The organism is Streptomyces sp. NPDC016677 (assembly GCF_055562815.1).
Genome location: NZ_JBVHEO010000024.1, coordinates 1 through 57,671 on the forward strand (window position 1 = coordinate 1; position 57,671 = coordinate 57,671).

Annotated in this window: 42 protein-coding genes and 7 pseudogenes (1 of these 49 running past the window's edge); 28 read left to right on the forward strand and 21 right to left on the reverse strand. The window is 71.1% G+C overall.

The window, feature by feature from the left end:
• The coding region (locus ACZ3IG_RS34560; protein WP_467437113.1) for a helix-turn-helix domain-containing protein at positions 1–325 on the reverse strand (325 nt) is incomplete at its 3' end.
• Between the two features lie 146 nt (positions 326–471).
• Between ACZ3IG_RS34560 and ACZ3IG_RS34565 the strand changes: the two genes are divergently transcribed.
• Positions 472–1,359 (forward strand): alpha/beta hydrolase, encoded by an 888-nt coding sequence (locus ACZ3IG_RS34565; protein WP_467437115.1) that lies wholly within the window; start codon positions 472–474, stop codon positions 1,357–1,359.
• 89 nt (positions 1,360–1,448) lie between these two features.
• Here the strand turns inward: ACZ3IG_RS34565 and ACZ3IG_RS34570 are convergent, their stop codons facing one another.
• Positions 1,449–2,336, reverse strand: coding sequence for an IS5 family transposase (locus ACZ3IG_RS34570; RefSeq protein WP_467437116.1), 888 nt, complete (start codon positions 2,334–2,336; stop codon positions 1,449–1,451).
• A gap of 221 nt (positions 2,337–2,557) precedes the next feature.
• On the opposite strand from ACZ3IG_RS34570, the gene ACZ3IG_RS34575 reads away from it, so the two are divergent.
• The 8 genes and pseudogenes from ACZ3IG_RS34575 to ACZ3IG_RS34610 all read left to right on the forward strand — a co-directional run bounded on the left by ACZ3IG_RS34575 (position 2,558) and on the right by ACZ3IG_RS34610 (position 9,486).
• On the forward strand, positions 2,558–2,692 hold the full coding sequence (locus ACZ3IG_RS34575; protein WP_467437117.1) for a hypothetical protein: 135 nt from the start codon (positions 2,558–2,560) through the stop codon (positions 2,690–2,692).
• A gap of 363 nt (positions 2,693–3,055) precedes the next feature.
• The gene (locus ACZ3IG_RS34580; RefSeq protein WP_467437118.1) at positions 3,056–3,220 is read left to right on the forward strand and encodes a lasso RiPP family leader peptide-containing protein; all 165 of its coding nucleotides are present in this window, start codon (positions 3,056–3,058) and stop codon (positions 3,218–3,220) included.
• 302 nt (positions 3,221–3,522) lie between these two features.
• On the forward strand, positions 3,523–5,163 hold the full coding sequence (locus tag ACZ3IG_RS34585; RefSeq protein ID WP_467437119.1) for an asparagine synthase-related protein: 1,641 nt from the start codon (positions 3,523–3,525) through the stop codon (positions 5,161–5,163).
• Between the two features lie 47 nt (positions 5,164–5,210).
• On the forward strand, positions 5,211–5,516 hold the full coding sequence (locus ACZ3IG_RS34590) for a PqqD family peptide modification chaperone (protein ID WP_467437120.1): 306 nt from the start codon (positions 5,211–5,213) through the stop codon (positions 5,514–5,516).
• On the forward strand, positions 5,513–5,932 hold the full coding sequence (locus tag ACZ3IG_RS34595) for a lasso peptide biosynthesis B2 protein (protein WP_467437121.1): 420 nt from the start codon (positions 5,513–5,515) through the stop codon (positions 5,930–5,932). Before ACZ3IG_RS34590 ends, ACZ3IG_RS34595 begins: the two co-directional genes overlap by 4 nt.
• A 104-nt stretch (positions 5,933–6,036) precedes the next feature.
• Positions 6,037–7,746 carry an ABC transporter ATP-binding protein gene (locus ACZ3IG_RS34600; RefSeq protein ID WP_467437123.1) on the forward strand — a complete coding sequence of 570 codons (1,710 nt, stop codon included), beginning with the start codon at positions 6,037–6,039 and terminating at the stop codon, positions 7,744–7,746.
• Positions 7,747–8,038: 292 nt separating this feature from the next.
• Positions 8,039–9,064, forward strand: a pseudogene (locus ACZ3IG_RS34605) (transposase); the annotation flags it as partial.
• A 50-nt stretch (positions 9,065–9,114) separates the two neighbouring features.
• Positions 9,115–9,486, forward strand: a complete 372-nt coding sequence (locus tag ACZ3IG_RS34610; RefSeq protein ID WP_467437124.1) for a hypothetical protein — start codon at positions 9,115–9,117, stop codon at positions 9,484–9,486.
• A 105-nt stretch (positions 9,487–9,591) separates the two neighbouring features.
• Here ACZ3IG_RS34610 and ACZ3IG_RS34615 read toward each other — a convergent pair whose 3' ends face one another.
• Both ACZ3IG_RS34615 and ACZ3IG_RS34620 read right to left on the reverse strand, forming a co-directional pair.
• Positions 9,592–9,831, reverse strand: a complete 240-nt coding sequence (locus ACZ3IG_RS34615) for a hypothetical protein (RefSeq protein WP_467437125.1) — start codon at positions 9,829–9,831, stop codon at positions 9,592–9,594.
• 342 nt (positions 9,832–10,173) lie between these two features.
• A pseudogene (locus ACZ3IG_RS34620) lies at positions 10,174–10,638 on the reverse strand (transposase); the annotation flags it as partial.
• Here ACZ3IG_RS34620 and ACZ3IG_RS34625 point away from each other — a divergent pair.
• Positions 10,637–11,110, forward strand: a pseudogene (locus tag ACZ3IG_RS34625) (transposase); the annotation flags it as partial. The pseudogenes ACZ3IG_RS34620 and ACZ3IG_RS34625 overlap by 2 nt on opposite strands.
• A 35-nt stretch (positions 11,111–11,145) precedes the next feature.
• Here ACZ3IG_RS34625 and ACZ3IG_RS34630 read toward each other — a convergent pair.
• The 8 genes from ACZ3IG_RS34630 to ACZ3IG_RS34665 form a co-directional block, all read right to left on the reverse strand.
• The gene (locus ACZ3IG_RS34630) at positions 11,146–11,427 is read right to left on the reverse strand and encodes a hypothetical protein (RefSeq protein WP_467437126.1); all 282 of its coding nucleotides are present in this window, start codon (positions 11,425–11,427) and stop codon (positions 11,146–11,148) included.
• A gap of 223 nt (positions 11,428–11,650) precedes the next feature.
• The gene (locus ACZ3IG_RS34635) at positions 11,651–13,864 is read right to left on the reverse strand and encodes an Ig-like domain-containing protein (protein ID WP_467437127.1); all 2,214 of its coding nucleotides are present in this window, start codon (positions 13,862–13,864) and stop codon (positions 11,651–11,653) included.
• Complete coding sequence (locus tag ACZ3IG_RS34640; protein WP_467437129.1) at positions 13,780–15,978, reverse strand: Ig-like domain-containing protein; 2,199 nt, start codon at positions 15,976–15,978, stop codon at positions 13,780–13,782. Before ACZ3IG_RS34640 ends, ACZ3IG_RS34635 begins: the two co-directional genes overlap by 85 nt.
• 540 nt (positions 15,979–16,518) lie before the next feature.
• Positions 16,519–17,286 carry a hypothetical protein gene (locus ACZ3IG_RS34645; RefSeq protein ID WP_467437130.1) on the reverse strand — a complete coding sequence of 256 codons (768 nt, stop codon included), beginning with the start codon at positions 17,284–17,286 and terminating at the stop codon, positions 16,519–16,521.
• A complete protein-coding gene (locus ACZ3IG_RS34650; RefSeq protein WP_467437132.1) occupies positions 17,252–17,716 on the reverse strand; it encodes an XdhC family protein in 465 nt (154 codons plus the stop codon). The genes ACZ3IG_RS34645 and ACZ3IG_RS34650 overlap by 35 nt, the downstream gene beginning before the upstream one ends.
• Positions 17,713–19,923, reverse strand: coding sequence for a xanthine dehydrogenase family protein molybdopterin-binding subunit (locus ACZ3IG_RS34655; RefSeq protein ID WP_467437133.1), 2,211 nt, complete (start codon positions 19,921–19,923; stop codon positions 17,713–17,715). The genes ACZ3IG_RS34650 and ACZ3IG_RS34655 overlap by 4 nt, the downstream gene beginning before the upstream one ends.
• Positions 19,920–20,903 carry an FAD binding domain-containing protein gene (locus tag ACZ3IG_RS34660; protein ID WP_467437173.1) on the reverse strand — a complete coding sequence of 328 codons (984 nt, stop codon included), beginning with the start codon at positions 20,901–20,903 and terminating at the stop codon, positions 19,920–19,922. Before ACZ3IG_RS34660 ends, ACZ3IG_RS34655 begins: the two co-directional genes overlap by 4 nt.
• On the reverse strand, positions 20,903–21,514 hold the full coding sequence (locus ACZ3IG_RS34665) for a (2Fe-2S)-binding protein (RefSeq protein ID WP_467437135.1): 612 nt from the start codon (positions 21,512–21,514) through the stop codon (positions 20,903–20,905). Before ACZ3IG_RS34665 ends, ACZ3IG_RS34660 begins: the two co-directional genes overlap by 1 nt.
• 416 nt (positions 21,515–21,930) lie before the next feature.
• Between ACZ3IG_RS34665 and ACZ3IG_RS34670 the strand changes: the two genes are divergently transcribed.
• Complete coding sequence (locus tag ACZ3IG_RS34670; RefSeq protein WP_467437136.1) at positions 21,931–22,500, forward strand: TetR/AcrR family transcriptional regulator; 570 nt, start codon at positions 21,931–21,933, stop codon at positions 22,498–22,500.
• A 151-nt stretch (positions 22,501–22,651) separates the two neighbouring features.
• Positions 22,652–22,924: pseudogene (locus tag ACZ3IG_RS34675) on the forward strand (transposase); the annotation flags it as partial.
• On the opposite strand, the pseudogene ACZ3IG_RS34680 reads toward ACZ3IG_RS34675, so the two are convergent.
• Positions 22,841–23,134, reverse strand: a pseudogene (locus ACZ3IG_RS34680) (asparagine synthase-related protein); the annotation flags it as partial. The pseudogenes ACZ3IG_RS34675 and ACZ3IG_RS34680 sit on opposite strands and share 84 nt — an antisense overlap.
• A 149-nt stretch (positions 23,135–23,283) precedes the next feature.
• Here ACZ3IG_RS34680 and ACZ3IG_RS34685 point away from each other — a divergent pair.
• Positions 23,284–24,718: pseudogene (locus ACZ3IG_RS34685) on the forward strand (Tn3 family transposase); the annotation flags it as partial.
• A gap of 69 nt (positions 24,719–24,787) precedes the next feature.
• On the opposite strand, the gene ACZ3IG_RS34690 reads toward ACZ3IG_RS34685, so the two are convergent.
• Both ACZ3IG_RS34690 and ACZ3IG_RS34695 read right to left on the reverse strand, forming a co-directional pair.
• Positions 24,788–25,546, reverse strand: coding sequence for an SDR family NAD(P)-dependent oxidoreductase (locus tag ACZ3IG_RS34690; RefSeq protein WP_467437137.1), 759 nt, complete (start codon positions 25,544–25,546; stop codon positions 24,788–24,790).
• A gap of 31 nt (positions 25,547–25,577) precedes the next feature.
• Positions 25,578–25,943, reverse strand: a complete 366-nt coding sequence (locus ACZ3IG_RS34695) for a darcynin family protein (RefSeq protein WP_467437139.1) — start codon at positions 25,941–25,943, stop codon at positions 25,578–25,580.
• Between the two features lie 122 nt (positions 25,944–26,065).
• Here ACZ3IG_RS34695 and ACZ3IG_RS34700 point away from each other — a divergent pair, with 122 nt between their 5' ends.
• Positions 26,066–26,977 carry a LysR family transcriptional regulator gene (locus tag ACZ3IG_RS34700; RefSeq protein WP_388397421.1) on the forward strand — a complete coding sequence of 304 codons (912 nt, stop codon included), beginning with the start codon at positions 26,066–26,068 and terminating at the stop codon, positions 26,975–26,977.
• Positions 26,978–27,128: 151 nt separating this feature from the next.
• Here ACZ3IG_RS34700 and ACZ3IG_RS34705 read toward each other — a convergent pair.
• The 3 genes and pseudogenes from ACZ3IG_RS34705 to ACZ3IG_RS34715 form a co-directional block, all read right to left on the reverse strand.
• Positions 27,129–27,533: pseudogene (locus ACZ3IG_RS34705) on the reverse strand (FAD-dependent oxidoreductase); the annotation flags it as partial.
• A gap of 282 nt (positions 27,534–27,815) precedes the next feature.
• Positions 27,816–29,096, reverse strand: a complete 1,281-nt coding sequence (locus ACZ3IG_RS34710; RefSeq protein WP_467437141.1) for a cation:proton antiporter domain-containing protein — start codon at positions 29,094–29,096, stop codon at positions 27,816–27,818.
• A gap of 99 nt (positions 29,097–29,195) precedes the next feature.
• A complete protein-coding gene (locus ACZ3IG_RS34715; RefSeq protein ID WP_467437142.1) occupies positions 29,196–29,678 on the reverse strand; it encodes a hypothetical protein in 483 nt (160 codons plus the stop codon).
• A gap of 522 nt (positions 29,679–30,200) precedes the next feature.
• On the opposite strand from ACZ3IG_RS34715, the gene ACZ3IG_RS34720 reads away from it, so the two are divergent.
• The 5 genes from ACZ3IG_RS34720 (at position 30,201) to ACZ3IG_RS34740 (ending at position 35,078) form a co-directional block, all read left to right on the forward strand.
• A complete protein-coding gene (locus ACZ3IG_RS34720) occupies positions 30,201–31,127 on the forward strand; it encodes a ParB/RepB/Spo0J family partition protein (RefSeq protein ID WP_467437143.1) in 927 nt (308 codons plus the stop codon).
• Positions 31,128–31,782: 655 nt separating this feature from the next.
• On the forward strand, positions 31,783–32,040 hold the full coding sequence (locus ACZ3IG_RS34725; RefSeq protein WP_467437144.1) for an acyl carrier protein: 258 nt from the start codon (positions 31,783–31,785) through the stop codon (positions 32,038–32,040).
• 13 nt (positions 32,041–32,053) lie between these two features.
• Complete coding sequence (locus ACZ3IG_RS34730) at positions 32,054–32,959, forward strand: phytanoyl-CoA dioxygenase family protein (RefSeq protein WP_467437145.1); 906 nt, start codon at positions 32,054–32,056, stop codon at positions 32,957–32,959.
• Between the two features lie 43 nt (positions 32,960–33,002).
• The gene (locus tag ACZ3IG_RS34735) at positions 33,003–33,872 is read left to right on the forward strand and encodes an amidohydrolase family protein (protein WP_467437147.1); all 870 of its coding nucleotides are present in this window, start codon (positions 33,003–33,005) and stop codon (positions 33,870–33,872) included.
• 54 nt (positions 33,873–33,926) lie between these two features.
• The gene (locus ACZ3IG_RS34740) at positions 33,927–35,078 is read left to right on the forward strand and encodes an acyl-CoA dehydrogenase family protein (protein ID WP_467437148.1); all 1,152 of its coding nucleotides are present in this window, start codon (positions 33,927–33,929) and stop codon (positions 35,076–35,078) included.
• A gap of 40 nt (positions 35,079–35,118) precedes the next feature.
• On the opposite strand, the gene ACZ3IG_RS34745 is transcribed toward ACZ3IG_RS34740, so the two are convergent.
• Complete coding sequence (locus ACZ3IG_RS34745) at positions 35,119–36,033, reverse strand: beta-ketoacyl-[acyl-carrier-protein] synthase family protein (protein ID WP_467437150.1); 915 nt, start codon at positions 36,031–36,033, stop codon at positions 35,119–35,121.
• A gap of 149 nt (positions 36,034–36,182) precedes the next feature.
• On the opposite strand from ACZ3IG_RS34745, the gene ACZ3IG_RS34750 reads away from it, so the two are divergent.
• Positions 36,183–37,409, forward strand: a complete 1,227-nt coding sequence (locus ACZ3IG_RS34750; RefSeq protein WP_467437151.1) for a benzoate/H(+) symporter BenE family transporter — start codon at positions 36,183–36,185, stop codon at positions 37,407–37,409.
• 162 nt (positions 37,410–37,571) lie between these two features.
• Here the strand turns inward: ACZ3IG_RS34750 and ACZ3IG_RS34755 are convergent, their stop codons facing one another.
• Positions 37,572–38,582 carry a threonine ammonia-lyase gene (locus ACZ3IG_RS34755; protein ID WP_467437152.1) on the reverse strand — a complete coding sequence of 337 codons (1,011 nt, stop codon included), beginning with the start codon at positions 38,580–38,582 and terminating at the stop codon, positions 37,572–37,574.
• Between the two features lie 142 nt (positions 38,583–38,724).
• Positions 38,725–38,859: a hypothetical protein gene (locus tag ACZ3IG_RS34760; protein ID WP_467437176.1), complete on the reverse strand. Its 135-nt coding sequence runs from the start codon at positions 38,857–38,859 to the stop codon at positions 38,725–38,727.
• Between ACZ3IG_RS34760 and ACZ3IG_RS34765 the strand changes: the two genes are divergently transcribed.
• The 8 genes in view from ACZ3IG_RS34765 to ACZ3IG_RS34800 are tightly spaced (at most 28 nt apart) and all read left to right on the forward strand, a layout consistent with a single transcriptional unit that may run on beyond the window.
• Complete coding sequence (locus ACZ3IG_RS34765) at positions 38,803–40,431, forward strand: carbamoyltransferase N-terminal domain-containing protein (protein ID WP_467437174.1); 1,629 nt, start codon at positions 38,803–38,805, stop codon at positions 40,429–40,431. The genes ACZ3IG_RS34760 and ACZ3IG_RS34765 overlap by 57 nt on opposite strands.
• Positions 40,432–40,459: 28 nt before the next feature.
• Positions 40,460–42,274, forward strand: a complete 1,815-nt coding sequence (locus ACZ3IG_RS34770; RefSeq protein ID WP_467437154.1) for a non-ribosomal peptide synthetase — start codon at positions 40,460–40,462, stop codon at positions 42,272–42,274.
• A 4-nt stretch (positions 42,275–42,278) separates the two neighbouring features.
• On the forward strand, positions 42,279–43,208 hold the full coding sequence (locus tag ACZ3IG_RS34775; RefSeq protein ID WP_467437155.1) for a chlorinating enzyme: 930 nt from the start codon (positions 42,279–42,281) through the stop codon (positions 43,206–43,208).
• Positions 43,209–43,210: 2 nt separating this feature from the next.
• Positions 43,211–44,401 carry an alpha/beta fold hydrolase gene (locus ACZ3IG_RS34780; RefSeq protein WP_467437157.1) on the forward strand — a complete coding sequence of 397 codons (1,191 nt, stop codon included), beginning with the start codon at positions 43,211–43,213 and terminating at the stop codon, positions 44,399–44,401.
• Entirely contained in the window at positions 44,398–45,798 is a 1,401-nt protein-coding gene (locus tag ACZ3IG_RS34785; protein ID WP_467437158.1) for an FkbM family methyltransferase, read from the forward strand. The genes ACZ3IG_RS34780 and ACZ3IG_RS34785 overlap by 4 nt, the downstream gene beginning before the upstream one ends.
• On the forward strand, positions 45,795–47,420 hold the full coding sequence (locus tag ACZ3IG_RS34790) for an AMP-binding protein (RefSeq protein WP_467437159.1): 1,626 nt from the start codon (positions 45,795–45,797) through the stop codon (positions 47,418–47,420). Before ACZ3IG_RS34785 ends, ACZ3IG_RS34790 begins: the two co-directional genes overlap by 4 nt.
• A complete protein-coding gene (locus ACZ3IG_RS34795) occupies positions 47,413–53,880 on the forward strand; it encodes a condensation domain-containing protein (RefSeq protein WP_467437161.1) in 6,468 nt (2,155 codons plus the stop codon). Before ACZ3IG_RS34790 ends, ACZ3IG_RS34795 begins: the two co-directional genes overlap by 8 nt.
• A 9-nt stretch (positions 53,881–53,889) precedes the next feature.
• A protein-coding gene (locus ACZ3IG_RS34800; RefSeq protein WP_467437162.1) for an amino acid adenylation domain-containing protein crosses the window boundary here: on the forward strand, positions 53,890–57,671 show its 5' portion. The gene runs 3,172 nt beyond the window's last position; the window shows 3,782 of its 6,954 coding nt (coding positions 1–3,782); its start codon is at positions 53,890–53,892; its stop codon lies off the right edge, out of view.

Here is a 57,671-nt window from a genome sequence, read left to right on the forward strand (position 1 = left end):
GGGCCCGACGCGGCGTTTTGCGGCGCCCGGCTCGCGCGGCCTGGCCGATCAGCCCTTCCACGTACATCCTCTGGTCGCCGTCCAGCCGTAGCTCGCGAACGAGAGACTCAAGCACCGGTGGCGACGGTGCCAGTCGGCCCTGCTCGATGCGTACGTAGTAGTCGGTACTGATCGCGGCAAGCTCAGCCACCTCTTCGCGGCGCAGCCCTCGCACGCGGCGCTGGGTGTGAGCGCGCTCGGGAAGCCCGACCTGCGCCGGTGTGAGCTCGCCGCGGCGATGCCTGAAGAACTCACCGAGCTCGCGAAGATGTGCGGAATCAGTCACTCCTCCAGCATGTCAGTGAGGAAAAGCCTCTGCCTGGGAGAGATCCTTCCTAGGAAGCAGCGCGACCTTCCTGCGCCCGGCTGTCAGCCGCACAGTGGACACAGGCCGCAGATCGCCGGCCACCCACGATTCCGCAGGAGCAGAAAATGAGGACTGACGTCCGCTTCCAGACCAACGGCCTGCAGCTCGCAGGGCACCTTTACCTTCCCGACGGCGCCGACGGTCCGCTGGCCGCGGTAGTCGTCGGCCACCCCACGACCGGAGTCAAGGAGCAGGCGTCGGCGACGTATGCGACGCGCCTGGTCGAGGAAGGCTTTGCCGTCCTGACCTTCGACGCCGCCTTCCAGGGCGAGTCCGAAGGCCTGCCCCACGGCCTGGAGGACCCCTCCCAGCGCGCCGAGGACTTCCGCGCGGCGGTCTCCTACCTCACCACGCGCCCCGAGGTCGACTCCGAGCGTATCGGCGTCATGGGCGTGTGCGGCTCGGGCGCCTACGTGCCCTACGCGGCCCAGACCGACCACCGCATGAAGGCCGTGGCCGGTGTCTCCGGGACCGATGTTCCCAGCTTCCTGCGTGGCGCCGACCCCGAGGACTGGCAGCAGATGGTGGCGAACTCCGGTAACCACCGCAGCGCCGAAGCCGCCGGCGAGCCCGCGGTGACGTTCGCCGTGCTGCCGGAGAAGGTCGATGCCGACACCCCCGCCTCCGCTGCCGAATTCGTTGACTACTACAAGACACCCCGAGGCCGGCACCCGCGTTCCACGGGGGACATGGTCGTGCGCAGCGCGGACCTCCTGGACCAGTTCGACTCTTTCACCGACGTCGCGAAGATCGCGCCTCGCCCGCTGCTCATGATCGCCGGCACCGAGGCCGTCACCCGCGGGTTCTCCGAGAAGGCCGTCGCCGACAGCCCCGGCAACGCCGAGCTATTCCTCGTCGAGGGCGCCAGCCACGCCGACCTGTACGACCGCGACGAGTACGTGACTCCTGCCGTCGCCAAGCTGGTCGAGTTCTTCAGTAAGCACCTCGCCTGAGTCGGCAGGCATGACCGGCCATCCAACGAATGCCTCGCCCGTGCTGCGGGCAGCGGCTCTCGTCAGGGCAAGGTGTGCCCCGGCGAGGGTCAGACTGCCAAGAGACGGGAAGGTGCTGGTCGCAGCCACTCTCCGATGGCCGCGACCAGCACTGCGGCCTCATAACGGACGGCAAGCTTGTCGTATCTCGTGGCGACCGCGCGATGCCTCTTGAGACGATTGATCCCACACTCGACAGCTTGGCGCTCGCGGTAGTCGACCGGATCGAAACGCGGAGGTCGGCCGCCGCGGGAGCCGAGCTTCCGGCGGTTGCGTGCCTGATCAGACTTGTCGGGAATGGTGCATCGGATCCCTCGGCGGCGCAGGTAGGCGCGGTTTCTGCGGGAGGCGTAGGCCCTGTCGGCCCGTACACGGTCGGGGCGGACGCGTGGTCGGCCCCGCCCGATGCGGGGCACGCGGACTTTTGCCAGCACGAATTCGAACTGCGGTGAGTCCCCCCGCTGTCCTGCTGTGACCACGATCGACATGGGTTTTTGGCCTTGCTCGACGGCCAGGTGAAGCTTGGTGGAGAACCCGCCGCGCGAGCGTCCCAGCCCGTGATCACGGGGCTCGGTGAAGATGCCGCCCGGCGATTCCTTCTGCAGGTCGGCCTTTCTACGAGCCCCGGCCGCATGCTGATGGGCGCGGCAGACCGTGGAGTCGACGCTCAAGTCCCACACGATCGCACCTTTCGCATCGGCCAAGGATTGGAGCCGGGTGAGGATCCGCTGCCACCGGCGGAACAGGTGGTAGACCCGGCCCCACGGCCCGTACTCGACGAGCACGTCCCGCCACGGCACACCAGTGCGGACCCGGAACCGTATGCCGTCGATCAACTGCCGCCGAGGCCAGACAGGCGGTCGGCCCGCCTTCATGCTCTTCGGTAGCAGCGGCTCCAGAACCGCCCACTGCTCATCTATGAGATCTCCCCGTCCCATGGACCGTGATCATCCACTGTCCGAGATCGACTTTCGACACATGCCCTAGGGGCGGACGGCCAGCCGGGAATGACCTTCGCGCGCACAGAGACTGCTGCCGCATGGTTGTCAGTGGCCGGCCCTTAACGCCGCCGCGCTCAGGGGTGACGAGGAGCGGACCGGTCGCCGCACTCCAAAAGTGGCCGGATTCAACCGTCGCCGGGCCATCGGTGACGAGGCTCTTGTCAACGAAGCCGAGGAATGCCTCGCGGAAGAGCCGCTACAGCTTCCGGGCCACCGTCCCGGTCGGCATGGGGGTGCGCCCGCTGCGTGACTCGGCCGCAGGCGGTCTGGACGAGGACGACGAGCAGCCGTGAGGCTGGCGCTGGGAGGTGACCTGGGACCGGGACGCGGCAGCGATCGGCGGCCTGTACGACTACCTCCTGCGTACTGGTTACGTCACTGCCGGGCCATGGCGGTCGACGAGTCACGGAGGGACGCCGGCCCGCGGTGCACGGGGCCAGAACGGAACCGGGTGTCCACCGCCAGGATCATCAGCACTCCCGGAGGAAGGCGAGTCCAGGAAGGGGAGATCGGTCATCACCGCTGCTCAAACCACTCCTTGGTGTGAGAGTGGATGCCGGCGCGCCGGATCAAAATCTCAGAGCGGGACGTCTTCCCACGGTGTCAAGGGGGAGCGTGGTTCCGCACCGAGAAACAGAGCGTCAAGGAGGCAGAAGATGCAGAACTCGACCGAGTTGGTGCGCCACGACGAGGTGACTACCGAGTCCGGGAAGGCCCCGTACGAGCCGCCGCTCCTGGTGGAGGCCGGGGTGTTCGCCGAGGAGACGCGAGGCGGCAGCGGGAAGTACAGGGAGGCGGGCATCGGGCGTTTCCTCGACTGACCTCTTCCTTCTGACCGTTTCGTGAGGATCCCGTGTACTGGTTCGTCTCACTGCCGGACTGCGCGTCAGGTCGGCATGTCCTGGAGAACGTGCGCCAGGAGCACCGGCTGCTCGTCGCTCATGCCTCCGGAAGGCCGTGGCTGGTCGGACAGCTTCCGGCGGACCAGGTACGGGTGATCACGGCGGGAAGGACGCGGCTCGCGGTACTCGGCCGTGCGCCGGGTGCCGCGACCCTGCCCCCGGGCATGTTTCCGGGCCGGCCGGACAGCACGCCGGGCGCCGGTGAGCCAGCGGGAAGCGGTGTGGGGGACGATGCGCTTCGTCGCCGCCTCGCTTGGATCCGGGATACCGAGGACCTGACTGATCTGGACGAGATCGCCGCGGCGCTGCGGGGAAGTTGTCACCTGGCGCTCTCGGCGTACGGCCGGTACCGGATCCAGGGGACGGCGTCCGGGCTGCGCCGGGTGTTCCGGACCCGCTGGCAGGGGCTGACCCTGGCCGCCGACCGCGCCGACGTACTCGCCGAGCTCACCGGTGCGACGCTGGACGAGGTGTTCCTCGCCCTGACCCTGCTGGGTGAGGGGCCGCCTGCGCCCCTTGATGAAAGGTCTTCGTGGAAGGGGGTGAGCGCGGTCCCCTCCGGCAGCGCCCTCACCGTTGCCCCCGGCGGGACGTCCTGCGTCCGCCGCTGGTGGCGGGCCCCCGAGCCGCAGCTGCCGCTGGAGGCGGGGGCAGCGGCGCTGGGGGAAGCATTGCGGGTGGCCGTGGCCGACCGGGTGGGTGAGGAGACTGCGGCGGGCCGGATCCCGGGCTGCGACCTGTCCGGTGGCATGGACTCCACCGCGCTGGCCTTCCTCGCCCAGTCTGCCGGCAGCACGCCGGTGACCTGCACGGTCACCTACCGGGACGCCGCCAACGACGATGCCTACTGGGCGGGCCTCGCCCAGCGGCAGCTTTCTGCCCCGGCAGTCCCTGTGCTGCGCCTGGCCGGGGAGCAGGTGCCCCACCAGTACGCCGGTATGGAACAAGTTCCGCTACTGACGGACGCCGTCTCCCCGATGCTGCGGGGGCGGGCCGTGCTGGGGCGTGTGGCCGCCGGGTACCGCGAACACGGCGTAGCCCTTCAGATCGCCGGTCATGGCGGCGACGAGGCCGTCCAGGCCACCTTGGGTTACCTGCACGGTCTGGCGCGGCGGCACCCACTGCTGGCTGTGCGCCATCTGCGCGGCCACCGGTCCCGGAGACGGTGGCCCGCGGGCAGGGGGCTGTACGCACTCATGGACTCCCGTCCCTACGCCGCCTGGCTGGCCGGTGAGGCCGGGCTGCTGCGGGCACCGGCGAGCAGGAGCCTGGCGTTCGGCTGGGGCGAGCCCCTCCGGATGGCGCCGTGGGCCACGGACACCGCCCGGGAGCTGGTCGCCGACGCGCTCAGGGACGCCGCCCGGACTGCGGAGCCCCTCGATCCCGATCGCGGTCGGCACGCCACACTGCACCGCGTGCATACCGCGGCCCAGCTCTACCGGCTGATGCGCCAGGAGCAGCCGTCGCCCTGGATCGCGCTGCCCTTCCTCGACGACCGGGTGCTGGAGGCGTGCCTGGCTGTCCGCCCCGAGGAGCGCGGCACCCCATACGTCTACAAGCAGCTCCTCGCCACCGCCGTGCGGGAAACGGTGCCGGGGGCGTTGCTGGGCCGGTCCACCAAGGGCAGTACGGACAAGGACTTCTACGAAGGGCTGCGCCTGCACCGCGCGCACCTGCACGATCTGGTGGACCACTCCGTCCTCGCCGAACACGGCCTCGTCGATCCCACCGCGCTGCGCCACGCGCTGTTCACACCGAGCCCGCGCACCACCAACCATCTCGAGGACACCCTCGGATGCGAGCACTGGCTGCGGCTGATTCCCGCGCCCAGCAGCCACCCCCCGCTGGAGCGACACCCTTGACCGTACGGCTGACACCCCATGTCTCCCTGACCCGTACCGCAACCGGCATGGTCCTGCTGGACCAGACCACCGGCCGGTACTTCGAACTCAACCAGGCGGGCGCGACGACACTTGACGCGCTGCTCGACGGAGCGAGCCTTCCACGGGCGGCGCAGCTCGTGTCCGATGGCTCCCGCGAAGGCACCCAGCAGGCACTCACCGACCTGGGCAGTTTCCTTGGGCGGCTCACCGACAACGGCCTTGCCACCGTCGAGGAACCGCACGACAGCCCAGATCGCATCGGCATCCTCCGCAAGGGAATCGACGCTTTCCGGAAGACGACCGGCACAGCCCGCAAGGGAGGAGGGGCATGAGCATTCCCACCGCGGTGCCCGAGCGCCCCGCCCCAAGCTGGTGGCGGCAGCCCCCGGCCCGGGTGGCCATCGTCCTGGCCTGGGCGCTGGCCAGACTCTCTCCGCGCCGTATCCGCGCCGTGCTGGGCCTGGTGCGCAGGGGTGCGCGGCCCGCCACGTACGAGGAGGCTACCCAGGCGCGGGACCGGGTCGTGGCGCTCAGCACGTCCTGTGCCGGGGAGGGGTGTCTCCAGCGGTCCCTGGCCACGGCTCTGCTCTGCCGCCTGCGCGGCACCTGGCCCACGTGGTGCACGGGCGTGCGTACCCAGCCGTTCGGCGCGCACGCCTGGGTGGAGGCCGCGGGACGGCCCGTGGCCGAGCCGCCGTCGACCGGGGATTACCGGCCGATTCTGACCGTCGGACCGCTGCGCCGATGAGTCCTCCCACCACGGCAGCCGCAGGCACGCGGAAGGCTGCGGCGCCGGAAACAGGCAGCGCCGGGCCCGCGCGCCGCGGCGCCCACGGCCGGCCCCGGCACCCGGTGCTGCGACTGATCCGCGGACACCGGGCCGCCCTCTGCCTGGGTGTCCTGCTCTCCACCGGTGCTTTGGCTGCCGGCCTGTCCCAACCCCTCCTCGTACGGGAAGTGGTGGAGGCGGCCGGGCACGGGACGATGCCCTGGCCAGTGGCCGGTGGCCTGGCCGCCCTGTTCGCCGCCCAGGCGCTCCTTCAGGCAGCCGGCACCTACGTACTCGGCCGCACCGGCGAAGCCGTCGTGCTGCACACCCGCCGACGCCTCACCGGCCGCCTGCTGCGGCTGCCGGTAGCCACCTACCATCGCTACCGTCTGGGCGACCTGATCTCCCGGACCGGCACGGACACGACCACGCTGCGCACGGCGACCGGACAAGCCTGCACCGACGCGGTGACCGGCGTGCTGGGTCTCGTGGGCACCCTGGCCCTGATGGCCTGGATCGACCTGCGGCTGCTGGGGGTCGCGGTCGCGGTCACCACGCTCACCGCCCTGATCTCCCTGCCCGCGCTCTCCCGGATCCGGCCGGCTGCCGAGGAGGCCCAGCGCGCGACCGGACACCTCACCGCGGACCTGGAACGTGCCCTCACCGCCATGCGGACCGTGCGGATGTGCGACGCCACCACCCGGGAGACCGCTCGGATCACTGGGCACGCGCGCACCGCCCATGACGCGGGTGTACGGATCGCGCGGGCCGACGCCGTTCTCGTGCCTGCGGCCGAACTCACCCTGCGCGTCGCCCTGATGGTGACGATCGTCGTCGGTGCCCTGGACATCGCCCACGGCACGGGCACCACCGCGGACCTGATGGCCTTCCTGCTCTACCTCGACTTCCTGGCCCAGCCCCTCACCGCCCTGATCAGTGCGGCCGGTGGACTCCAGCAAGCGGCCGGTGCCTCCGCGCGCATCACCGAGGTACTGGAACTGCCCGAGGAACGGGACATCGGGCAGCACCGGGAAGAGCGGGACCTCCTCAGCGCCGTTCCCGGCCCGGCCGCAGGACGGGCCGCCCTGGAGTTCCAGAACGTCTGGTTCGGCTACGACCTCGACCGGCCCGTGCTACGTGGCATCAGCTTCCAGCTGCCCCCGCGCGGCGTCACGGTCCTGCTCGGTGACTCGGGCACGGGCAAGACGACGGTGCTCGGCCTGGTCTCCCGCTTCCACACCCCGGACCGCGGACGCATCCTGCTCGGGGGCGTCGACATCCACACGCTGCCACTCAGGGAATACCGCAGCATGATCGGTCTGGTCGAGCAGGAAAGCCCGGTCCTCCACGGCACCCTGCGCGACAACCTCACCTACGCCGCCCCCGAGCTTGCGGACACGGACCTGTGGCAGACGCTGCGCCTGACCGGACTGGCGGAGTACGCCCGCTCCCTGCCGCAGGGACTGGACACCCCCGTCGGCGACCACGGCGCCACACTCTCCGGCGGCCAGCGCCAGCGGATCGCGATCGCCCGCGCCCTGGCCGCCCGGCCCGCACTGATCCTCCTGGACGAGCCCACCGCCCACCTTGACCCCGCCTCCGAACGGTCGCTGCTCCACACGCTCGACGAGATCGGCCGGCACTGCGCCCTGCTGATCGTCACCCACCGCACCAGCACACTGAACAGCATCAGCCAACGCCTCACCCTGACCCGACCGGACAGCGCAACCCAGGCGAACCAACCCACAACCCACTCCACGCCACCACTCCCGGTCACCGGCCCGGGAAACTGACCACCGACCGCCGGCAAGGAGCAGAGCCGGACCCAGACAGGGATCGGCGATCAGAGCTTTCCCGGACTCCCTGCCATCCAGGTCGACCTTGGCGGCCGGGCGGTTCCGAGCGAGCACGTGGAAGGCTGAGGTGTGCCGCAGGCGAGCATGGACGAGGGCGTGCTGCACGCCCGACGGTGGCGCCGTTCGCGCAGCAGATCCGCCAGGTAGGGGGAGGGGGCAGACACTCGCAGGCGGCCTGGCCCTCTCCCACGAAGCACTCGCCATCGCCTTGCACGCCGTCGAAGCCCTGTCCTGGACGGCGGTGCTGGACGCGGTCCGCTTGGAGCCCGGCGCCGACGTCGCCGCGGTCACCACCGTCCAGATCCGCGAGGTCGTCGAGCGGCTCGTCGCCGCCGGCCAGTGGAAGCCGGGCGACCCGGAGGTCCTGGTCGCGCTGGACGCCGGATACGACGCCCCGCGCATCGCCCACCTGCTGAACGGCCTGCCCGTCGAGATCCTCGGCCGGCTCCGCTCCGATCGCGTCATGCGCCGGCCAACGCCGCCGCGAGGCTACGACCCCAAAGGCGGCCGACCGCCCAAGCACGGCGGCGAGTTCGCCTTCGGAGACTCCAGCACCTGGGGCACCGAACAGGCCGTGACGACCACGGACACCCGGCTCTATGGGAAGGCGACCGCGCAGGCGTGGGACCGACTGCACCCGCGGCTCACCCGCCAGGCCGCATGGCTCGACCACGACGGCCCGCTGCCCATCATCGAGGGCACGGTCATCCGGCTGATCGTGGAGAAGCTGCCCAGCGGCAGGGTCAACAAGCCGGTCTGGCTGTGGTGGTCGGGCACCGGCGCCACCTCGGACGACGTGAACCGCTGCTGGCAGTCCTTCCTCCGCCGCTTCGACATCGAGCACACGTTCCGCCTGTTCAAGCAGACGCTACGATGGACCAAGCCCCGTCTTCGCAGCTCCGAGGCGGCCGACCGGTGGACCTGGCTGGTGATCGCCGCCCCTGCCCAGCTCCGGCTCGCCCGTCCACTGGCCACGGACCTGCGGCGGCCCTGGGAGAAGCCGACGGAGCCGAACAGACTGACACCCGCCCGCGTCCGCAGAGGGTTCAGAAACCTGCACGCGAAGACCGGGTCTCCAGCCGGTGCACCGAAACCGTCCCGGCCCGGGCCAGGCAGGCCACCGGGCTCGAAAAATCGCCGCCCAGCCACCCGTCACGACGTGGGCAGAGTCCTTGCCACCGGCGAAGCGTTCAGCCGACCCGCCCACCACAAAGTCGGCACGAAACCCCGACGTGTCACGCCCGTTCCGAGCTGACCGGCGACTGTCACTGCCCAATGACCATGCGGTCAAGCAGGATGGGCAACATGGACGCGAACGGAAGCCGACCCCTTGAAGACCTCGTGCAGTGGAACGGTGAGCTCTCTGGACTCATGAGAAATGCCCGGCACGGCGAACCAGCATCGGCTGTCACGTTCCGTCGTGGCCACGCCGTTGCTGCCGCGGAAAGGGTCACCACCGGGCTCGCCAGCCCCGGCCAGCTCGTCGACTGGGCACAGGCCGTGCACTTCGAGGACCAGGTGCACGTTGATGAAGGACACCAGGACCTGCTGACCCAGTTCCTCGTCGAAATCTCGACCCCCGAGCTGTTCGAACCCGTCACCCATGAAGTCTGCCAACGATGGCTACGCATCCTCCGGACATCGATGACCTCCGATGCCGAAGCAGCCGAACGTTAAACGACAAGCTCAGTGGGTGTTTTCGATCCTGAACGGCTCGTCAATGCCTGAGCGGGCCGCTGACGCGACCCGCTCGGCTTCGAGGGCTTCAGTGATTCGCCGTGTTCACCCGTCATTCATGTGCGGATGTTCGAAGGCGGATGTTGGTGGGTCGTCTGGGAGGAAGTCGCTCCAGCAGCCGGCGGGGAAGAGCGCGTGGGCAAGCTGGAGGAGTTGCAGCGGCTGCTGGTGCAGGCCGGTGACGGCGAGAGTGCGGCCCGTTTCCAGGCCGTCCAGCCGCTGGTGGATGAGCAGGTGGAGACCGGCGACGTCCATAAACCGGGCATGTCGCAAGTCCCAGGTCACGTGACGTGGGTAACGAACGGCGTCAGTTGTCGGGCGGCGGCGAGCAGGGCGGGCAGCGTGTCGTCCCCTCAGGGGGTCATGAGCCCGCAGACACAGGACCGCCGACGGGCGGTCCGGCAGCTATGGCGGGACCGGGTGCCCGTGAAAGGGGCGATGCCCGAAACCCGTGAACCGGCGCCTCCCGCGCCGCTGGTGAAGTCCGGCGGCATGCACACCGGTCAATCTCTTGTGCTGCCATCCTGGCACAACGGCAGCCCACTCCCACCGGTGCGACCGGGCCTTGCCGAAGCTCAAGTCCGGCGGGGGCATATGACCTGCCGGATACGCTCAGGCGGTGACGGGTCGGGGCTTCTTCGTCCACTCGGTCCGAGGGCTGCGCCGGGTCAGACGGCGGGGCATCAAGGTGACTAGCGCCCAGGTCACATGGGCCTCGCTGACCTGCGGAAGCCGCTCGTAATCCCGGACATTCCGCCGTGCCTTCATCACCCATCCCAGCGTGCGCTCGACGCGCCAGCGCCTCGGAAGCACCACGAACCCCTTGGCGCCCTTGGGTCGGGAGACGGTCTTCGGGGTGAGGTGCAGGAAGTCGTCGGCCCAGTCGATGAGCCGGCCCGCGTAGGCGGAATCCGCCCAGACCTGGGTGATCTGCGGCTGGGTGATACGCAGCCGCCACAGCAGTTCGCGTGCGGCGTCCCGGTCGGTCATGTCGGCGGGCGTCACCATGATCATGACGGGCAGGCCCTTGGTGTCCACGGCCAGGTGTCTCTTCCTGCCGTTGATCAACTTCCCGTTATGCCGTTGCCGGGATAACGGGAAGAAGATCGTGGGCCGCAAGCGGAGCATCGTCACCGACACCCTGGGGCTGCTGCTCGCGGTGCTGGTTACGGCCGCGAGCGCGCAGGACTCCGTTGCAGGCACCCACCTGGTCGACCAGGTCGCTGCGGCCCACCCCGCCATCCGCAAGGCCTGGGTCGACGGCGGCTACCGCCAGCACCTCGTCGAGCACGGCGCCCAGCTCGGCATCGACGTGGAAATCGTCCAACGCGATCCCGGCATCAGGGGGTTCACGCCGCTGCCCAAGCGCTGGACCGTGGAGCGGACCTACGGGTGGCTGATGTTCCATCGCTGCCTGGCCTGCGACTACGAAACCCTGCCCGCCCGCTCCGAGGCCATGATCCACCTCGCTATGACCGACCTGATGGCCCGCCGCCTCACCGGCGAGGCCACCATCTCCTGGCGCGACCCGACATCAACGGATCAAACACTGATTCCGGGATGAAACATCGGGTGAAAACGACCTCTCAGGCTTACGGCTCAGGCCACCGCCCGCACCGGCTCCCGCCTCACCACATGTACCAGCGAACGGTCCGTGATCTCAGGGCCGGGGAGGCCGCCGGTGTCAGTGTCGTGGCCAGTGATCACCAGCGGCACGGCCATGACGGCCGGGTCGTCCTCCTGCAGCGTCTCGTCGTCGACGCGGGTGGTCGCCCGGCGGCGCGGCTTCGGCCGGTCCGCATGAGGTATGTTCATCAGCTGGCTGATCGCCATCAGCGGCAGCTCGGTCGAGGTGAGCGACGAGGTCGGCCTGCGGTCCACGGGGTGGTGAATGCCTTGATACCAGCCTGCGCGGTGCCGACGAGTGCGGCACCAGTCAGCAGGTGCCTGTCCCGTACGGCATCCGGACCCTGGTCACCGGCACCTCGGTGGGCACACGGGTCGTGAAGGGCCCGTTCGGCGCGAGCATTCAGTCGTGTGCTGACGAGACCGGCGACCCGGGCGGCGGTCTCCGTGCGGAGGCTGCCACCCGGGTCCGGATCTACTAAATCGTGATCTTGATCAGGTCTCCGCTGCCGGAGGAGCCCCGATAGCGGCCGGTCCCGCCGAACGTGGCGGTGTAGGTCGGGCCGAGGGCCCGCACCTCGAGACCCTTGTCCGGCGGTGCGAGGACGGCGACGCCTTCCTTGTCGGTGACCGCGCTGCCGAGGTCGACCGAGCCCAGTACCCCCTGGGCGACGAAGGTGACCGTCTGGTCGGGGATCGGCTTGTTGGTCGTCTTCTCGCGGAGCACCGCGCGCATCTCCGTGACGACGACAGGGGGAACCCCGAGCCGGGCCCGCCACTTCGCGCTGCGTGCCGTCACGACGGTCTCGGCCTGGTTCACCGTGGCCTCGGCCTCACCCGTGCTGGGCTCGAAGCATTCCTCCTCACCGGAGTACGCGGCCTTGACGGTGCCGGACTCCAGCGTCCCGGTGGTCACGGACGCCACGCCGTACTCGTCGACCGGGGCCTTCTCGTTCAGCCCGCCCGGACCGGTGAAGGTGACCTCTCCGTCGGGGATGCCCGACCCGGGCTCCACCGGCGTCACGGTCGCGGTGACCCGTACGGGCTGCCCGTAGGTGGAGGGATTCTTGTCGAAGCCCACCGTGGTGACCGTCCGGGCCTTCGAGACGGTCACCGTCGTCGTGCCCCGCGAGGTCTCGAAGCACCGGTCACCGCTGTAGACGGCCTCGACGGTGCCCGACTTCAGGCAGCGGGTGATGTATGTGGCCGTACCGTTGACGAGGTCGACCGTCGCGCCGCAGTCGGGCCCCTTGAACTCGACCTTCCCTTCGGGGACTCCCGCTCCCGGCGCGACCGGCTTCACCGTCGCCGTGAGCGTGACGTTCTGCCCGCAGACCGACGGGTCGGGGGCGGCCGTCAGCGTGGTGCTGCTCCGTGCCCTGCTGACCTCGATCTCGACCTCGCCCGCGCTGCCGAGGAAGCAGTCGTTGTCGTCGTCGCCCCAGTACTCGGCGCGGACGGTGCCGCTCTGGTCGACGGGTACGGTGATCTCCGCCTTTCCCTCGTCGTTCAGAGTCCGCGTCTCGTAGATACCGGGTCCGGTGAAGACCACGGTCCCGGTCGGTGTCCCGGAACCCGGTTCCTTCACCTTGACGTCCGCGAGGAACCGTACCGGCTGTCCGCAGACCGAGGAGGTTGTGTCCGCCCGCACGGTGGTCGTGGTCTCCGCCGCGTCCACCACGGCCCAGCGCAGGCCGGCGGACGGCTGGAAGCAGGAGTCACCGCTGTAGTTGACGGTGACGGGACCGGACTCCAGCGAATCGGTGAAGACCTCGGCGTACCCGTTCTCGTCAAGCTCGACCTCCGCGCCCAGGACACCGATGCCGTCGAACCACACGGTGCCGGTCGGGATGCCACTCCCCGGTGGGACCGCTGACACCTGGGCGGAGACCTTCACGCGCTCACCGCATACCGAGGGGTTGGGGTCGATGCGCACGGCGGTCGTGGACTCGGCCGGGTTCACCATGAGGGTGAGGCCGGTGTCCGTCGACGGCTTGAAGCAGCCGTCACCGCTGTAGTCGGCGGTGACCGAGCCGGACTCGGACGGCGTGACGGTCACGCAGAAGTCGTTCTGCGGTGAGACCACGTCGAACCCCGGTCCCCGGTACCGGACGGTGCCCGTGGGCGTACCTGAGCCCGGCGACTCGGGCGTCACCCGCGCGCAGATCCGCACGGGCTCCCCGCACACCGACGGATTGCGTTCCGCCGAGGCCACCGTCCTGGAGCCGGCCTTCTGGACGGTGAGGACGTCACTGCGCTCCGAGGGCCGGAAGCATTCGTCACCCGAGTACCTGACCTTGACGGGCCCGGTCTCGCGGACCACCACGACGACGTCCGCCTTGCCCGCGTCGTCCAGCCTCTCGACCTCCTCGATCCCGGGGCCGGTCACGACGACGGTACCGGTGGGGATGCCGGAGCCGGGATCCTTCGCCCCCACCTCGATGGGCAGCACCACGCGCTGGCCGCACACCGGCGGCTGGGACGGCATCTCGATCGACACGCCGCTGTCGGCCTTGTCCACCGTCACGTCGGTACTGCCCTCGCTGGGCCGGAAGCACGCGTCGCCGCTGTACCGGGCCCTGACAGTGCCCGTCCTCAGCTGCCTGGTCACCACGCTGGCCTGGCCGTCCTTAAGCCGCACGGTCTCCTCCACGCCGTTCGGCCCCGTGATGGTGACGGTCCCGGTGGGCACGCTGGCTCCGTCACGTGCAGTGTCACGGCCTCCCCGCAGACGGACGAGGCGGGAGTCGCCGTGACCGTGGTGCTGGTGTGGCTCTTCTCGACGATGACCGGAACGGAACCGGTCGTGCCGAGGAAGCAGCCGTCGCCGCTGTAAACGGCACGCACCGTGCCAGACGTCTTCGCCGTCACGGTGACGCACGCCGTGCCGTCCCTCAGCTCGACGGTCTGCTCGCCCACGTCCGGCGTGTCGAACTTGACGGTTCCCGTCGGCCTTCTCGTCGCCGGCGGGACCGGCGCCACCATCGCGCACAGCACGACCTTCTGTCCGCAGGACACCGGCTGGGGGTCCACCGTGAAGGTGAAGGCCGCTCCCGCCTTGCCGACATTGGCCGTGGTCTCGCCGCTGCTGGTCTCGAAACAGTCCGGCTCACCGCTGTACTCGGCCTTGACCGTGCCCGAGCCCAGCTCCCGGGTCGTCAGCACCGCGTGACCGTCGCGCAGCACCACCGTGCGGTCGATGCCGCCCGGCGCGGTGAACCTGACAGATCCCGACGGCGTTCCCGAGCCCGGGGCGACCGACTGCACCGACGCCGAGATCCGCACTTCCTGACTGCACACCGACGGCGTGGGATCGACGCGCACCACGGTGGTGGTGCGGGCCTTGACCACGGAGATCGGCACGGTGCCCTTCGAGGGGAGGAAGCAGTCGCGCTCGTCGTCACCTTTGTACTCGGCGGTCACCGTGCCGGCCCGGGAGCAGCGCGTGGTGAAGCAGGCCATGCCCTTCTCGTCGAGCTTGACAGAGCGCGTGACACCGCCCGGCACGGTGAACTGGACCGTCCCCGTCGGCATCCCGGACCCCGGCGCCACCGGTGCCACGGTCGCGCAGATTCTGACCTTCTGTCCGCAGGCCGCCGGCTGGGGATCCACCGTGACCGTGGTGGTCGTACTGGCCTTGTCGACCGTCATGGAAATCTCGTGCTCACTGCCGCCGAAGCACTTGTCGCCGAAGTACTTGGCGTGGAGCCGACCCGACCGCAGGTCACGCGTGGTGAGTCGGACCACACCGGACTCGTCGAGGTCTTCCTTGTCCCACAGCCCGTTGCCGGTGATCGCGACCGTTCCCGTCGGTGTGCCCGCGCCTTCGGGCGGTGTCACCTTCACTGTCACCGTGACCGGTTGGCCACAGACGGACGGGTTGGGGTCCGCCTTGATCTGCGTGGTGGTCTCCCCGGTCTTCATCGTGACCTGTTCCTGCGCGGACGAAGACAGGTACTTGCCGGACGTGTCGGTGTACTCGCCCTTGACGACGAAGGGTTCCAGCGACTTCGGCACGACGGTGACGGACGCCTGCCCGGACTTGTCGAGGGGTACGCCGTTCTTGGCCCCTCCGGGCCAGGTGAAGTCCGCGGTTCCGGCGTCCACGGGCTTCTGTGTGCGGCTGTTCAGCACCGTGAGGGTGGCCTGGACGCTCTGTCCGCAGTAGGCCTCCTCCGGCGTCACCTTCACGGTGGGGGTCGTGCCGACACCGCCGACGTTCACCCAGGCGGTGCCCGGGACGACCTGGGCACCCCCGTACTCCTCGTCATCGCTGACGTAGACGGCGGTGAACTGGTGCGAGCCCGGTTCGAGACCGCTGACGTCGACGCACGCCGTGCCGTCGTTCAGCGCAACGGTCTCGCTGAAGCGGTCGGGGCCGGTGAACGTCACGCTTCCCGACGGAGGCGATTCGCTCCGCTCCGGCTGCGCGACAACGGTCGCGCACACCCGTACGACGTCGCCGTACTCGGGGGTCTCGTCCACCACGTTCACGTACGTGATGAACGAGGGCTCCGTGACGTCGATGAGCTCCGTGTCGCTCGACCCCGTGAAGTTCGCGTCACCGGTGTAGTCGGCCTTGGCGGTGTGGGAGCCCTCCTCCAGGCCGGGCAGTTCGATGCGCGCGTGTCCGGTGGCGTCGACGGTACTGACCTGAGGCTTTCCGTCGTCGACCGTGAAGGTGACCGACCCCGTCGGGGTGCCGCCTTCCCCGGAGGCGGCGGTCACCTGGGCGTCGAGGGTGATGGGTTCGTCCGGGATCGCGGGGTTCGGGATCGCGGTGAGCTTGGTGGTCGAGCCGGCCATGAAGGCCCCCTGTCCAAGGTGGTGGTGTACGCGCGGCGCACTCGCTCTCGCACAAGGCGATGACAGCCGGGAGAGGTACGTCTGCCTCCTGGGTAGGAGCGGCAGCACGTGTTCGATACCACCAAATAAGCACGGTCTTATGTTACTTCGTCCAGACGTGGAGCCCTTTTACCGTCGAATGAGCGAGCGCACTCCCGCTCACGCCCAGAGGTGGCACGTAGCGGATCAGGGAGAGGCGAGCGCCCGCTCATCCTCCCGCACGAGCGGGCGCGGACCCGGCGCGCGGCGCTGCCGGTGCCGCACAGCCGTACGCCGTGCAGCGCGCCGATGAGTTCGCCGCTGACCTCCCACGCCTGGGGAAGCTGGCCCAGCAGCAGCTTGTGAGCGGGACGGCCGGCCTCACGCTGCAGGTGGGCGAACTGGTACTCGTAGTTGAAGCAGCGGGTGGAGGCGCCCACCAGCCGCCGGTACGCCTGGGCCGCCGCTGGTGCGTGGAGCGGCTAGGCACCGGGTTGAGCGACGGCGCCTAGCCAGGGTCGTTCATGCGGCAGGAGGACCGGCCTCCTTGTCCAGGTCCGGGTCCGCGGGAGCCTGCGGGGCGCCGTGGGTCTCCGGCTCGCCGTCGGCCTCGTCATGGGTCGCGGCCGTCTGGGCTCCGGGAGCGGTGCGGTCGTCGAGGGTGATGGTGACCGGCTGACCGCTGGGGGCGAGGTTCTTCAGGCTTTCCTCAACCCGCTCGTACAAAGCGGCGGCGAGCTCCTGGTCGCCGTCGCCGTCGCTGGCGGTGTGCTTGACGGAGTGGAGACTGATCAGCAGGGCGATCAGGGAACGGCCGGACAGAGCGGCGCGGATTCGTTCTTCTCCCTCGTCGGAGACCTTCGGCGGTACGCGGAAGTGCGGGTGCCGTCCCGCGTGGGCGGTGATGAACTCCCAGATGTCGCGGTGGCACAGCAGGCTGGCCGAGGAGACGCGGGCCGCGGTCTTCAGCAGGGAGCTGTGTTCCTGGCTTCCCTCGGGGGCTACGGGCTCGGTAGCAGCGTCCGGCTGCGGCCGCAGGACCTCCACGTCGGCGTGCAGGTCCGCGATCTCCTGCCGCAGCGAGGCGAGTGCGGAGCGGGCTTCGTCCAGGGCGGCGCCGACCTGCTGTTTGATCTCTTCAACCGCTTCGCGCACTCGGTCCGCCGCGTCCTGATAGTTGCCGGCCGGGCCGTCATCTGTGCTGACCGGGGTGGTGAGTGCGGTGAGCACGGGGGAGAGTTCGTCGGTGAGGACGTCACGGACGGCCTGGCGGACTACGTCGGCTGGCATTTCCGGACCGGGCGAGGAGTCCGGTTCCTGTTCGGCGGAGCGCTGCGCGGGAATCGCGGGCTGCAGGGCGCTGTCTTCCCGGTTGCCGTCCGACTCGGTGAGGGTCGTGACGGGCGCGACAGCGGGGTCGCGATGGTCGCCCTCGACGCCGGTTGTCTCCTGCTCTGCCGACCGCGCCGGCGTCGTCGTCACTGACCCCGTAGCGTTCCAGTACTGCGGTGCCGTACCGCAGTGCCTCCTGGGCTTTGTTGTACACGGCCCCTTCCACGCAGCCCCTCGATATGCTGCCTGTGACCTTCCCCTGCGGGGTGCAGACCATGATCGCTCCGGGCTGTCTGGGCGCCGAGCTGTAGGCGGAGACGACGGTGGCCAGGGAGCCGGGCGTGCCCGGCTCCCACAGGCGGTACAACTGCTGCCAGGCGTCGTTCATGATGCGCTCGCGATGAGTTTGTCCTGGGTGAGGGGCAGGTCCCGGGTCCGGCGTCCGGTGGCGTGGTGGACGGCGTTGGCGATGGCGGCGGTCATGCCGCACATCGGTGTCTCGCCGAACCCACGGGCGCCGAGGGCCTGGCTGGTCGGATCCGGCTGGTCGATGAAGAGGGCCTGGATGTCGGGGATGTCGGCGTTGACGGGGATCAGGTAGCCGGAGAGATTGCGGTTGACGAACCGGCCGTACCGGGTGTCGAGAAGGGTGTGTTCGGTGAGGGTGAAACCGACCGCCCAGATGAAGCCGCCGATGACCTGGCTGCGGATCGTTCTGCGGTTGAGGACGCGCCCGGGGTCGAAGGCTCCGAGCATGCGGGTGACGCGGACCTTGCCGAGCAGTGGGTCGACGCGTACCTCGGCGAAGACGGCCCCGGTGGAGTACTGCTCCCCGGTCTCCTCCGGGGCCTCGGTGGTGACGTCGAGCGGCCGGCCGTGGCGGGTGAGCACCGCGCGGATACTGTCCCGCCGCTCGGGCCGGCTCGTCTGGTAAAGGGTCCCGTCTTCGACGGTGATCTCATCGGCGGGCAGGTCGTGCAGCGGGGAGCGCGGGTCGGCGATGGCGAGGCCGATCAGCTTCTGCCGGGCTTTGGTGCAGGTGCGGTTGACGGCGCTGCCGACGGCCGGAACGGTGGCGGAGGCGGCCGACAGCGACGCGTAGGGCAGGTTCGTGTCGCCGAGCACGAAGTCGACAGCGTCCAGGGTCAGCCCCAGCACGTGCGCGGCCATCTGGGACATGACCGTGTAGGTGCCGGTGCCGATGTCCTGGGTGGCGACTTGCACCTGCGCCGTGCCCTCGGTGGAAAGGGTGACACGGGCGGCTGCGCCGGGCATGCCGCCTGCGCTGTGTGCGGCGGTCGCCATGCCCCAGCCGATACGGATGCGGCCGTCGCGCATCGAGCCGGGGCGCGGGTTGCGTTCGCTCCAGCCGAACGCGGCGGCGCCGCGCCGGTAGCACTCCTTGAGGTGTTTGCTGGGGAACGGCTCGCCGGTCTCGGGGTCGATGGCGGTGTGGTTGCGCAGCCGCAACTCGATCGGGTCCATGTCCGCCGCGTAGGCCAGTTCGTCGAGTGCGCACTCCAAACCGTGGGCCGGCATGACCTCGGGTGAGCGCATCCAGGCCGGGGTGGGCAGGTCGAGCCGGACTGCCCGCTGGGCGAGGGAGAGGTTGTCGCAGGCGTACAGGCGGCGGGTGGGCACGCTGGCGCTGGGCAGGAACTCGTCCTCGGTGCGGGAGACCTGCTGGGTGGTGACGTGGTCGATGGCGATGAGCGTGCCGTCCCGCCGGGCTCCGAGCCGCAGGCGCTGATGGGCCTGGGAGCGGTGCCCGTGCAGGCTGTAGGAGTCGGAGCGGGACAGTACGAGTTTGACCGGACGGTCGACCTCCCGGGCGGCGGCAGCGGTGAGTACGGTGTGCGGCCACGGCGTTTTGCAGCCGAACCCTCCCCCCAGATACCGCGAGATCACGCGAACGTGCCCGACCGGCAGGTCGAGGGCTTGGGCGATGCTCTCCTGGGCGGCGGTGACCCCCTGGCTGGCGTCGTACACCGTCACCTTTCGGCCCCGCCAGACGGCCGTGGTCGCGGACGGCTCGATCGGGTTGTGATGGTGGATGGGCGTGGTGTAGGTGACGTCGACGCGCAGGTCGGCGCGCGCGAGGGCGCCCTCGGGGTCACCGCGGGTGAGTTCGTTGGGCACGGGAGTCTCCCCGGGCTCCTCCTCGGGCGGGGGGATCCAGGCGTCGTCCATGGCGTCTTCGAAGACCGTCCGGACGGGCTGGGTGTCATAGGAGACGCGCACGAGCGTCGCCGCGTGCTGGGCCTGCTCCAGGGTCTCGGCCAGGACGAGAGCGACCGGCTGGCCGCTGTGGTGGATCTCCGTGTCCTGCAGCGGGAGGAAGCGCTTGACCAGCAGATGCGGTTCCGGGACCGTCAAGCGTGGCATGTTCCGGTGGGTCATCACGGCGGCCACACCAGCGGAGCGCTCGGCCCGCCGGGTCTCCAGGCGGGTGATTCGCCCGCGGGCGATGGTGCTGAGCACCATGACGCCGTGCAGGGCGCCGGGGACGTGCACGTCCGCGGTGAACTCGGCCGCGCCGGTCACCTTCGCGTGGCCCTCGACGCGGGGCACGGGCCTGCCCACGATCTGGCTCATCGTCTGCCTCCCAGGTCGGTCAGAATGTCGGCCAGTGCACGGCGTACCAGCTCGACCTTGAACGTGTTGTGCTCGCGCGGCTGCGCGCCGCTGACCAGCGCCTGGGCGGCCGACGCGATGGTGGAGTCGGTCAACGGCCGCCCGCGCAGGGCCGCTTCTGCCTCGGCCGAGCGCCACGGCCGCGGGGCAATGCCCCCGAAGGCGAGGTGGACATCGCTCACCTCGCTGCCTTCCATGGTCAGCGCCGCGGCCACGGAGACCACGGCGAACTCGAACGTCGCCCGGTCGCGCAGCTTGAGGTAGCGCGAGTGACGGGCCGACCGGCTCCCGGGGACGGTGACCCCGGTGATCAGCTCGCCGTGCCGCAGTGCCGTCTCCTTGTGCGGGGTCGTGCCGGGCAGGAGGTAGAAGTCCTCGAGGGGGAGGGAACGTTCGCCCCGTGGGCCGAGAACGACAACGGTGGCCTGCAGAGCGCTCAGTGCGACCGCGAGGTCGGAGGGATGTACGGCGATGCAGTGGCGACTGCCGCCGTGGATCGCGTGCCAGCGGTTCTGCCCCGTGATGGCCGGGCATCCGCTGCCGGGCTCGCGCTTGTTGCACGGGCTGCCGGCGTCGCGGTAGTACCAGCACCGCGTGCGCTGCATGAGGTTCCCGCCGATGGAGGCCCGGTTGCGGATCTGCGGGGAGGCCGACGCCAGCAGGGCCTCGGACATCGCCGGGAACCCTGAACGGACCACCGGGTGCTCGGCCACCTCCCTCATCCGGGCCATCGCCCCTACGTGCAACGTGCCGTCGCGCAGTTCGATGCCTGACAGCGGGACCTGATTGATGTCCACGACCAGGTCCGGGGCGAGAGCCCGGTCCCTGACGAGGTTCAGCAACTCGGTCCCGCCCGCGACGAACGTCGCCTCCGGGCGGGCCGCCACCAACCGCACGGCCTCGGACGCACGTGCCGTGCGCGTGTAGTCGAACGGCTTCATCACGCGCGCTCCCTCGCCGCGTCCCGTACGGCGTCGACGATGTTCGGATAGCAACTGCACCGGCAGAGGTTGCCGCTCATCCACTCCCGGATCTCGTCGTCGGAGCCCGTATGCCCCTCGTCGATGCAGGCGACGGCGGACATGATCTGCCCGGGGGTGCAGAACCCGCACTGGAAGGCGTCCCGCCGGATGAACGCCTCTTGCACGGGATGCAGTTCTTCGCCACGGGCCAGCCCCTCGACCGTGGTGATCTCCCGGCCGTCCTCCATGACCGCGAGGGTCAGGCACGACTTCACACGCCGGCCGTCGACGAGAACCGTGCAGGCGCCGCACTCGCCCCGATCGCAGCCCTTCTTCGTGCCCGTCAGGCGGAGACGCTCACGCACCGTCTCCAGGAGGGTCACCCGGGCCTCGACGGTGAGGCGATGAGTTCTGCCGTTGACGTGTAGTGTCACCTCAGTGGCCGGGGCGGGCGGTGCAGCACCCGCGTCCTCACAGACGGCGGTGCCCAGCACACCGCTGGTGGCGACCAGCGTGGCGGTGAGCCCACCCGTTTTGAGTACAGCCCGGCGGCTGTGCCCGCCTATGGGCGCTTCGTCGTTGTCGGACATCCTGCTGCATCTCCTCGACTGATCGCGGATGGGTCGGGTCGTGCCGTGGCTGAGAGGGTCGGAAGAGGACTGCGTGACACAGGCCGCTGCGACACCGGCGTGAGAAACGGCCGGGCGCGTCACCTGGGTTACGGCATTACGACGTACAGGACGCGACGGCTCCAAAGGGATCGGCCGCCCGCAGCCCGCACGGGAGCGCAACGCCGCAAGCACTTCGGGAACGACCGGGGGCGGTCCCGCTCGGGACAATAACGAGGCTTGCTGCTTCGAAACCCTAGCAGATTCGATGCACAGTGTCTCGATACGAAAGGGCGCCGGACCCACAGGACCGGGGACCTCACGTGTGTTGCACGCCGCACTTGCCCCGGGCTGCGGCCGGCGGGTAGCGGTACGCCATGTCCCGATACTCTGTCAGCATGACCGGCCCTGCCGCCCCCGGGCGCCCACGCAGTGAGGTCGCCCGCGCCGCCGTCCTGTGCGCCGTCGACGACCTGCTCGTCGAGATCGGCTACTCCGCGATGACCATGAAAGGCATCGCGGAGCGCGCCGGAGTGGGGCGGATGACCGTGTACCGGTGGTGGCCGACCAAGGCGCACATCCTGATCGAAGCCTGCGATGAGGACGCGCGCAACGAGCTGGCCGTCACCGCACACGCCGACCCGGTCCGCGCGATGACCGATTTCCTGGTCAGGCTGGCCACCTTCCTCACGACCTCACCCGCGGGAGCCGCCTACCGAGCACTGCTCGGCGAAGCCCAGCACGACTCCGAGGTCGGCCGCCTCGTCGCCGACGCCGACCTGCTGGCCGCACCGGCCCGCGCTGTACTGGATCACGTCCGGACTCGGCTCGGCGCGGTACCGGAAGACCAATCAGCCGTCGCCGAACTGTGCGGGCCGCTCGCTCTGATGGTGATGACCGGCGCGCCCGCACCCTCGCGCCCGACCCTGCACGCGATGGCCCGTCGGCTCGCCGCGGCCTGGGCCTGACCGGGCAAGATTCCTGCGCACCAGCCGAAGGCGGCGATGGGGGCGCCTGGTAGTGCTTCGTTACGTTGGGTGATAACGCCTGGTGGTGGGCACCTTGCTGGTATGAGGCTGGAGGAGGTGGAACGGCTCCGGGGCGAGTTGGCAAAGTTCGTTGCGGATATCTTCGGGTCGGTGCCGCGGCGGTGGGGCGGGTGTTACCTGCCCCCAGGAGTGGGAGCACGACGACCGACGGCGACAGCGGGCCGGGATACCCAAAGAGGACGGGCATGTGTCCAAAACGCACCAGGCTCTGGAACTGCTGGACCGGCTGGCCGCGCAGGCACTGAAGGTGCCGGTGATCGTGGCCGATGCCGGCTGTGGCCGCAGCGTGCCCTTCCGGTTCGCGCTGGAGGAACGCGGCTGGACCTACGTCATGGCCGTCGCCGTGGACCTCGCCCTGTCGGGCGGCCAGGATCACGGCCGTGGAGGAGTCCAGGCCACCCGACAGGTCCGCGCCCACGGTGCCCCCGGCTTCCCGGACGCGGCGCTGGACCGCCACGGTCACTTCCTGCCCCAGCCGCCCTGCGCCCTTTTTCAGCCCTTCGGCGGGCTCGATGCAGGCGATATCGTCTCCACCGGCCGCGCCGACGCACACGCCTCCCGCCCATGGTGGGCCAGGCCCACCGCCGCCTCGCGACCGAGCAGCACACCGCAGTCGAAGCCCTCCGCGCCGTGGAACGAGGGCAGCGGCACCACCGCCGCGCTCTCGGAGGCGACGAAGAACCTCTCCGGCGCCTCGGAGAACATCACTTCTCGGAGCTGGAGCGGCTGCGCCGGCCGCCGACGCGGACGACGGGCACGGCGTTCACCCGCGCGCTGGAGCGGGTGGACGAGATCGGCTCCTACCGGCTCGGGCGGCTGAGGTTGTCGCAGATCCCGCCGAACCGGATGGCGGCGCTGGCCCGGTACGCGCTGGGGTCGAAGGCACCGCTGCTGGAGCGGGCGGCGGAGCCGAAGCGCACGGCGATGCTGACCGCGGTGATGCGGCACCTGGGGTCGAAGGCACCGCTGCTGGAGCGGGCGGCGGAGCCGAAGCGCACGGCGATGCTGACCGCGGTGATGCGGCACCTGGAGGCGAAGGCGATCGACGAGGCCCTGGACCTGTTCCAGGTCCTGATGGCCACCCGGCTGCTGAACACGGCGAAACGCAAGACGGAGAAGGAGCGGTTGTCGAGGCTGCCGCAGCTGGAGAAGGCGTCACGGGTGCTCGCGCGGGCGGCGAAGGTCCTGTTCGAGGAGCTGGAGCTGGTCGAGGAGCACGACGCGGACCTGGACGTGGCCGTGCTGTGGGCGGCGATGGAGGAGGTCGCCCCGCGCGCCGCCGTGATGACCACGGCGGCCACGGTGGTCTCCTCTGGTACCCGAGGACGAGAACTCGGCCGAGATCGCCATGCGGGCCGCGCTCACGAACCGGTACGCCACCGTGCGCCCGTTCCTCGCGCTGTTGGGCGAGTCGAAGGCGCTGGACGCAGCGAGCGCCGGGAAACGCATCCTGGCCGGGGTGCGCGGCCTTCCCGCGCTGGCCCGGCGGAAGACGGGGGTTAAGCCGCTGCTGCCGCGCGAGGTGGACGACAAACTCGTGCCGCCCGCGTGGCGCAAGGCGGTGTACGCCAACCCTCATCTGCCGCAGGGGGCGGTGGACCGGGACGCGTACGTGGTGTGCGTGCTGGAGCAGTTGCACCGGGCCCTGAACAACCGCGATGTGTTCGCCTCACCCTCGCACCGCTGGTCCAACCCGCGGGCCCGCCTGCTGGACGGGCACGACTGGGACGCGGTCGAGGAGGACGTCCTGGCCGCCTTGAGCCTGGACATGCCCGTCCAGGAGCACCTGGCGGAGTTGGTGCGGGGCCTGGACGCCGGAAGGAAGCAGCTCGCGACACGCCTGGAGGAGGCGGGGCCGGCGGCGAAGGTCTCCATCGAGGTGGCCGGCGACGGGCGGGTGAAGCTGAACGTCGCCAAGCTCGGCGCCCTCGTCGAGCCGAAGTCCCTGACCTGGCTGCGCCAGCGGGTCGAGAAGATGCTCCCGAAGATCGACCTGCCGGACCTGCTGTTCGAGGTGAGTGCCTGGACCGGGTTCCTCGACGCCTTCGTCCACCTCGGCGACGGCGCCACCCGGATGAAGGACCTGCCCACCTCGGTGGTCGCGCTGCTGGTCTCCGAGGCGTGCAACATCGGCCTGGAGCGACGGGGGCGGTGAGAGGGCGGGCGGGGATCAGTGCTGCACGGGCCGACGACTGCGTCCGTCGGCTCAGAGACTTTGCCCGCCGGAGGCCTCGACCCGCTGGGCGGTGATCCAGCCCGCGCTCGGCGATGCGAGGGTGCGCACGGTGCCCGCCACGTCGGCGGGCTCCCCCACCCGGCCGAAGGCGTGGTTCGCTGTGATCATCGCGCGGTAGTCGGGGTTGTCGCGGATCATCCCGCCGGCGAAATCCGTCGCGGTGGCGCCGGGCGCCACCGCGTTGACCGTGATGGCCCGGGGGCCGAGCGCCTTGGCCGCGTACTTCGTGTAGACCTCGATCGCGCCCTTCATCGAGGCGTACACCGAGTAGACGGGGTTGGCCACATACCGGGTCAGCCCCGTGGAGGTGAACAGCACCCGGCCCCCGTCCGCGACCAGCGGTGCGAGCAGCTCGGTCAGCAGGATCGGACCCTTCACGTGCACCGCGTAGAGCTCATCCATGGTGGCCGCGTCGGTCTGTCCGAACGGCGTGTGCCCGTCGAAGCCGGCATTGTTGACCAGCACGTCGAACCGGTCCCGGTTCCACTGCCTGCCGAGCGTGTCACGCAGCTCGTCGGCGAACGCGGCGAAGTTGTCGGGCTTCTGGACGTCGAGGTGCAGGGCGGCGGCCGAGCGGCCCTGTTCGGTCAGCTGCGCGACCACGGCCTGTGCCTCGTCGGGGTGTGACCGGTAGGTGAGGACCACGTCCACGCCGTCCTCGGCCAGCGCGAGCGCGGCTGCGCGGCCCAGGCCACGACTGCCGCCGGTGATCAGTGCGATGCGGGTCATCGAGAGTATCCCTGTCTGTGCGGACGCGCGATCACGCGCAGATGGTGGCGACGGCGTCCTGCCCGTAGTTGATGGCGTAGGCGTTCTCCACGCCCACCAGCACGTCCACCACCTCGAAGTAGTCATCCCAGAAGCGGGTCTCCCGCAACGCCTCGATGACCTGCTGGAACGAGTGGTGGTCGGGAGCTTCCCAGACCCAGATGTCGCTCACCCGGGCCGAGTAGAACTCCGTGTCGTAGAACCGCGATCGCACCTGCACACCCTTGGCCTCGATGGCCGGCCGGATCTCGGTCCGCAGGACCTCGAACCGCTGCTCGGGTGTGAGGTCCAGCCAGCTGCGGGTGGTCCGCACCAGGATGAACGCGGTCAGGGAAGCTTCGAACGTCTGCGGCGCCATGGCTGCTGTCTCCTTTACGGCGATGTCGTCCCACCCGTCGAGCGGGACGACATCCACGCTAGGGACCGGCAAGCTTTCGTGCCACGCAACTTTGACAAGTGCACATTGCGTACGATGCAACTATGACGGAACAGCTCGACCTGAACCTGCTGCGGGTCTTCGACGCACTTGTCGAGGAGGGCAGCGTGACCGCTGCAGCGGAGCGGCTGCACCTGTCCATCCCGGCGGCCAGCCGCGCGCTCGGCCGACTGCGGCGGGCCTGCGGGGACCCGGTGCTGGTGCGTGCCGGGCGGGGGATGATGCCGACGCCCTATGCGCTGCGCGCGGCGCCGAGGGTGCGCTCCCTGCTGGACGAGGCGTCCGCACTGCTGCACGCCGACCGGGAGGTCCGGCCAGCCGAGCTGCGGCGCACATTCACCGTCCGGATCAACGACGGGGTGGCCGCCACCCTGGCCCCGGCCTTGGTCGACACCGTGGCCGTTGAGGCGCCCGGGGTGGTACTGCGGTTCGTCGCCGAGCTCACCGAGAGCATCGAGGCGCTGCGGGACGGCTCGGTCGACCTGGACGTCGGGGTCGGCTCCTTCACCACGCCGGACATCTGCACGGCGGCGCTGTACCGCGATCGGATGGTGGCGATCGCGCGCGCGGGCAGCCCGCTGGACGGACCGGAGCCGCTGACCCTGGACCGGCTTTGCGCGCCGCACCACGTCGCCGCCTCCCGGCGCGGCCGGGCTCACGGCCCGCTGGACGACGTGCTGTCCGCCGCGGACCTGCACCGGCACGTGGCCGCAGTGGTGCCCACCCACGCGGCCGCGCTGCTGCTCGTCTCGTCGAGCCCGTACGCCGGACTCGTACCGAGACAGCTCGCCGAGCAGTACGGCCCGCCGCTGGGGCTGCGCTGGTTCGACGTCCCGGCCCAGCTGCCCGAGCTGCACGTACGCGCCGCCTGGCACCCCCGGCTCGACAACGACCCCGAACACCGCTGGCTCCGCGACACCCTCCGCGAGACAGCCCGCGCCTCGCTGTCGCGGTGACATCGAAAGCCGGGACAGGCGCCTCACTGTGCCGGGGCGTGTCGGTGGAGCCGGATGGTGGGGTCAGCCGTCCGCGCCCGCATCCTTGAGGAGTGCGCCGACTGGTCACCCGCCCTGCGCCGCCTCATCAGCGACAACGACGGCCGCTACGTAGGACACGCGGGCCCTCGGCGGGTCCGCTGACGTGGTCGAGGCCACGGCCCCACTGGACTGTTCCGGGCTCGACGGAGTTCAGCAGCAGGTCGCGGAGCACACCGCGGTCGATCTCGAGTTTGAAGAGCTCCCCCTCGGCGGGGATCTCGTGCTCGACCATCTCGCCCGAGGACGTCAGCTGCCGCATCTCCTGCCTTTCGGGGCGGGACAGGGCGAAGAATTCGTCCAAAAGACCGGCCTCGCGGAGCGCGATCTGGCCGTCGTCCTCGTGCAGGTCCAGGGAGCCGCCCTGGTTGCGGGCATCCGGGCCGCTGTCACAGTCGTAGACGGTGGCGCTGACGCCGTGCTTCTGCAGGATACGCGCGCAGGTCAGGCCGCCGGGGCCGGCGCCGACGATGGCGATACGGGGGGGTGGTGGTGGGGGTGCTCATGGTGGTGCTCCGATCGTGAGGGTCGGTTGGTGCCTGCCGCGGGTCGCGGTCCTGAGTTGGAGCGCAAGGTCGACTGGTGCCGCCCGCGATGGCGTGCTGGCCTGACCTGCAGAAGGCGGTACGACCATCCGCAGGGGAATGGGGGCGGCCGGTCAGTACGTCACGGCCGCCCCCATCGGCCGCCGTGAACGCAAGAAGGCGGCCACCTGGCAGGCCATCGCCGACGCCGCCCTGCGCCTGTTCCTGGAACGCGGCTAGGACGCGGCGCTACCCGACGCCCGCCGGGCCCCGCCCTCGGTGTCGGGAGTCGCGGCGAGGTGAGTGGCGGGATCGGCGGGCCGGCCCAGGAGCCACGTCAGCAGCGGGCCGGCCATCGCCGTGGTCAGCACCGCCATCACCACCATGAGGGCGTACAACTCCTCGTCGATGAACCCCAGTTGCAGCCCCAGGTTGAGCACGATCAGCTCGGTCAGCCCGCGGGTGTTCATCAGGGTGGCCAACGCGGCGGACTGCCGAAGCGGCATCCGGTTGGCCCGGGCGGCGGTGAACGCGCCCAGGAACTTCCCGCCCACCGCCACCAGCATGATCAGACCCAGGTCGCCCAGACCGGCCGCGTCGACCCCGGACAGGTCGACCTGGAGGCCGGCCACCAGGAAGAACACCGGCAGCAGCAGCGTGCCGCTCATCTGCCCCAGCCGTTCGTGCACATCGGCGCGCAGACGCTCGGTACCGGACCGCGGCAGCACCACGCCGAAGAGGAACGCGCCGAAGATGTAGTGCAGCCCCAGCCACTCGGTGGTGGCGGCCGACAGCAGCAGCCCGGCGAGCAGCACGGCGAAGAGCGACGGCGTGAGGCGCGGCGCCGCACGCCGCTCGACCGCCCGGTGCAGCAGCGGACGTACCAGGAACAGCATGACGAGGAGGAACGGGACGGCGAGCAGGATGCGCCACTGGTCGGGTCCGGCCGAGCCGCTGATGGCGACGACGGCGGCCAGCAGCGACCAGGCGAGGACGTCGTCGATGGAGGCGCAGGCTAGCGCCACCACGCCGAGCGGGGTACGGGACAGGCCCCGGTCGGTGAGGATGCGGGCCAGCACCGGGAACGCGGTGATCGACATGGCGATGCCCATGAAGAGGATGAACGGCGTCCGGTCACCGTGCGCGTGGGCGTCCGTCAGGTGCAGTCCGAGCAGGGTGCCGAGCCCGAAGGGCAGGAGGATCGAGCAGATCGCCACACTGGGGGCGATGGCCCCGCTGCCGCGGATCAGGGCCGCGTCCCAGTCCAGGCCCACGATGAACATGAAGACCGCGACGCCCACGGCGGCCAGCGCGCTGAGCAACGGCCGGGTGGAGGAAGGGAAGAGGGCGTCGGAGACCGCCCCGTGGAAGAGGGTAGGGCCGAGCGCGATTCCGGCGAGGACCTCGCCGATCACGGGCGGCTGGCCGAAACGCCTCGCCAACGCGCCCAGCAGACGGGCCAGCAGCACCATCACGGCGAGACCGGCGAGTAAGGACGTGGTCTGTTGCGTGGTCAAGAGGTGTGTCTCCGTTCGTAGCGCGGCCCGCCCGCCAGGACAGCAACCCTCACCCGCGTACGGGATTCCGCGCGACGGACGGAGGAGCCGCGGGGAACGTCAGATCAGGTCGATACGGACGTTCAGCCCCACGGGGACCAGAGCCGCGTAGCAGTACGACGCTCGGGCCGCCGAAATGACCGGTACCCCCGACGCTTCGGCGAGGACCGAGCAGTGGCAGGCCGCGAGTACTTCCGCGCCCGTGACCCGGCGGTCCATGGCGGCCGCGTACAACTGTCCGGCCGCGATCGTCTCCGTGGGGGAGAGGCCGACGATCTCCGTACCGCCGAGCTCCTGGAATCCGCGCACCGGGACGCCGATGCCGTCTCTGTGGTCCTGGTCGCACGTCTCGTCCCAGCAGGTACGCATGGAGCAGGCGACGGCGAACGCCACGGCCGGCGTGAGGAGACGGACCGTCCCGCCCTGCGCCGCCTTCCTCAGCGCCCGTCCCGCCGGTGTGTGGCCCACGGCGATCCGGTACAGGGAGAACGGGTCGAGCACGGCGACTTCGGCGGTCTCCGGATTTTCGGGTACGGCGGCCACGGCGCTCCCTCCTCTGTGGTGAAGCCACGCGGTCTCGCCGCCTGCGCTGTAGAGAAAAGGTCGCGTAGCCAAGCCCCTGAACACTCGGGCGGAACATCGCGCAAAACCATGCTCGACAGCATCTTGAATGTCAACAGGTGATCGACAGGGCGCCGGGAGACGGAGAAAGGAGGGGCTGAATGGGCGCGAGTGACAGGACGGGCACAGGACGCTCTGGCCGGATCAAGTACCTTCCGGCAGCGCCCCTTTGGTTTTTGTGAGAGGGCAGGTCGACAGGGGGTGCGGCGGCTCCATAGAGTGCCGCAGTGTTGTCAGCAATCGATTGATCGTTCAGGGTCGGCGAGTTCCCGCGGCCTTGCGCGGGCGGGGCGAGAGACCGCTTGAATCGAGGGGGCAGTTTTGCTGCGCACTTCTGACCGGCTGCACGATCCTTCGGCCGGTGTCGGTCCGGTGGACGCCACACCATCGGTTCGGCCCACGCGCTCCACGGACGAGGCCCCCGGCGGGGCGGAGCCGGTGCGGGTGCCGATCAGAACGCTGTTGTCCGCCGACTCGCCCCGGCTCGACGGGGAGGACGAGGACCACGTCCGGGCGCTGGCCGAGGTGGACGAGGAACTGCTGCCCCCGGTGGTCGTGCACCGCGCGACGATGCGGGTGATCGACGGCCGGCACCGGCTGCGGGCCCTGGAACTGCGCGGCGTCGGCACCGTACGGGTGCGCTTCGACGACGGGGGCGAGGACCCCTTCGTGCTGGCGGTGCAGCACAACATACGGCACGGGCTGCCGCTGTCGCTGTCCGACCGCACCGCCGCCGCGGCCAGGATCCTCGGTTCGCACCCGCACTGGTCCGACCGCAAGATCGCGTCGGTGACCGGCCTCGCGGCGGGCACCGTCCGCGCGATCCGGGCGCGTTCGACTGATGATTCCGCGCAGTCGGACACCCGGGTGGGCCGCGACGGAAGGCGGCGGCCGGCCGGCCGTACCGCCGAGGGCCGGGTCCTGGCGGGCCGGCTCCTGCGCGAGGACCCGGACATGCCGTTGCGGCGGGTCGCCGCCGCGGCCGGGATCTCCCCGTCGACCGCGCTGGACGTACGCGACCGGGTGCGCGACGGACGGGACCCGGTTCCCGCCAAGCTCCGCGGTGGCCCCCACGGCAAGCGGAAGCCGCCCGCCGCGGAAGCGCCCGCCCCCCAGCCCGGTGTGAACTGGGAATCGGAGCTGAACCGACTGCGCCTCGACCCCTCACTGCGCTACACCGACACCGGGCGGGTCCTGCTGCGGCTGCTGGACGCCCGCCTGCTCAGCACCGACGAACGGGCCCTGCTGGCCACCGGCATCCCGTCGCACTGCGCCACGACGGTGGCCAACCTCGCCCGCGTCCTCGGCGCGGCGTGGCAGCAGTTCGCCGTCGACCTCGAACAGCGCGACCAGAACTGGAACGAGGACTGAGCACACCGCCTCGCACGGACTCGGACGCGCGGCGCCCGGACCCGCGAGCCGGACGCGCGGTGCCCGGACACGTGGGATCGGCGGCGCGGCGCTCGGACGCGCGGGATCGGCGGCGCGGTGCCCGGACACGTGGGATCGGCGGCGCGGCGCTCGGACGCGCGGGATCGGCGGCGCGGTGCTCGGACACGTGGGATCGGCGGCGCGGTGCTCGGACACGTGGGATCGGCGGCGCGGTGCTCGGACACGTGGGATCGGCGGCGAGGCGCCCGGACATGCGAGCGGGACGCGCGGCACCCGGACGCGCGGGATCGGACGCGAGGCGCCCGGACGCGCGGACCCGGGGCCTGCCCGGCCCCGGACCCCCTGTGTTGTTGTCAGGAGGGCGAGCGGCGCGCGACCGATCGCCGGCGTACGCCCCGGCTTTCTTCGACGCGACCCTGGACAAGGCGCACCGCCGGCGGACCGAACGCGCATCGATCCCGTCCGAGAACGGAACATTGAGCGCGTCAGACCCGCCCAGTAATATCGGCGATCGATGACGGAGCCGATTCCGGACGAGCCGGCTTCCCCGGATTTCTCGGCGAAATTCTCCGGTCGACCGCCCCAGCCACGCGCGCTGCGAAACGCCTAGTGGGAAGTGCCGATGACGACTCCAATGACACCGTTCGACGAAGTGTTCCGGGTATTGGTCGCGATGCTCGGCGAGGACGTGGCGGAACGTCGCGCCGAGCTGTCCGCGTCCACCCCGCTTCAGGATCTGGGCATGGATTCGATGAAATACATCAACCTGCTGCTGAGCCTGGAGGACAGTATCGGCAAGGAACTCGACGAGGTCGCCGAGCACATCGACCTCTCCGAGATCACCACGGTCGGCGATCTCGTCGCGCTGGTGGAACGGTTGCGGGAGCTGTGAGGGGAGCCGGGCCATGAGCGACAAGGAACTCGACACGCACGCCCTGATGCCCACGGAGGACGACATCGCCTCCTACCGGCAGAACGGCTACTACGTGTCTCAGAAGATCCTCAGCGAGGAGCTGATCGCCGGCGCGCTGGAGGGCAGCGAGCGGCTCTACCGAGGCGAGTACGACCAGCGCTTCCCCTGGAGCGACAACCACCGCGTGGACCCCAACTTCGGTGTCCCCTTCACCGACCGCACCCGCAGCCGCGCCGACGGCTACGCCTCCTTCCACAGCTTCGGGCTCCGCGCGCTGGCCCGGCACCCGGTCATCGCGTCGATCGCCGCCGCGCTGACCGGCGCCACGGAGATCAGGTCCTGGAAGGACCAGCTCATCTACAAGGCACCGGCGAGCAGCCCCGCGGAGAACGAGGGGGTGACCGGGTTCCATCAGGACAAGCGGTACTGGCCGACCTGCACCTCGAACCGGATGATCACGGCCTGGATCCCGCTGCACGACTGCTCCACACAGAACGGATGCCTGGTGGTGATCAAGGGCAGCCACCGGTGGCGCAACAACCACGCGCTGGTCACCTTCGACGAGAAGAACCAGGACTACATCAAGTCGAAGCTGATCAACAGCGAGGGCGACGAACTGATCGAGGTACCGCTGCAACTCCAGCGCGGCCAGGTCAGCTTCCACGACTGCTACACGATCCACGGCAGTTACCCCAACGTGTCCGACCTGCCGAGGCGGGCCCTGTCGGTGCATCTGCAGGACGGCGAGAACCGATACCGCGACCTGAACTTCCTGAGCCGGACGAAGCCCGTCTACCAGCACTCCCACGACCTGATCTGCCGCACGTCGGCGAACGGGCTCCCGGACTACAGCGACCCCGAGATCTTCCCGACGCTGCACCGCACCACGGCGGGATGACCCTGCCGCCCTGGGCCATCCCCGACTCCGGAGACCGGCACCCATGATCGACATCCATGTGCACCTGGCCGACGCACGCTGCGTCTCCCCGGGCTTCGTCGAGGGCATCGCCGCGTCGATCGGCGACGACCACCGGGTCCGGCGCGCACTGCGTCTCTACCTGTCCGACCGGGACGGCAAGCGGCTGCTCTCCCAGATGGACACCTACGGCATCACCAAGTCGGTGCTGCTCATCGCCGACTTCGGCCCGGCGCTCGGCGAGCCGCCGCTGTCCATCGAGGACGTCCACCGGCACCACGCCGAGGTCACCGCGGCCTCCGGCGGACGCCTCACGTTCTTCGCCGGCTTCGACCCCTCGCGCGGCCCCACGGCGCTCGACCTCGTCAAGCGCTGGACGGCGACGCCCGGCTGCGAGGGCGTCAAGCTCTACCCGCCCTGCGGCTTCGAGCTGGACGACGAGCGGCTGACCCCGCTGTGGCGGCACTGCAACGACAACGGCGTCCCGGTACTGACGCACTCGGGGCCCTCGTTGCCCGCCCTCAGCGACTCCCGGCGCTACCCGCACAGCCTCGAAGAGGTCGTCCGACGCTTCCCGGACCTGCGCGTCACACTGGCGCACGGCATGGTGTGGGACCTGGAGGGAACCGTCCGGCTGCTGCTGGCACACCCCGCCAACCTCTGGGCGGACATCTCGTCGTTCCACCAACTCTCCGACTCTGACCTGGAGTTGATGTTGGAGAGCTGCGCCAAGGTGCCCGACCAGGTGCTGTTCGGCTCCGACGCCCCGCTCTTCGACTTCTCCGGGAACCTGGGGGACAGGATCGAGGCGATGCGCGCCCGTCTGACGCCCGCGCAGCAGGCGGGACTGTTCGAGCGGAACGCGCGCAGGTTCCTGTACGGCACCACCGCCTGACGACCTCCCTCGCGCCCGGCGGGGGAGCCCCGGCCCGAGAACGACGGTGTGAGCGTGGACTCGATCTACTTTCCCCCCGAGGCGGAGACGTTCCGGCAGCGCACCCGCCGCTTCCTCGACGAGCACGTCACCCCGCGACTGGACACCTGGGAGGCCGAGCGCCGCATCCCCCGCGAGGTGTGGAAACTGTTCGCCCGGCACGAGCTGCTGGGACTGCACTACCCCCGCGCCTACGGGGGCCGCGAGCTGCCGTTCTTCCACTCGGTGGCCTACCTGGAGGAGCTGGGGCGGCTCGGCAGCGGCGGCTTTCGCGGCGCGCTGTCCGTGCACAGCTACATGGCCACCGCCTACCTGCACCTGGCCGGCGACCACCAGCAGAAACTGGCCTACCTCAAGCCCGCCGTCGAGGGCGACATGATCGCCGCCCTGGCCATCACCGAACCCCAGGCCGGCTCCGACGTGTCGGCCATCGGCTGCGCGGCACGGCCCGCCGGCGACGGGTACCTGATCAGCGGCACCAAGGCGTTCGTCACCAACGGCATGAACGCGGACTTCCTCGTCACCGCGGCCCGGACGGCGGACGGCCCGGCGACCGCCACCGGCTCCGGCACCCTCTCCCTCTTCGTCATCGACGCCCAGGCGCCGGGCGTGACCCGGAGCCCCGTGGAGAAACTGGGATGGCACTGCTCCGACACCGCGACGGTGCGCTTCGACGACGTACGCGTGGACGGCGGCCGGCTGCTCGGCCGGAAGAACTCCGGATTCATGTGGATCATGAAGGCGTTCCAGCTGGAACGGATCGCGGCCGCCGTCCTGGCCCTCGGCGAAGCGGACCGCGCGCTGGAACTGGCCCGCCGGCACACCCGCGACCGTCAGGTCTTCGGCCAGGCGCTCGCCCGCCACCAGGTGGTACGGCACCGGCTGGCCGAGCTGATGAGCCATACGGAGGCGGCCCGCCAGCTCACCTACCACGCGGCCTGGCTGCACAGCCGGGGAAAGCTGGCGATGTCCGAGAGCGCGATGGCGAAACTGCGCGCCACCGAACTGGCCGTGGACGTCACCGGCCAGTGCCTCCAGCTGTTCGGCGGGCACGGCTACCTCGAAGGGACACCGATCGCCCGCCTGTTCAGGGACACCCGGCTGGACACCATCGCCGGCGGTGCCAGCGAGATCATGCGGGAGATCATCGCCGACACCGAGCTGTGACGACGCGCGCGGCGCCGGGCGGCGCCGGGCAGCGCCGGACTCAGCACTTGCGCAGCACGAAGCACCCCCACCGGAAGTAGCCCACGGTCAGACAGGTGAAGGTCGCACCGGACGCCACGGGCGTCGAGGCCGCGTAGTCGGTGAGGTTGATCAGCACATCGCAGGAGAACACATGGCCCAGCCGCCGCAGGTTGTCGAGGTAGAACATCTCCCGTCCGACCCGCAGCTCCCGCATGAGACCGCGCTGGATCAGCATGTTGTAGTTGCCGCAGAAGACCTTCTCCATCTTCTCCAGCGGGAACTCCGGCGGAATGTCCCGCCACAACGCGCCCAGGTGCTTGGCCGAGTTGTCCACGAAGGCGAGCACCCCGAAGGTCCTGGTCAGGTGGGACAGGTCGCTGCTGGTCGCCAGGTGCTTCAGCTCGTAGTCGCCCGCCGTCCGCGACAGGACGAACGACAGCGCCCCGTCGCTGAGGATGGACTCGGCCGAGTCCATGAACCGGTCGCGGTCCCGGGCGCACTTGTCGCCCACCACGATCAGGACCTCCGAGTAGTCGTTGGCCCGCAGCAGACTGGACCCCAGCTCCAGGGCGGCCGACAGGTTGGAGCACTTGGAGAGGGTGACCCCGTACAGCTTGGCGTCGACCAGACCGTGGTCACCGAGGATCCGCGCCACCTCGGGGTAGTCCAGCCCCACGGCGTGGATGGAGTTGACGGTCGGCGCCAGCAGCACCGCGCCGATGCGGGCCGGGTCGACGCCGCTCGTCCGCAGGGTCTCACCGACCGATCGATGGCACAGTTCCGGCAGGCTGAGCGGACTCTTCCGGTAATAGTGCAGGCCGAGTCTGGTGAAGACCTGCACCTGCTCCGGATCGCCCTCCTCGATGTCGGCGAGGGGCACGGCGTCCCCCACCGTGTAGGCGAGACCGCGGAGATACAGCGACTGTTCGGGCATGCTCGGCATCCGTAACGTGAGACGGCGGTACGCGGAAGGAGAAGGCCGGGGGGAGTGCCCAGGTCGGCACCCCGTGGCTCGCCGGAACCGGATCTGAGTGCCGCGGCCACGGCCGAGGCGGACACCGGCTCCGGTACGATCACGAACTTATGAAGTCGCTGTCTCGCTTAACGCGGCAAACGGCACCCCCCTCAGCGGTCGTCGCCGGCCTGGTCTCCGTACTGGTCGGCACCGCCAGCTCCGCGGCCGTCGTCTTCACCGCCGCGAAGGCCGCGGGCGCGTCGGCCGACGAACTGGCCTCGTGGATGCTCGCGCTGGGCGTCGGACTGAGCGCCACGAGCATAGGGCTGTCCCTGCGTTTCCGTACACCAGTGGTCACGGCGTGGTCCACGCCGGGCGCCGCCGTGCTGGCCACCGGCCTGCTCGGCGCCACCATGGCGCAGGCCGTCGGCGCGTTCCTGGTGTCCGCGGCGCTGATCACCGTCAGCGGCCTCACCGGCTGGTTCGCGCGCGTCATGGACCGCGTCCCGGTGGCCCTCACCGCGGGTCTGCTCGCCGGAATCCTGGTCAGGTTCGGCACCGGCCTGTTCAGCGCGATGCGCGACAGCTTCGGCACGGTGTTCCCCATGTTCGCCGTCTACCTGGTGTGCCGCCGATGGCTGCCGAGGTACGCGGTGGTGGCCGCCCTGGTCACCGGCGCCGTCGCGGCCTCGCTGTCCGGCTCGGTCCACCTCGGCCAGGTGGACCTGGCGCTCGCCGCGCCGGTCTTCACCATGCCGGAGTTCTCCTGGCAGGTGATCATCGGCGCCGGACTGCCGCTGTTCGTGGTGACCATGGTGTCGCAGAACCTGGCCGGCGTGGCGGTGCTGCGCAACGACGGCTACCAGGTACCCGTCTCCCCGCTGGTCGGCTGGACCGGCGCGGCCAACCTGCTGCTCGCCCCGTTCGGCTGCTTCGGACTCAACCTCGCCGCCATCACCGCGGCGATCTGCACCGGCCCCCAGGCACACGAGGACCGGGACCGGCGCTTCCTGGCCGGCGTGTGGGCCGGGGTGTTCTTCCTGTGCGTCGGTGTGTTCGGCGGCACCGTCGGCGCCCTGCTGATGGCCCTGCCGAAGTCCCTGATCGCCGGGATCGCCGGCCTCGGACTGCTCAACACCATCATCAACTCCCTGTCGTCGGCGCTGGCCGACGAGGACTGGCGGGAGCCGGCCGCGGTCACCTTCCTGGCGACCGCGTCCGGGGTGACGCTGCTCGGCATCGGCTCCGCCTTCTGGGGCCTGCTCGCCGGTGTCCTCACCGCGCTGGTGATCCGGACCACGCGCAGGACCCGGGCGGCCGGGAAGCCCGCCGAGGCCGCCCCGGCCGAGGGATAGACCGGGGCGGCACGCGGCGCCCGGGCGGGACAGCCACTGTCCTCACCGCGCTGGTGATCCGGACCACGCGCAGGACCCGGGCGGCCGGGAAGCCCGCCGAGGCCGCCGCGGCCGACGGATAGACCGGGCAGGGACGCGGCCGCGCCCGGGCGGGACAACCGCTCAGCGGCCTCGTGTTCCCCGCCCGTCGGCCGGGGCCACGAGGGTCCCGGCCGTGCCGACCCAGCGGTGATAGGCGTCCATGTCCACATTGCTGCCGCACACGACGGTCGCCACCCGCTTGCCCGCGAACCGGTCGCGGTCCTCCAGGACCGCCGCGACACCCAGCGCCGCCGAGGGCTCGACGACCAGACCCGCGTGGTCGCGCAGCAGCCGCATCCCCTCGATGATCGACGCCTCCGCCACCAGCACCGCGTCATCGGCGACCACCAGCAGATCCGCCAGGGCGTCCGGGTTCGGGACCCGCCCCGCCACCCCGTCCGCGATGGTGTCGGTCGAATCGGTGGTGATCACCCGCCGCGCGTGCCAGGACCGGGTCATCGCCGGCGCGCCCTGCGGCTGCACGCAGATCACCTCGACCTCCGGTGCCAGCGACTTCACCGCGTACCCGACGCCACTGGCCAGCGCCCCGGTACCCAGCGCCACCAGCACGACGTCCAACTGCCCGGCGGCGGCCGCCAGTTCAAGACCGATGGTCGCCGCCCCGTCACAGGTCTCGACGTCCACACTGTCCTCGACGCGCCGGATGCCGCGCTCCCGGGAGATGGCCGCCGCCCGCTCGCAGGCCATGTCGTAGTCGCCGTCGACCAGCACCAGGCCGGCACCCAGCGCGCGGATCCGCTCCAGCTTGACCGCCGGGGCGGAACGCGACGCCACCACGGTGACGTCCAGCCCCCGGCCGCGCCCGGACCACGCCAGGGCCTGGCCCAGGTTGCCCGCGCTGGCACACACCACGGCGTTCTGGCCGCTCGCCGCGAGCAGGCTCGCGATGATCTCCGTACCGCGGGCCTTGAAACTGCGCACCGGATTCACGGTTTCGATCTTCAGGCTCACAGCGCAGCCGAGATCGGCCCCCAGGCCGACGCACGGGTAGAGCGGCGAGTCGAGAAAAAGTGGGTCGATCGCTTGACGGGATGCCTGGATCCGCGCTAATTCGAGACGTGTTTTCCGCATGGTCGAACAGTGTAGTCAGCGACTTGCACTCCCTTGATGGGCCGGTCCGCCGCCGGTAGCATCGGTTTCCGTTCTGCATGGCGGCACCCCATGTGATTCCAGGGCCAGTGTTCCCTTGGGCGCCGCAATTCCGTCGGCCATATCAGCCGCGGGTCATGAAGCATGGGACGACGAGATTGAGGCCATGCGTAATCAAAAAATGATTTCGGTCGGCATCAAGCTGAGCCATGACGGCAGCGTCGCCGTATTCGAGGACAATCGCCTCGTCTGCTGCCATGAAATGGAAAAGATCGACAACAACCCCCGCTACTCGGAATTCCGGCTCACCCGGGGCGAGCTGACCGGCCTGCTGGCCGGCGTCGGGTACGACTGGGGCGAGGTGGACGCGCTCGTCGTCGACGGGTGGCACACCACACCGTTCACGGTCACCCTGGGCGGGCAGGCGGTCCCCTTCGAGGTCGCCGAGTACGGCCACCTCTACTCCGCCGACGCCAACCCGCTGGCCAACAAGGCGGCGTTCAGCCCCTACTTCGAGCGGGAGTACACGAGCTACCACCACATCGCCGGGCACATCTTCTCGTCCTACTGCAGCAGCCCGATGGCCGGGCGCGGCGAGCCGTCGTACGTGCTCTCCTGGGACGGCATGTCGTTCCCGCAGCTCTTCCACTACGACCGGGGCGGCAAGCTGGAGTGCCTGGGCCACCTGTTCCCCATGAGCGGGTTCATCTACACCTACTTCGCCGCCAACTTCGAGCCCTACCGGGGCTACCGCCCGAACGACCTCTCGCTGGCCGGCAAGTACATGGCCTACATCGCCAAGGGCCGCAAGCAGCCGGCGCTGCTCGCGAGCTTCCACGCGGTCTTCGACAAGCAGGTCGCCCGGGCCGGCCCGGTCACCACCCACGACCAGATGCTCGAGTTCGAACGGACCCTGCTGCTCAAACTGGTCTTCCGCGCCAAGGCCAGCGGCCACGGTGACGAGGACATCCTCACCACCTTCCACTGCTTCCTCGAAGAGGTGCTGGTCCGCACGCTCTCCGCGCGGCTGGACGAACTGGACAAGGGGCCCCGCAACCTCTGCTACGCCGGCGGCTGCGCGCTGAACATCAAGTGGAACAGCGCGATCAGGCGGTCCTGCGGCCTGGCGGAGCTGTGGATCCCGCCGTTCCCCAACGACGCGGGCAGCGCCATCGGCACCGTGTGCAGCGCACTGGTCGCCGAGCACGGGTACGAGTCGATCGACTGGGACGTCTACAGCGGCCCCCCGATCCGCGAGACCCCCTGGGACACGGCCGGCTGGACCGCGCGGGAGTGCACACTGGCGGAACTGGCGAGGCTCCTGCACGAGTCGCAGCAGCCGGTCATCGTGCTCAGCGGCCGGGCCGAACTGGGGCCGCGCGCCCTCGGCAACCGCAGCATCATGGCCGCGCCCACGTCACCGGAGATGAAGACCCTGCTCAACCGGATCAAACGGCGGGAGTCGTACCGCCCGGTCGCGCCGATCTGCGCGGAGGAGGACGCGCCGACGTTCTTCGACCCCGGCACCCCCGACCCGTACATGCTCTACGACCACCGGGTGCGGCCGGAGGCGGCCGAGCGGCTGCCCGCCGTCTGCCACCTCGACGGCACCGCCCGCCTGCAGACGGTCCACGAGCGGCAGAACCCGCGGATCCACGCGCTGCTGCGGCACTACGCGAAGCTCAGCGGGGTCCCGGTCCTCTGCAACACCAGCGCCAACGACCTGGGCTCCGGGTTCTTCCCCGATGTGCGCAGCGTCGCCGAATGGGGCGCGGTGCCCTACATCTGGAGTGACGGAACCCTCCACACCCGTACGGCGGATGGCACCTGACCGGTACGTCTCGGCAGTGAAGGAACCGATGTCAACTATCGCGAACACCACACCCGGATTCCGGGGCGGGCTCCATGAGGTCTTCCGCCGCCAGGCGGAGGCACGGCCCTCGCGGACCGCGGTCGCGTGCGGCGACGAGAGCCTGACCTACCAGGAACTCGACCGCCTCTCCGACCGGCTCGCGGGCAGCCTCAGCGCGCGGGGCGCGCGGCCCGGCGAGGTGATCGGCCTGTCCTTCCCCCGGGGGATCGACATGGTCGTCGCCGTGCTCGCCGTCCTGAAGACCGGCGCGGCCTACCTGCCCGTCGACGCCGACCACCCGGCGCCCCGCGTCCGGCACATCGTCGACCACAGCCGCGTGCGGCGCGTCGTCGCCGATCCGAAACTCGCCGCCGGCTTCGACCGGCCCGGGATCACGGTCGTGGCGTACGAACGCGACGCCGTCCTCGACGACGCCCCGCCCGACTGGACACCGGCGCCGGTCGAAGCCGACGCGCCCGCCTACGTCATCTACACCTCCGGCACGACCGGCCGGCCGCACGGCGTCGTCGTCCGGCACGGCAACGTCGACCGGCTGTTCCGGCAGACCGAGGGCTGGTTCGATTTCCGCCCGGACGACGTCTGGACCGTGTTCCACTCGATCGCCTTCGACTTCTCCGTGTGGGAACTGTGGGGCGCCCTGCTGTACGGCGGCACCGCCGTCGTGGTCCCCGCCGCGACCACCCGCACCCCCGAACGCTTCTACGACCTGGTCGTGGACAAAGGCGTGACGGTCCTGAACCAGACACCCACCGCGTTCCGTTCCTTCGCCGCGGTGGACGCCCGCCGCGGCGCCGGCCTGGCGCTGCGGCAGATCGTCCTGGGCGGCGAGGCACTGGACAAGGACGTCGCCGCGGCGTGGCTGACGCGGCACGGCGACGCCCGCCCGCGCCTGGTGAACATGTACGGGATCACCGAGACGACCGTGCACGTCACCTACCGGCCGCTCACCCTGGACCTGCTCTCCGCGTCGGAGCACTCGCCCATCGGCGTGCCGATCCCCGACCTGACCCTGCGCCTGCTCGACGACACCGGACAGCCGGTCGCCCCCGGCGAGATCGGGGAGATCCACGTCAGCGGCCCCGGGGTCGCGGCCGGCTACCTGCACGACGCGGAACTCACCGCCGCCCGGTTCACCCGCTCGGACACCGGCGAGCCGACCTACCGCACCGGCGACCTCGGCCTCACCCACGACGGCACCGAGTACTTCTACGCCGGGCGCGCGGACCGCCAGATCAAACTGCACGGCTACCGGATCGACCCGCGCGAGGCCGAGGCCGCCGCGGACACCCACCCGGACCTCTCCGGCTCCCTCGTGCTGAAGGTGTCACCCGCCGACGGCGAGCCCCACCTCGTGCTGTTCGCCCTGTGCGGGCAGCCGTCCACACCCGAGCGGCGCGAAGAGGTGCTGGCCCTGATCCGCGCGGCGCTGCCCGCGTACGCCTGCCCGGCGCAGTGCGTCCTGCTCACCCAGTACCCGACGAACCACCACGGCAAGACCGACCACGACGCGCTGCGGGCCGCCTACCTCGCGCAGGACACACCGGCCCGGCCAAAGGCGGGGGACGGCCACGTCGAGAAGGTCCGGGCCATCTGGGAACAGGTGCTGGGCCGCCGGGTGACCGCGCCGCACGCCGACTTCTTCGAAAGCGGCGGCACCTCGCTCGACCTCATCCGGATCATGCAGGAGACCAGGAAACAGCTCTCCGTGGAGGTCGACCTCGCCGCGTTCGCGGACGGCCTGTCGTTCGACCTCTACGCCGGCCACGTCGGTGAACGGTCCGCCCCCAGGAACGGGAGTTGATGTCATGAGGAAGTTCAGCCTCACCCCCACCGAGCTCGCCGACTTCCAACGCAACGGCTACGCCGGGCCGTTCACCCTCTACGAGCCGGAGGAGATGGCCGAACACTGGCGCCGGCAGCGGCTCAAGCTGCTCGACCGCAGCGACGCCGTCTACCAGGACACCGAGGCGATCTCGCAGGGCACCAACATCTCCAACTACGACCGCCACCTCGACAACGAGTTCCTGGCCGAGCACATCGCCCGGCCGGAAATCGTGCACCGGGTGGCGAGCATCCTCGGTGACGACGTCATCTGCTGGCGCACCGAGTTCTTCCCGAAGCACCCCGGCGACGAGGGCACCGACTGGCACCAGGCGGACACCTTCGCCAACGCGGGCGGCGAACCGCAGATCGTCTGGGACGAGGACCGCGAGTACGGCGGCACGATCACCGTGTGGACCGCGTTCACCGAGGCCAACACCGAGACCGCCTGCCTCCAGTTCATCCCCGGCACGCACCGGCAGATGTTCTACGACGAGACCCTGGGCATGCACTACGACCCGGAAGCCAACCAGAACAAGACCAAGAACGGGGTGACACGCGGCTTCTTCGGCTACGACTATCGCCAGCTCCAGATCGACCCGGACTGGTCACCGGACGAGAGCAAGGCCGTGTCGATGGAGATGCGCCCGGGACAGTTCATCGTCTTCTGGTCGACCCTGATGCACGCCTCGCACGGCCACGCCGGCAAGACGCAGCAGATGCGGATGGGCTTCGCCAGCCGGTACGTCCCCGCCTCCGTGCACGTCTACCCGGGGCTGACCGAGATCAACGAGTACGGCGGGCGGATCTCACTGGAGAACTTCGGGTGCGTGCTGGTGTCGGGCGAGGACAAGTACGGCCGCAACCGGCTGCTGACCCACACCACGACGGGCGTTCCCTTCGGCAAGAGCTGACCGTGGGCGGGCTGGAAGCGTGGGCGGCGACGGCCGTCGAGGTCTTCGGCGAGATCAAGCCGCTGGCCGACCGGCTGCCCCAGGACCGCTTCGAGGTGGTCGTGGCGGAGCACGAGCGGCACGGCGGAGCCGCCCAGCACCTGCTCGACGCCGTGTCCCGGGAGACCGGCCTGCGGCAGGCCGTCGACGTCCGCGCCGCGCCGATGCAGACCCCAAGCTCGTTCGGGCTGGCGGTGGAACGGCGGATACGCGGCCTGCTGCGGGACGCCGGCCCGCTCCAGGACTGGCTGCGGGAGGCCGGGGACACACCGGTCGCCCGCGCCGCGGCCAGGGCGCGTGCCCGGGCGCCCCGGAGGCTGCCGGTGCGCACCCGCGACGGCCTGGTCCTCGACGCCTTCGCCGCCGGGGACCGGACCCGGCCCGCCGTGGTCCTGGTCCCGCCGTGCGGGATGCCCGTCCAGCTGTCCGCGCGGTGGCTGCGGGCGCTCGGCGCGGACCACCACGTGGTCACCTGGCAGTCCCGCGGCCTGTTCGCCCCGGGCCGCCCCGAGGCGGGCATGGCCGCCGACGTGGCCGACCAGGCCGACGACCTGCTGGCCGTGCTGGACGCCTTCGACCTGCCCCGGGCCCATGTGATGGGCCTGTGCGGCGGCGCCGTGATCGCGCTCGACGCGGTCCACCGGTACCCGGAGCGCTTCGAGTCGGTGAGTCTGTGGCACGGCGACTACGACTTCGGCGCCGGCTCGGTCAAGACCGAGCACCAGCGCGACGTCCAGGCGCTGATGGAGCTGGGCGCCGACAGCCCCGGCCAGGCCACCGCCTACCAGAAGCTGATGCACCGCCCGGCGGCCCTGGCGAAGATCCCCGAACCGGCCGCACCGCTGGTCCTCTACCCCTACGCGACCCCCGACCTGTTCCACCACTACTGCCGGCTCAACCTCGCGATCATGACGTACGACGTCACCGGCCTGCTCGGCGAGATCCCGCACCCGGCGCTGGTGGTGACCAGCCGCACCGACACGACCGCGCACCCCGCCGGCTCGCACCGGGTGGCACGGGAGCTGGCCCACGCCCGGCTGGTCGAGGAACCCACCGGCGACCACCTCTCCGTCTTCGACACCTCGACCCGACTGACCCAGCTCGCCGCCGGCTTCGTGGCGGCGCGGCACCCGACCACACCGGGACACCGATGACCGACACAGCTGCCCTCGAAGTCGAGTACCTCGACCGCGGCCTCGGCCCGCTCGCCGAGGAGTGCGTCGCCGTGCGGCACTCGGCGGCCGACCCGCGGATCGCCGCCGTCCTCGCCGTACCCGGCCCGGCCGCCCCCGCCGTCCGCAGGGCGACCGCCCTGTGCGAGGAGGCGGACGGCGGACTCTCCCTGTTCGAACCCGACGACGACCTGATGCTCTTCCACCGCAACCGGCGGGAGGCCGACTTCCTCTACCGCGAGGTGTTCCGGGACAACGAGTACCTGCGCAACGGCGTGACCCTGCCCGAGCACGCGACCGTCGTCGATGTGGGAGCCAACGTCGGCGGCGCCTCGGTGCTGTTCGGGCTGGTGCGCCCAGGCGCCCGGATCATCGCGGTGGAACCCGTCCCGCAGCTGTGCCGGGCCGTCGAGCTGAACGCCCGGCTGCACGGCATCGACCTGGTGGTGGTCCCCGGCGCGGTGGGCGACCGGCGGCACACCACCCGGCTCACCTACTACCCGAAGAACACCGCGATGTCCGGCCTGCTCGCCGACCCGGCGGACCGGGAGGTCCTCAAGACCTACCTCGCGGGGGAGGAGGACGGTGCCCTCACCGACGGCCTGGACACCATGGTCGCCGAACTGCTCGCCGGCGAGCCTGTCGACTGCGAGGTGCGGACCCTGGGCCAGGCGCTCGAAGGCCACTGCGTGGACCGTGTCGACCTGCTGAAGATCGACGTCGAGAAGGCGGAGTGGCAGGTCCTGCTCGGCATCGACGACGCGCTGTGGCAGCGCGTCGACCAGGTCGTCATGGAGGTCCACGACATCGACGGCCGGGTCGACGCCTGTGTCGCCCTGCTGCAGGACAGGGGCTTCAACGTGCTGGTCGACCGCAACCAGGACCTGCTGAACACCGACATGTACGGCCTCTACGCCCGCCGGGGACCGGTCGCGCCCGACCCCACCGCCCCGGCCTGGCGCCGGCCGCTCGCCACCCGCCGGGCGCTGGCCGCCGCCCTCCGCGCCGAACTGGGCGGCGAGTTCGCGAAGGTACCGGTGGACCGCTTCCGGTTCCTCCCCGCCCTGCCCAGGGACGAACGGGGCCGGATCGACGCGGACGCGCTGCTCGCGCGCGTCCCGGCACCGGACCCCGCCGAGCCGGGCCCGCTCTCCGGCGTCGAGGAGAAACTGGCCGCCATCTGGCGCCAGGTGCTGAAGGTGGACGCCATCGCGGCCTCCGACGACTTCTTCGACCTGGGCGGCACCTCGCTGAAATCGGTGCGGATGGTGCTGGAGGTGGACGAGGCGTTCGGCGAGAACGTGCTGCCGCCCGACCAGCTGTTCGTCGGCAGCCGCTTCGACGAGGTCGCGGCCACCATCCGCAGGAACCTGGGATGAAGCGGCGGTTCTTCGCGGCGCTGGAGGAACTCGCCGGCAACCACGACAACGAGGTCGTGTACCGGGACGGCGGCCGGGTCCGCACGTCGTGGGCCGAACTGGCCCGCGACATCGACCGGGCGGTGGGCCGGCTGGCCTCGCTGCGCCCCGCGGACGGCGTGTTCCAGGTGGGACTGATCGGGCCGACGTCGTACGAGTGGATGGTGCTCGACCTGGCCTGCCTCAAGGCGGGGTTCCGGACGGTCGCGGTGCCCGAGTTCCTGACCGGCCGGGAGATCGCCGAACTGGTCCGGGACGCCGGGGCCCACGTCGTCCTCGCCGACCGCGCCCTGGCCGGCCGGCTCACCGAGGTCGACGCCCCGGTGTGGTTCTTCCGCTCCCGGGGCGCCGCCCCGGCCGCCGACGACTTCGACACGCTGGACGGCGTGGAGTGGAGCTGTTCCGCCGACCGGATGCTGGACCACTACTCGATCGCCTACTCGTCGGGAACCTCCGGCACGGCCAAACGGATCGACCTGACCTTCCCCGCCGAGGAGAAGCCGACCGCGCTCCGGCTGGCCGTCCAGTACTACCGCTACCGGACCAGCTTCTGGAGCCGCAAGGACAACCGGCTCCTCGTCTTCATGCCCTTCTCCCACCACCAGCAGCGGGCCTTCGTACGGCTGGCCCTGATGCGGCGGATCGACATCGTGCTCTCCGACGCCCTGCGCTGCGTGCCCGACCTGGTCGTGGAGAAACCCAACATCATGGTGAGCGTCCCCATGATCTACGAGGCGCTGGCGGCCCGGATCGAGCGGAAACTCGACCAGCTCGACCCCCGCCGCAAGGCCGTCTTCCGCCTCTACCTCCGGCTGCGGATCAACCGGCTGGGCAACCGCAACCCGGTCAAACGCCTCTTCGGCCGGTACCTGTTCGACAAGGTGCGCAAGGTCTACGGCGGCCGCGCGGACTACTTCGTCACCGGCAGCGCCCCCATCGACCCGCGCGCCCTGACCACGTTCCACCGCGTGGGCGTGCGGATCTACGAGGGCTACGGGCAGAGCGAGCTGCCCCGCATCATCTCCATGAGCGACGAACGGAACTTCCGCATCGGCAGCGTCGGCCGGCCGCGCGTACCGGTCCGGATCGGCGCGGACGGCGAGATCCTGGTCAAGATCGACCCGGCAGAGCTGGCGGACCCCTCGGTGGTCAGCTACGACCAGGACGGCTACATCCGCACCGGCGACCTCGGCCACCTGGACGCGGACGGCTACCTGTTCCTGCACGGCCGCAAGGACGACGTCATCGTGCTCGACAACGGCAAGAAGGTGTTCCCGGCGACCGTGGAGACCGCCTTCCCCGAGCTGAAGGCGGAGAACTCGATCTGTGTCACCTCCTTCGACGGCAAGCGGATCACCGCCATCGCGCACTGGCCGGCCGAACGCGGCGGCCGTGAGGCGCTGCGCGGCTACCTCGCCCGAGGCAACCCGAAGCTCGCCGACCACGAGAAAGTGACGCGGTTCGTGCCCGCACCGGAGCCGTTCACCACGGAGAACGGACTGCTGACCGGTACCAGCAAGCTACGGCGCCGGCGGATCAGGACGGCGTTCGGCGAGGCGAAGGCGGAGCGTGTCGATGACTGAGGGCACCGTCCCGGCGCGGGGCGACCACAACTTCGGCGCCGTCCTGCGCCGCCGCGCCGCCGCGGCACCGGACCGGCCGGCGTACACCTTCCTGCGCGACAGCCCGGACCCCGCGCGCACCCTCACCTTCCGGGAACTGGACGACTCGGTGGGCGCCCTCGCGGCCCGCCTCACCGACCTGCCCGCGTCCGCCCGCGCCCTGCTGCTCTATCCCCACGGACCGGAGTTCATCCGCGCGTTCTGGGCGTGCCTGCTCGCCGGGGTGGTGCCGGTGCCCTGCTACCCGCCGCGCAACGCCCGCTCGGCCGACCGGCTGCTCGCCATCGCCCAGGACGCCCAGGCCGCCGTGGTGCTGACCGACCGGACGGTGCTGGACCGCGCGGGCGACGGACTCGCCGTCATCGCGCCCTGCCTGGCCACCGACGAGATCAGCGGCGAGATCACCGGCGGCCCCCCGGCCGGCCTCACCCCCGCGGCCGTCCGCCCGTCCGACCCGGCGTTCCTCCAGTACACGTCCGGTTCGACCGGCGCCCCCAAGGGAGTCGTCGTCTCGCACCACAACCTGTACCGCAACCAGGAGCTGATCCAGGCGGCGTTCGGCCAGGACAGCGAGTCGACGATCGTCTCCTGGCTGCCCTTCTACCACGACATGGGTCTCATCGGTAACGTCCTGCACTCCGTCTACGTCGGCGCGCACGCGGTGTTCCTCTCCCCGCTCGACCTGCTGCGCCGGCCCATGTCCTGGCTGGAGGCGATCAGCCACTACCGGGCGACCGGCAGCGGCGGCCCCACCTTCGGCTACCAGCACTGCGCGGACCGGATCACCGACGAGGAACTCGCCCGGCTCGACCTGAGCCGGTGGCGGATCGCGTACTGCGGGGCCGAACTGGTCCGCGAGCCGACGCTGAACGCCTTCGCCGACCGGTTCGCGACAGCCGGATTCCACGCCGACGCGTTCCGGCCCTGCTACGGCATGGCCGAGGCCACGCTGTTCGTGGCGGCCGCCACCGGGTGTGTCACCCGTACGCCCAGCGGCCCGCCGACCGGCCCCGCGCCCGCCGCGCTCGCGCCGTCCGCCGCACCGGCCGTGTCGTGCGGCGTCCCGGACGGCTTCCAGTGCCTGATCGTCGACGAGGACGGAACCGAGCGCCCCGAGGGCGAGGTGGGGGAGGTGTGGCTGAGCGGCGAGAGCGTCGCCCGCGGCTACTGGAACAACCCCGAGGCGTCCGAGGCATTCCACGCCTTCACCCGCTCAGGCCGGGGCCCGTTCTACCGCACCGGCGACCTCGGCTTCCTCCACGGCGGCGAGCTGCACGTCACGGGCCGGCTCAAGGAACTGATCATCGTGCGCGGCCGCAACCACTACCCCTACGACCTCGAATGGGCCATCGCCCAGGGCGCGCCGGGTGTGGTCAGGGACGGCTGCGTGGTGTTCTCCGTCGACCGGGAGCACGGTGAGGAACTCATCGTGCAGTGCGAGTACCCGCGCACCTGCGACCTCCCGCACGACGAGGTCATCCGGTCGGTGCGGACCCTGCTGCTGGAGGAGTTCGGCATCGCCCCGGCCGAGGTCTTCCTCGTCGCGGACCGCCGGCTGCCGCGCACCAGCAGCGGCAAGCTCCAGCGGACCCTGTGCAAGTCGGACTTCCTCGCGGGGCGGGCCGAGGGCATCGCGCACTGGACGGCGCGGGACGGTGCCCGCACGGGCGGGGAACAGGCCCCGTTCCCGGCACAGTCGGACGCCGAACGGCTGATCGCGCGGGTGGTCGAACGCCTCAGGGGCCCGATCCGGATCGGGCGCGACGACACGTTCTTCGGCGTGGGTTTCGACTCGCTGGGCGTGGCCGAACTCGCCGCCGCGCTGACGGCCGAGTCCGGCCGGGCGGTCAGCGCCGAGCTGCTCTTCGACCGCCGGACGATTCCTGACCTCGCCGCCGCACTGGAGGCCCTGCCACCGGCGGAGCGGCCCGAGAAGGAGGCGGACGACGGCCCGCTGCCCCTGAGCTTCGTCCAGGAGTCGATCTGGGCCGACCACCAGTCGCGGGTGCCGGACAGCCGCTACAACATCCCGGTCCGGATCGCCTTCCCGCCCCGCGTGCCCCGCGCGCGCGTCGAAGCGGCGGTCGCCGCCGAACTGGGCCGCGCGGAGCTGCTGCGCTGCCGGATCGTACGGCACGAAGGACGGGTGGGCCTGGTCCCCGTGGACCGGGCCGAGTACCCCGTCGAGGTGCTCGACCTGTCCGCGCTGCCCGCCGAGCGGGCGGCGGCACGGCTGGAGACGGCGGCCGCCACGCTCGTACGGGAACCCTTCGACCTGGACGAGAGCCCCCTGTTCCGTGCCGTGCTGGCAGGGCTGCCCGACGGCTCCCACACCCTGGTCCTCGTCGCCCACCACGTGGTGTGCGACGGGTTCTCCCTGCACAGGTTCGCCGAGCGGCTGCTCGCCGCGACGGACGGCACCGGGCCGCTCGCCGCCGAGGTCCCGGTCGCCGAGCTCTCCGCCGCCGAGTCGGACCCGTCGTACCGGACCTATGTGCGGCGGCAGCGCGAGGCGCTGGCCCGCGGCGGTCGGGAGGCCGGCGCGTACTGGCGCCGGCAGCTGGCGGACGCCGTCCCGCTGCGGCTGCCCCGGGACCGCTGGAGCGCCGGCACGGACACCCGGGGCGTGCTCGCCAGCCAGTGGCTGCACCTGACCGAGGAGCAGTCCCGGTCCCTCGCACGGCTGGCCCGGCGCCAGGGCACGACCCCCTTCGCGGTGGCGCTGACCGCCTTCGCCACCGTCATGGCGAAGGTCACGCGGCGCTCCGACGTCGTGATCGGCGTCCCGCTGCTGGACCGCGAACTGCCCGCCATGAAGGACACCTTCGGGCCCTGCGTCAACCCGGTCACCCTGCGCTGCCGCCTCGCGGACGACCACTCCGGCGCCGACCGGATCGCCCAGGTGGGCCGCGTCCTGGCCGAGGCGCTGCGCCGCCGGACCCTGCCGGTACGCGAGGCGGCGGGAACGCCGGACACCGGCCGCTTCGACGCGCGCACCCCGCTCACCTCGGTGTACTTCAACGGGCTCACCTTCGCCCCGCGCGACCGGATCACCGCGGGGTTCCTCGGCGACCAGGGCCTGGCCGCCCGCCTCGACCTCGACGTCTACGCCATCCTCGACGGCGACGGACGCGGCTCGCTGCGCTGGGACTACGACTCCTCCGCGTTCGACCCGGACACGGTCCGCCTGTGGATGACCGGCTTCGAGACCTGCCTCCAGCGCATGGCGCGGCGGCCCGACGAGCCGCCCGTCGCCCGGCCCCTGCTGCCGCTCCCGCCCCGACGGCAGCCGGCCGGGGCACGGGCCGGCACCCCGCCTCCCCTCGTCGACACGGTCAAAGCCACCATGGCGAGGGTCCCGGAGCGGGTGGCGGTGGTGACCTCCCGGGGCGGGACGACGTACGGGGAACTCCTCGAAGCGAGCCGCCGCGTCGGCGCCCTGCTGCGCGACGACGCCTCGGACGCCCCGGTCGGCCTCTCCTTCCGCGCCGCGAACACCGCGTCCGCGATCGCCGCGATGGTCGGCGCCCTGGACGCCGGGCGCCGCTACGTGGTCCTGGAGCCCCGGGACCCCGAGGCGCGGCTGCGGCGGATCGTCGCGGACGCCGGTGTCCGCCTGGTGCTGGCGGACGGCGACCTCCCCTGGGCCGGGGACGAGGGGCTGCGGGTCGTCCCCGTGGACGGGACCGGCGCGGCACGGCCCCCGGACGGCACCGAGGCCGGGACCCGGCCCGGCTACCTGCTCTACACCTCCGGCACCTCGGGCACGCCGAAGGGCGTCATCCAGGACGCCGCCCACGTGGGGTACTTCGTCGACCAGTACCGGCGCCGGCTGTCGATCACCGAACAGGACACCCTCAGCCTGGTGTCGTCGCTCGGCTTCGACGCGGCGGTCCTCGACGTCTACACGGCACTGGTCACCGGCGCGCGGTTACCGGTCCTGGCCCTGCACGACGACGCCGCGCCCCGCGACCTGTGGCAGTGGGTGAGCGAACAGTCGGTCACCGTCCTGCACGCCACCCCCTCGCTGTACCGGAGGATCCTGTCCAGCCGCGCCGGGGCGGACCCTGGAGCCCTGCGCGCCGTGGTCCTGGGCGGGGAACCCGTCCTGCCCGCCGACGCGGTCCGGCACTTCCGACTGCTCCCCGGCGTCGACCTGCACAACCTCTACGGCCAGGCGGAGAGCACCGTCAACGCGCTGCGCCGGATCGCACCCGAGCACGCCGCCCGTGTGATGACCCTGGGCACCCCCTGCGACGGCACGGCCCTGGACCTGCGCGTCGAGCACCCGGGCGGCCCGGAGACGTACGAGGTCGGCGAGATCGTGGCCCGCTCCCCGTACACCGCGAAGGGCTACCTCAACCTGCCGGACCTCAGCGCGCGGACGTTCCTGCCCACCGGCTACCGCACGGGCGACCTCGGCCGGTTCCTGCCCAGCGGGGAGATCGAACTGGTCGGCCGCGCCGACCGGCAGCTCAAGGTGAACGGCAACCGCGTGGAGCCGGCCGAGATCGAGACCGTCCTGACCCGCCACCCCGCCGTCACCCGGGCCCGGGTCCTCAAAGAGCGGGACGGTGACCGGGGGGAGTCCCTGACGGCCTACGCCGAGGTCCCCGACCCGGGCCCGCACCCCGCCGCCGACCCCGCCGCCCTGCGCGACCTGCTGGTCCGGAACCTGCCCGCCTCCGTGGTCCCGGCCACCGTCCGGGTGCTCGCCGCCTTCCCGCTCACCCCGAACAACAAGGTCGACACGGCCGGGCTGCGCGCGGTTGCCGGACCCGCCCCGCGCGCCACCGGGACGGCCCGGCCGCTGACCGACCGGGAACAGGCCGTCGCCGCCTGCCTGGAAGACGTCCTCGGCGTCGCCCCCACCGACCCCGAGGCGTCCTTCTTCGACCTGGGCGGCACCTCGATCAGCGCCATCGACCTGCTGCACCGGCTGGAGCGGACCCACGGCCTCACCCTCTCCTTCCGGGACGTCTTCGAGGCCCCGACCGTCGCCGGCCTCGCCGCCCGACTGGCGCCGGTCTCCGCCTCGGCCTGGCCGGCGCTGTCCCGGGGCCCGGCACGCGCCACCTACCCCGCGACCTCCAACCAGACCCGGATCTGGGTCCAGGACCAGCGCACGACGTACAACGTGCTGGCGTCGGTGCACGTCGCCGGCGGCCTGGACCCGGACCGGCTCGGACGCGCCATCGACGCGGTGGTCGCCCGGCACGAGATCCTGCGCACCCGCTTCACCCCGCACGACGACGGCCCGGTGCAGCACGTCGAGCCCGCCCCCGCGCCCTGCGAGGTCCTGATCGACCACCTGGACCCGGCCGACGACCAGGAGACGGCGCTCGCCGGCATCGAACAGCGGGAACTGCACCGGCGCTTCGACCTGGCCCGCGGTCCGCTGTTCCAGGTGACCTGGGTGACCGGCGCCCGCCCGCACGACGTGCTGATGCTCTCCATGCACCACATCGTCTGCGACGCGCTCTCCGTCGGCCTGTTCACCGAGGAGGTGCTGAGGGCCTACGCGCTACCGCAGGACGCGCAGCCCGAACCGGCCATCCAGCACGGCGACTACGCGCTCTGGCTGCGCGACCTGCACGACAAGGGCCTGCTGGACCCCAGCCGCGCCTACTGGCAGCGCAAACTCAAGGACGGCGCCCCCACCCTCCGGCTGCGGACCGACCGGCCGCGCGGGCCCGTGAAGGCGTTCACCGGAGCGGTGTTCCACGGCGCCGTCGACGAGGCACTGACCGCCCGCGCCCGCGACCTGTGCCGCGCCGAGGGCGTCACCCTGTTCACCCTGCTGCACTCCGCCATGGTGCTGACCCTGTACAACCGCACCGGCCAGACCGACCTGTGCCTCGGCACCCTGTCGACCGGCCGCGAGTTCTCCCCGCACCTGGACACGCAGCTCGGCTTCCTCGCCAACACCCTCGCCCTGCGCACCACGTTCACGGCCGGCACGGCCTTCCGCGAACTGCTGGCCAGCGCCCGGACCGAGTTCCTGGAGTCCCACGCACACCAGCTCTACCCGCTGGAGCGACTGGCCGACGACATCCCGCGCCCCGAACCCGGGCACGGCTTCCTCTTCGACGTCCTGCTGGTCCTCCAGGACTGGGGAGACCTGGAGGAACGGGTCCGCCGCGGCACCGGCCTGGAGATCACGCTCCGCCGACGCCGCGCCTGCGTCGCCAAGTTCGACCTGACCTTCAACTTCGTCTCCCGCGACGGGCGTATCGAGGCGATGGTCGAGTTCGCTCCCGAGCTGTACGACGAGGAGTCGGTCGACCTGCTCTGGCGGCGGTTCACGGCACTGCTCGCGGAGGTCGCGGACGATCCCGGCCGCCCGCTGTCCGCGTACCGCGGAACCGTCGAGGAGGAACGGGCCGCCGCCGCTCGCCATGAGATCGACTTCGACTTCTAGGACGGGATGATGACGCAGAACGCGCTGGACGCGCGCCTCGCCCTCGACTTCTGGGTGCGCAGGCTCAGGGACCGCGAGGAGGCGGACCTGCCGCTGGCGCCGCCCCCCTCGGACCCCGCCGACGGCCGCGCCCTGAAGTCGCTGACCCTGTCCGAGGCGGACCTGGGCTTCCTGCGGAAGGCCGGCCGGGGCGACCCGCGGGCCGAGGCGGTCCTGCACGCCACCCTGTACCGGTTCCTGCTCGGGTACTTCTTCGGACCGGAGTCCGACGCGATCGCGCTGGCCGGCCCCGAGCCCGCCCCCGCCCCGCCCGTCCTCCACCCCGCCCCGCCCGTCTTCCACACCGCCCCGCTCGATCCGCACGGCACCCTCAGGGACGCCATCGGCGCGACCCGGGCCGAGACCCTCGACTGCGCCCCGTACCGCGCCTACCCGTGGGAGAGCCTGCTCGCCTGGATGGACACCCCGGGCCGGCCCTTCGACGCGGTCCGCTTCGGCCTGGTGTGCGGCGCCGGGCCGGTCACGAACACCTGGCTGGCGACCCGGACCGCGTTCTGGCTCAAGGTGCCGGCCGACGAGCACGACCGGGAACTCGTCCTGTCCTACGGCCCGGGCTGCGACGCGGACCTGGCCGCCCAGTTCCTGCACCGCTACGCCGCTCTCGTGCGCGGCCTGCGGGACCACCTCGACCGGCCGCTGAGCCGGATCCCCGTCCTCACCCCCGCCGAGACCGCCCGGCTCACCGCCGCGCTGACCGGCCCGCCGCCCGAACCCGGCCTGCCGCCGAGCCTGCTCACCGACTTCCACCGCCAGGTCACCGCCACCCCCGACGCCGTGGCGGTGGTGGACCGCGCCGGCCCGCTCACCTACCGCCAGCTGGACGAGCACGCCAACCGGCTCGCCCACTTCCTGCGCGCCGAACACGGCATCACCCGCGGCGACTTCGTCGGGGTCGCGCTCCCCGACAGCCGCGACCTGCTGGTGGCCGTCCTGGCGGTGCTCAAGGCGGGCGCCGCCTATGTGCCGATCGACCTGCGCTACCCCGCGGACCGCCAGGCGCTGCTCATCCAGCAGAGCCGCGCCGCCGCGGTGATCGTGCGCGACCCCGGCGACCTCGCGGCGCCCGCGAGCGACGTCGTCGCGCTGACCCGGCAGGCGGACCGGATCGCCGGCTGCCCGGCGACCGCCCCCGAGGTGGACATCCGCGCGGACGACACCGTCTACGTCATCTTCACCTCCGGCTCGACCGGCACCCCGAAGGGCGTCGCCGTCCAACACGGCGCCTTCCGCAACCTCCTGGCCTGGTACACCCGCCAGGTGTGCGCGCACGAGCGGCCCGCCTTCCTGCTCATCGCCCCGGTCAGCTTCGACCTGGCCCAGAAGAACCTCTTCGCTCCCCTGCTGTGCGGGGGACGACTGCATCTGCTGGGCGCCGCGCTGGACGACTACTCCGCCATCGCCCGGTACGTCGACACGCACGCCATCGACGTCGTCAACTGCGCCCCCAGCGCCTTCTACCCGCTGCTGGAGTTCGGCGCGGAGCACCGGTTCCACGCGCTGCGGTCGCTGCGCCATGTCGTGCTGGGCGGTGAACCGATCGACGCCGCGAAGCTCACCGCGTGGGCCGGGTCGCCCAACTTCCACGCGACGATCATGAATTCCTACGGCCCGACCGAGTTCACCGACGTGGTCAGCCACCACCGGCTCGACGAGGAGGACCTGCGGCCGGACGGCGCACCGGTGCCCCTCGGCCGCCCGGTGGACGGCATCCGCCTGTTCGTCCTCAACGCGCGGCAGCGGCTGTGCCCGCCCCAGGTGACCGGCGAGCTGTACCTCGGCGGCGCCGGCCTGACCAAGGGATACCTCAACGACCCGCGCGAACAGGCACGCCGGTTCGTCCGCGTCGACCCGGCCGAGACCGGCTTCGACGGCGTCCTCTACCGGACCGGGGACCTCGTCCGCCGCGACGCCGAGGACCGGCTCGTCTACCTGGGCCGCGCCGACGACCAGATGAAGATCAACGGCTTGCGGATCGCGCCGGGCGAGGTGGAGCGGGCGATCCGCGCCCAGGACGGCGTCCGCGACGTCGTCGTCTGCGCCAAGCCGGTGCGGGGCGAGAACGTCCTGGTCGCCTACTACCTCGCGGACGCCCCGCTGGACCTGGAGACCCTGCGGGAGCAGGCCGCGCGGCGCCTGCCCGCCTTCGCGGTACCGGCCCACTTCGTCTGGCGGACCGCGTTCCCGCTGACCCCGAGCGGCAAGCTCGACAAGCGGGCGCTGCCCGCGCCGGGCGACGGCGCCGCCGACGGCCACGAGCCGCCCGCCACCCCGGCCGAGGAACGGCTCGCCCGGCACTGGGCCGGCCTGCTGGACCGCGAACGGGTCGGCCGGCACGACGACTTCTTCGCACTGGGCGGGCACAGCCTCACCGCCATCCGGCTGCTCTCGCACATCGCGAAGGACTTCGGCGTCGAACTGCCCCTCACCACCGTGTTCGAACACTCCCGGCTCGACGACCTGGCGGCCGTGGTCAGCGCCGCCGACCCCGGCCGGTTCGCGGCCATTGCCCGGCTCGCGCCCGCCGACGACTACGAGGTGTCCAACGCGCAGCGCCGGCTCTGGCTCACCTCCCAGTTCACGGACGCCTCCCAGGCGTACCACCTCCACTCGGTCTACGAGATACGCGGCGAGATCGCGCCCGAGCGGCTCGAACACGCGCTGGGGCGCGTCATCGACAAGCACGAGAGCCTGCGCACGGTCTTCCGCGCGACAGCGGACGGCGACGTACGGCAAGCGATCCTCCCGGCGCAGGCGGTGGACTGCCGCCTCGACCGCCTCCCCGCGGCCGACGAGGACCAGCTGACCGAGTACGTCACCCGGCCCTTCGACCTCGGCCGGGGCCCGCTGCTGCGGGCCGCCCTCGCCGGGACCGGCGACGGGGGACAGGTCTTCGTCTTCGTCATCCACCACAGCGTCTGCGACGCCTGGTCCCTCGGTGTCTTCGCCAGTGACCTGCTCAAGTTCTACGACCCGGGACCCGCCGGCCCGCCCACCGAGCAACTCGCCGTCCAGTACAGGGACTACGCCGCCTGGCAGCGGGCCGCTGTGACGTCCGCGGCGCACGACACCCACCGCCGGTTCTGGCGCGACACCCTGGCGGGCGCCGACACCGTCCCGCCGGCCGGCCTCCCGGGTGCCCGGCCCCGCCCCGCCGTCAAGACCTACAACGGCGCGGTCGTCCGGCACACCTTCCCCGCGCCGTTCGTCGCCCGGCTGGAGGACCTGGCCGCCCGGCGGGGATGCACCCTGTTCATGGTGCTGGTGGCGGCCCTCGACGCGACGCTGTTCCGGCAGACCAGCCAGCCGGACATCACCCTCGGGACACCGGTCGCGGGCCGGGACCACATCGACCTGGAAGACCAGATCGGGTTCTACGTCAACACGCTCCCGCTGCGCACCCGCCTGACCCCGGACGAGACCTTCGACGCGCTCCTCGCCAAGGTCAAGGCCGGTGTCACCGAGGCCCTGGAGCACCGGGCGCACCCCTTCGACGCCATCGTCGACGACCTCAGGCCGCGCCGCGACCCCAGCCGCAACCCGGTGTTCGACCTGCTCGTCGTCCTCCAGAACGCCACCGAGAACCACGTCTTCGACCACATCGAGGGTCCGGGCTTCCAGCTCCGACGCGGGCCGGCCCCGCGACGGTTCAGCAAGTTCGACGCCACCTTCGACTTCGCCGACCGCGGTCCGGGCGCGGGCCTCGCCCTGGAAGTCGAGTACAACACCGACCT

What these genes read in the sequence shown, in the direction of transcription:
- ACZ3IG_RS34735 (WP_467437147.1), top strand. Translation starts at nt 33,003, where the DNA reads ATGATCGACATCCATGTGCACCTGGCCGACGCACGCTGCGTCTCCCCG.
- ACZ3IG_RS34565 (WP_467437115.1), top strand. Translation starts at nt 472, where the DNA reads ATGAGGACTGACGTCCGCTTCCAGACCAACGGCCTGCAGCTCGCAGGG.
- ACZ3IG_RS34690 (WP_467437137.1), bottom strand. Translation starts at nt 25,546, where the DNA reads ATGACCCGCATCGCACTGATCACCGGCGGCAGTCGTGGCCTGGGCCGC.
- ACZ3IG_RS34730 (WP_467437145.1), top strand. Translation starts at nt 32,054, where the DNA reads ATGAGCGACAAGGAACTCGACACGCACGCCCTGATGCCCACGGAGGAC.
- ACZ3IG_RS34655 (WP_467437133.1), bottom strand. Translation starts at nt 19,923, where the DNA reads ATGAGCCAGATCGTGGGCAGGCCCGTGCCCCGCGTCGAGGGCCACGCG.
- ACZ3IG_RS34650 (WP_467437132.1), bottom strand. Translation starts at nt 17,716, where the DNA reads ATGAACGACGCCTGGCAGCAGTTGTACCGCCTGTGGGAGCCGGGCACG.
- ACZ3IG_RS34595 (WP_467437121.1), top strand. Translation starts at nt 5,513, where the DNA reads ATGAGCATTCCCACCGCGGTGCCCGAGCGCCCCGCCCCAAGCTGGTGG.
- ACZ3IG_RS34695 (WP_467437139.1), bottom strand. Translation starts at nt 25,943, where the DNA reads ATGGCGCCGCAGACGTTCGAAGCTTCCCTGACCGCGTTCATCCTGGTG.
- ACZ3IG_RS34750 (WP_467437151.1), top strand. Translation starts at nt 36,183, where the DNA reads ATGAAGTCGCTGTCTCGCTTAACGCGGCAAACGGCACCCCCCTCAGCG.
- ACZ3IG_RS34755 (WP_467437152.1), bottom strand. Translation starts at nt 38,582, where the DNA reads ATGCGGAAAACACGTCTCGAATTAGCGCGGATCCAGGCATCCCGTCAA.
- ACZ3IG_RS34775 (WP_467437155.1), top strand. Translation starts at nt 42,279, where the DNA reads ATGAGGAAGTTCAGCCTCACCCCCACCGAGCTCGCCGACTTCCAACGC.
- ACZ3IG_RS34590 (WP_467437120.1), top strand. Translation starts at nt 5,211, where the DNA reads ATGGTCCTGCTGGACCAGACCACCGGCCGGTACTTCGAACTCAACCAG.
- ACZ3IG_RS34570 (WP_467437116.1), bottom strand. Translation starts at nt 2,336, where the DNA reads ATGGGACGGGGAGATCTCATAGATGAGCAGTGGGCGGTTCTGGAGCCG.
- ACZ3IG_RS34770 (WP_467437154.1), top strand. Translation starts at nt 40,460, where the DNA reads ATGTCAACTATCGCGAACACCACACCCGGATTCCGGGGCGGGCTCCAT.
- ACZ3IG_RS34580 (WP_467437118.1), top strand. Translation starts at nt 3,056, where the DNA reads ATGCAGAACTCGACCGAGTTGGTGCGCCACGACGAGGTGACTACCGAG.
- ACZ3IG_RS34665 (WP_467437135.1), bottom strand. Translation starts at nt 21,514, where the DNA reads ATGTCCGACAACGACGAAGCGCCCATAGGCGGGCACAGCCGCCGGGCT.
- ACZ3IG_RS34700 (WP_388397421.1), top strand. Translation starts at nt 26,066, where the DNA reads ATGACGGAACAGCTCGACCTGAACCTGCTGCGGGTCTTCGACGCACTT.
- ACZ3IG_RS34785 (WP_467437158.1), top strand. Translation starts at nt 44,398, where the DNA reads ATGACCGACACAGCTGCCCTCGAAGTCGAGTACCTCGACCGCGGCCTC.
- ACZ3IG_RS34645 (WP_467437130.1), bottom strand. Translation starts at nt 17,286, where the DNA reads ATGCCAGCCGACGTAGTCCGCCAGGCCGTCCGTGACGTCCTCACCGAC.
- ACZ3IG_RS34640 (WP_467437129.1), bottom strand. Translation starts at nt 15,978, where the DNA reads ATGGCCGGCTCGACCACCAAGCTCACCGCGATCCCGAACCCCGCGATC.
- ACZ3IG_RS34725 (WP_467437144.1), top strand. Translation starts at nt 31,783, where the DNA reads ATGACACCGTTCGACGAAGTGTTCCGGGTATTGGTCGCGATGCTCGGC.
- ACZ3IG_RS34795 (WP_467437161.1), top strand. Translation starts at nt 47,413, where the DNA reads ATGACTGAGGGCACCGTCCCGGCGCGGGGCGACCACAACTTCGGCGCC.
- ACZ3IG_RS34670 (WP_467437136.1), top strand. Translation starts at nt 21,931, where the DNA reads ATGACCGGCCCTGCCGCCCCCGGGCGCCCACGCAGTGAGGTCGCCCGC.
- ACZ3IG_RS34790 (WP_467437159.1), top strand. Translation starts at nt 45,795, where the DNA reads ATGAAGCGGCGGTTCTTCGCGGCGCTGGAGGAACTCGCCGGCAACCAC.
- ACZ3IG_RS34745 (WP_467437150.1), bottom strand. Translation starts at nt 36,033, where the DNA reads ATGCCCGAACAGTCGCTGTATCTCCGCGGTCTCGCCTACACGGTGGGG.
- ACZ3IG_RS34660 (WP_467437173.1), bottom strand. Translation starts at nt 20,903, where the DNA reads ATGAAGCCGTTCGACTACACGCGCACGGCACGTGCGTCCGAGGCCGTG.
- ACZ3IG_RS34610 (WP_467437124.1), top strand. Translation starts at nt 9,115, where the DNA reads ATGGACGCGAACGGAAGCCGACCCCTTGAAGACCTCGTGCAGTGGAAC.
- ACZ3IG_RS34760 (WP_467437176.1), bottom strand. Translation starts at nt 38,859, where the DNA reads ATGGCAGCAGACGAGGCGATTGTCCTCGAATACGGCGACGCTGCCGTC.